This is a genomic window from Shewanella sp. UCD-FRSSP16_17, assembly GCF_001675935.1.
In the GTDB taxonomy this organism is placed as follows: domain Bacteria; phylum Pseudomonadota; class Gammaproteobacteria; order Enterobacterales; family Shewanellaceae; genus Shewanella; species Shewanella japonica.
Genome location: NZ_LZFV01000002.1, coordinates 403,700 through 461,370, shown reverse-complemented (window position 1 = coordinate 461,370; position 57,671 = coordinate 403,700). Strand labels below are relative to the sequence as shown.

Below are 57,671 nucleotides of genomic sequence, written 5' to 3'. Positions count from 1 at the left end.
TCATGAGACACATGCAAACACGGCATAAACACGCCATYGAACTTAGCAGTGGCGACTTACTGATCATGCATGCAGGTATGCAAGATGAGTGGCAACACGCCGTACCTAAACGCCTAAAAGTGAATGAGCCAAGAATTAATTTTACCTTTAGGCAAATGATTGTGGGATTTCATCAGGGGTATAAGAGAGTGAGCAGTAGATAAAGTATACAAGACGCAATCGTAAACTTGTTTTGCCAACTGGATCTTGTTGGGTTGTTGCAAGTTTGATTTTTGAAACGTTAATCAGTAGTCTTCACTTTTTACGATGTAGATAAAAAGAGCTTGTTATGTCAGTTGAACACGTTATTACCGAAAAACTGAACCAATCTTTTAGCCCTGTCCATTTAGACGTGCTTAATGAAAGCAATCGTCATCATGTGCCGCCTAATTCTGAAACCCACTTTAAAGTCGTTGTCGTCAGCGACAAGTTTGATGCTCAGCGTCTCATTGCTAGACACCGTGCAGTCAATGCTGTGTTAGCAGAAGAGTTAGCTAATGGAGTGCATGCGCTGTCGATTAATGCTTATACACAAGAAGAGTGGCAAGCGCTAGACAGTGTGCCAAAAACACCAAACTGCAAAGGTTAATACAGCTTAACAGTTAGCGATTAACACATGACCTAAACCTCATCTTTCGTATGGGGTTTTTTATTGCCTTACATTTACTAAACCAAATCTTTTTATCTTATTTTTTACATGAGTTATTTTCATACTCTTATGGATTAACTGAGTGTTTTCTAAGCTTTGATGTGGGATTTATTGGCTATTTAGGGCTTGTTTGTCCATTACTGATAGTTTGTCATAACAGTGTCATCAATCATTGTTAAAGATTAGTGTAGGCCTGAAATAGGCCTAGCTGCTTGCTGTTAATTTTGATGCTATGATGCCAAAAGATTTCACCCACTTTAAGGAATAAGCAATGCCTTTACTTGATAGTTTCACCGTTGATCATACTCGAATGGAAGCGCCAGCTGTACGTGTAGCGAAGCATATGAGCACACCAAAAGGTGACACCATTACAGTATTTGATTTACGTTTTTGCACCCCTAACAAAGATATTCTAAGTGAGCGTGGTATCCATACTTTGGAGCACTTATTTGCAGGCTTTATGCGTGACCACCTTAATGGAGACAATGTTGAGATTATCGACATTTCCCCTATGGGATGTAGAACGGGCTTTTATATGAGCCTTATTGGTGTGCCATCTGAGCGTATCGTTGCTGATGCATGGTTGGCTGCGATGGAAGATGTACTAAAAGTAGTTGAACAAACTGAAATTCCCGAGTTAAACGAATATCAATGTGGCACCTTCGAAATGCATTCATTAGAGCAAGCACAAGATATTGCACGTGCGATTATTGCAGCGGGTGTAAGTGTGAATCGTAATGATGACTTAAAATTGAGTGATGATATTTTAGGGACTTTATAATTGTTGCTAATGATCCCATTAGGTATTTGATAAAAGCGGCTTAGGCCGCTTTGTTTTTTAGTGGTTAATTTTTTATTAAAATACTGTTTTTATTTGTATGAAAACGTTATTGTTATCAGTCAATGGAAGGATTTTGTCATAACAATAAGGGACCGAACTCAACGGTGCCGATGATGTATTTTGGGAGTTAACCATGTCTAAAAGTCAATTCAGCTTGTCTGTAATTGCTTCTGCTGTGCTATTTGTTTGTCATTCAGGTTCAACTTATGCAGCCGCCTCAGTTACAGCTGCGATGGATGAATCAAATAATAGCGTTATTCTCACTCAACCTCAGACTGCGTCTTTGCATTATCGTGATAGTGATATTCCTTTAGCATTATCAGGCATGACAGTATTGCCGACAAACCAAACAACAACAGTGACCCACCGCGGAGCAATTAATGGCGTTGCGGTGACCCAAGACAGAGTCAGCTTTTCTCCTTCTCCTTATGCAGCGCCTCATTTAGTACTGCAACCTAACTTAGTATTACAAGAGTCTATCGCTGCTTTAAGTCTGACCGATGTGACTAAGGGCGGTATGGGCGCATTTGGTCATGTTAATTACACAACGGCGCAAATTAGCCCTAATGAAATGGGGGGCCGAGCCAATATTGAAATTAACGATAATGGCGATGGCCATGTTGGTGCAATTGCCAGCGGCTTGAATAAAGAATATGGCATGTTGCTTGGGGTTGATTATCAAAATACGGCAGAAGAAGTAGGTTTTGCCAGTCAATTTGATAATGAAAAAACGCAAACCGATATCATGTTCAAGATTAATGCTGATAGCTTAGTTGGTGCGCGTAACCCACAAAAAACCGAGTTCATGTATCAGTATACCGACTCTGAAAGTGGTTATTCTAATGTTGGCCTAATTGCACAAGACTGGAACAGTAAGCCCGCTACCCGCTACTCAGCAACTCAAAACGATCAGCAAGAAGGTAAGCGGCATAAGTATCAAGTTAGCCATGTGGTTGATTTAACTGGTGGCACTCAAATGGTGTCAGATTTTTATTATCAGTCCTACGATGAAAAAATCTCGCAACTGAATCGTTTAGAAGGCGTTGCGATTGGTGTAGCAGAATTGCAAGCCATTGCTGCGATGGATGCCAACCCTTCTGCAACGGCAAACTTAGCCTCAATGCTCGAAGATAATCATTATGCTGGTTATGGTTTACAAACCGAAGGTGTCAGTCAATACGGTGCTCATCAAGTCACCTACGGCGCTTTATATCATTCAGATAAAGCAGAAATGAAATTTGGCCAACAAGATTGGCTCTGGAATATTGATAGAAGTTTATCAAGCGTATCGGTGGATAAAGCGCTTATGGCTTATGTAGATGATGTGAATGTTTTCACGACAACTGCAGATGCAAAGCTAAACTACGGCGCGTTGTCATTTAACCTTGGTGTGGCTTTCGAGAGTGTCAGTACAACTCGTGAAGTTGGAGTGGAAGCTTATGGTGTTGAAGAAGCTGACTTTTCTGATGATGGTTGGATCCCGTCTCTTGAAATAGCTTATACAACAGGTAACTGGAAAGCCGCTTTTGCCGCCAAACAGTCTTGGACTGCTGCATCTGCAGGTAATGCTGAGATGAAAGCGCAAGAGTCAATGCATTATCAACTTGGTTTTACTTATCAAACCCAAGTATTGAATCTTGGTGTTAACTTATACATGCAAGACTTTGATAATCAGCATGTCACTTGTATGTGGAGCATGGCGTGCGATTTCTCACAACGTTATATGCAGGTCAATATCGAAGACGTAACAGCAAATGGTGTCGATCTATCTGCAGATTACCAATTTAGTTTTGATTCGTTTGCGATACCGTTATCGGTTCAATATCAGTATAGCCAAGCAGAGTTTGGTGAATCTGGTGTCAATGAGCTTATTGGCCTTTACATTGAAGGTGAGCAATTACCTTGGGTTCCTGAACAGCAAATTGCCTTGAGCACGGGTGTTGTAGTAGGGGACTTTAGCTTTATGACACAGGCGCTTTATCAATCAGAGCTGGGTTATGCTACGGCAATTTCTGGTGGTGAAAAAATAGATGGCCAGTGGAAAGTTGATATTGCTGCAAATTATCATTTATCGAATGTGCATGAAATTTATCTACGTGTTGAAAATGTGCTTGATGAAAATTTAGTCAGTCAGCAATCAAGTTTAGGTATTACCTCGCAGGGTGAAATGCTGAGTTATGTGGGTTACCAAGCGCGTTTCTAATTAATTTGAGTGTCAGCCTTCCTACCTTACTGTTTTAAAAGCGCTTTAGCATGGGCTATTTTAGCCTATGCTAAACGCTACATTTGTTAACAAATAGATAAAACACTTCTTATATTAATTCTTTTAAAATTAATGCTATAGTGCCCTTGTTACTGAAATATTGCATCGGATCGCTATTTATCGGCCTATTCCACACCCTAAATAGGTGTAATTGTTTAAAAATGAACAATCAAAAATTTCAATCACCTATTATTTTCGTGGCGATAGCGCACATTTTGGGGTAAAATGCGCGCGACCAGCGTGATTGCGATCGCATTTCCGTGATAAATCTGCGCTAGCTCAACACTGAAGTGTTTGTTAACACTTTGTTTTTTTGGGTAGGAACGCGGCGCATTGTCTTTCCTTCAAACGTAGTGCTTGTGGATATGATTACAATAAAGAAAGGATTGGAACTACCTCTAGCAGGTGGCCCAGAGCAAGTTATCCATAATGGCCCAGCCATTAAGAATGTCGCCACTTTGGGTGAAGAGTATATTGGCTTACGTCCAACGATGAAAATCAAGGTTGGCGATAAAGTTAAAAAAGGTCAGGTAATTTTTGAAGACAAAAAGAACCTTGGCGTTAAATATACTGCTTTAGCTAGTGGGACTGTATTAGAAATTAACCGGGGTGCGAAACGTGTACTTCAGTCAGTAGTTATTGAAGTTGAAGGTGATGAAAAAGTCAGCTTTACTCAATACAGTGCTGATGCGTTAAACACGTTAGATGCAGCTGTTGTCAAAGAGAACTTGATTGAATCAGGTCTATGGACAGCTTTGCGTACTCGCCCTTTCAGTAAAGTACCTGCTGTTGACTCAGTCGCTGCTGGTATTTTCGTCACCGCAATAGATACCCAACCACTAGCTGCAGATCCTGCCGTTGTGATTGCTGAGCACAAAGAAGACTTCGCAAACGGTTTGACCCTACTTGCTAAGTTAACTGAAGGCAAAGTATTCCTGGCTAAAGCACCTGGTGCCGATATTCCTTCTGGGAATGCACAAGTTGAAGAGTTTGCTGGAAAGCATCCTGCTGGCTTAGTGGGTACTCATATTCATAACTTACTTCCTGCATCTGCAACACGCACTGTATGGCATGTTGGCTATCAAGATGTGATTGCAATCGGTCAGCTATTTACTCAAGGCGAACTTAACACTCAACGTGTTATTGCCATTGGTGGCCCACAAGCTAAGAACCCACGTTTAATTCGTACGGTCTTAGGTGCAAGCACAACTGAAATTACCGCTGATGAGGTAGAAGGTAATGCTGTACGTGTTATCTCTGGTTCAGTATTAAGTGGTCGTCAAGCTGCAGGTCCTCATGCTTACCTTGGACGTTATCATCAACAAATCAGTTTGTTGCTTGAAGGCACTGAAAAAGAATTGTTTGGCTGGGCGATGCCTGGTAGCGACAAATTCTCTATTACACGTGCATTCTTAGGCCACTTAAACCGTTCACGTTTATTTAATATGACGACCAGTACTGGTGGTTCTGACCGTGCAATGGTGCCAATTGGTAATTATGAGCGTGTTGTTCCGCTAGACATTTTACCAACAATGCTACTACGTGACTTAGTTTCTGGTGATTACGATGGTGCTGCGGCGCTAGGTGCACTTGAACTAGACGAAGAAGATTTAGCATTGTGTACCTTCGTATGTCCGGGCAAGTATGACTATGGTACATACCTGCGTGATTGTTTAGATACGATCGAGAGGGAAGGCTAATATGAGCTTGAAAGATTTTATCGAGCGTATTGAACCGCAATTTGAAAAAGGCGGCAAGTACGAAAAGTGGTATGCCCTGTATGAAGCGGCTGCGACTGTGTTTTACACTCCGGGTAAAGTAAACAAAGGTAGCACGCACGTGCGTGATAACCTTGACCTTAAGCGTATGATGATTACGGTTTGGGCTTGTACTTTTCCTGCGATGTTCTTTGGTATGTACAACGTTGGCTTACAAGCGCAAGATGCGTTAATTGCTGGCTTTGCTACTCCTGATGTATGGCAAGTTAGCTTATTTAGCTTGTTTGGAACTGAGCTTACCGCAGACTCAGGCGTTGCAGCCTTGATGTGGTATGGCGCCTGTTGGTTCTTACCTATTTACGCGGTGACCTTTGCGGTCGGTGGCTTCTGGGAAGTGCTTTTCGCTTCTGTACGTGGCCATGAAGTTAACGAAGGTTTCTTTGTTACCTCTATTCTTTTTGCATTAACACTGCCAGCAACAATTCCATTATGGATGGTTGCACTAGGTATTACCTTCGGTGTGGTTGTTGCGAAAGAAGTCTTCGGTGGTACAGGTCGTAACTTCCTTAACCCTGCATTAGCTGGTCGTGCTTTCCTATTCTTTGCTTACCCACTTAACATGTCAGGTGACACGTCATGGGTTGTTGCTGATGGTTTCTCTGGTGCTACTGCACTGAGCCAAGCGGCACAAGGCACATTAGAATATGGCTTAACGCAGGATTGGTGGGACGCATTCTTCGGTTTCATTCCTGGTTCTGTAGGTGAAGTGTCTACCTTTGCTATTTTACTTGGTGGCGCAGTTATCGTTTATACCCGTATTGCTTCATGGCGCATCATTGGTGGTGTGTTACTTGGCATGATTGCGGTATCAACATTGCTTAACGTTATTGGTAGTGATACCAACGCTATGTTTGCAACACCATGGTATTGGCACCTTGTTTTAGGTGGCTTTGCATTCGGTATGATGTTTATGGCAACTGACCCTGTTTCAGCCTCATTTACTAATAATGCGAAATGGGCTTACGGTCTGTTAATTGGTGCGATGGCGGTATTTATCCGTGTTATTAACCCAGCATTCCCTGAAGGCATGATGTTAGCAATTCTATTCGCTAACTTATTCGCACCTTTATTTGACCACTTTGTGGTTCAAGCAAATGTTAAGCGGAGGATTTCACGTGGCCAGTAATAAAGAATCAATCGGCAAAACATTATTTGTTGTTATTGGTTTGTGCTTTGTCTGCTCAATGTTTGTTTCGACTGCAGCAGTATTATTAAAGCCGACTCAACAACAAAATAAATTATTAGATAAGCAAAAGTATATTCTTGAAGCTGCGGGCTTAGTGGATACTAAAGCTGGCAAAGTAGAGAAAGACGTTATCATCGAAAAGTACAATAAGTACGTTGAAGCTCGCCTAGTTGATTTAAAAACAGGTGACTTTGTAGATGGTGATGCTGATACGTTTGATGTTGAAAAAGCAGCGCGAACTCCAGCGACTTCTTTCAAGCCTGAGAACGATATTGCTTCTGTTAAACGTGTAGCGAATCAAGGTGTTATATATCTTGTAAAAGATGATAACAATGCACTACAAACCGTTATTATTCCTGTTAAAGGTTACGGTTTATGGTCAACCATGTTTGCTTTCTTAGCAGTTGAAGCTGATATGAACACGATTCGTAGTTTAGTGTATTACGACTTCACAGGTTCTGGTGAAACCCCAGGTCTAGGTGGTGAAGTTCAAAATCCACAATGGATTGCGAAGTGGGAAGGGAAGAAACTTTATGATGACAATGGCAACTTAGCTATTCAAGTGACTAAAGTTCCAACTATCGCTTCTTCAGTTCACGGTGTAGATGCATTATCTGGTGCGACACTGACAAGTAATGGTGTTCAGCATTCATTAACTTTCTGGTTAGGTGAAGAAGGTTTTGCACGCTTTATCGAAAAAGCACGCAATGGAGGACTTAGCTAATGGCTGATGCTAAAGAACTTAAACAGGTTCTGACTGGACCTATCATTAATAACAACCCAATTGCTCTGCAAATTCTGGGTGTATGTAGTGCGCTAGCTGTTACCGCGAAAATGGAAACCGCTATTGTAATGACATTAGCGTTAACTGCAGTGACCGCATTTTCGAATTTATTTATTTCGATTTTACGTAATCACATTCCAAGCAGTGTTCGTATTATTGTGCAAATGACGATTATTGCTTCGTTAGTAATCGTGGTTGACCAAGTATTGCAAGCTTACGCCTATGACGTAGCTAAGCAGTTATCAGTATTCGTTGGTTTGATTATTACTAACTGTATTGTAATGGGTCGTGCAGAAGCTTATGCGATGAAAACGCCACCTTTAATGAGCTTTATGGACGGTATCGGTAACGGCTTAGGCTACGGTGCAATCCTATTATCAGTTGGCTTCTTCCGTGAGCTATTTGGTAACGGTTCTTTATTTGGTGTTGAAATCCTAAGCAAGGTCTCTGACGGTGGCTGGTACCAACCAAATGGTTTGTTACTTCTTCCTCCTAGTGCGTTCTTCTTGATCGGTATGTTGATCTGGATTATCCGTACTTACAAGCCAGAGCAAGTAGAAGCGAAAGGGTAAGCGCAATGGAACATTATATTAGTCTGTTAATTCGTTCAATATTCATTGAGAACATGGCATTAGCCTTCTTCTTGGGTATGTGTACCTTCTTGGCTGTGTCTAAGAAAGTCACAACTGCGATGGGACTTGGTGTAGCAGTAATTGTGGTTCTTGCCATTGCTGTACCAGTTAACCAAATCATCTATCAAGGTTTATTAGCACCCGGCGCACTCGCTTGGGCAGGTGTACCTGATGCAGATTTGAGCTTCTTGAAGTTCATTACTTTCATCGGTGTTATCGCTGCACTCGTACAAATTTTGGAAATGGCGTTAGATAAGTACTTTCCTCCTTTGTATAACGCGTTAGGTATTTTCTTACCATTGATTACCGTTAACTGTGCGATTTTTGGTGCAGTATCATTCATGGTTGAGCGTGACTACAACCTAGGTGAGAGCTTGGTATTCGGTATCGGCTCAGGTATTGGTTGGGCATTAGCAATCGTATTGTTAGCCGGTCTTCGTGAGAAAATGAAGTATTCTGATGTGCCAAATGGCCTACGTGGTTTAGGGATTACCTTCATCACTTCTGGTTTAATGGCGCTAGGTTTCATGTCGTTCTCAGGTGTCTCTCTTTAAGAGAGACCTTACGACGTATTACTTTGAACCTTAAAGGATAAGTTAATGGATATTCTTAACGCTACTCCAATAGATGTATATCTAGGTGTGAGTATGTTTACTGCAATCGTTTTGATCTTAGTATTAGTGATCCTATTCGCTAAATCTAAGCTGGTTGCAAGCGGTGATATCACTATCTCAATCAATGATGATAGCGACAAAGCAATTAAAACAGGTGCGGGAAGCAAGTTGCTTGGCGCATTAGCTGATAACGGTATTTTCGTATCAAGTGCCTGTGGTGGCGGTGGCTCTTGTGGTCAGTGTCGTGTGAATGTGAAATCAGGTGGTGGTGATATTTTACCGACCGAGCTTGATCACATCAGTAAAGGTGAAGCTCGTCAGGGTTGTCGTTTAGCCTGTCAGGTTAACGTTAAAACTGACATGGATATCGAACTTGATGAAGAAATCTTCGGCATCAAGAAGTGGGAATGTGAAGTTATCTCTAACGATAACAAAGCAACCTTCATTAAAGAGCTTAAGCTACAGATTCCTGATGGTGAATCAGTGCCTTTCCGCGCTGGTGGTTACATCCAAATTGAAGCGCCAGCTCACCATGTTAAATATGCAGATTTTGATGTACCTGCAGAATATCGTGGCGACTGGGAGCACTTTGGCTTCTTCAACCTTGAATCTAAAGTTGATGAAGAAACTATTCGTGCATACTCAATGGCTAACTACCCAGAAGAGTTTGGAATCATTATGTTGAACGTGCGTATTGCTACGCCGCCTCCACGTAACCTAACTCTACCTTGTGGTAAAATGTCTTCGTACATTTGGAGCCTGAAAGAAGGTGATAAAGTCACTATTTCTGGTCCATTTGGTGAGTTCTTCGCAAAAGAAACTGATGCTGAAATGGTGTTTGTTGGTGGTGGTGCTGGTATGGCGCCAATGCGCTCACACATCTTCGATCAACTTAAGCGTCTTAACTCTAAGCGTAAGATGAGCTTCTGGTACGGTGCACGTTCTAAGCGTGAAATGTTCTACGTAGAAGACTTTGATGGCCTAGCTGCATCAAATGAAAACTTCGAATGGCATGTTGCGTTATCTGATCCGCAAGAAGAAGATAACTGGGACGGATACACGGGGTTCATTCACAACGTATTGTATGAAAACTACCTACGTGACCATGATGCGCCAGAAGATTGTGAGTTCTACATGTGTGGACCTCCAATGATGAATGCTGCTGTTATCGGTATGCTTAAAGACTTAGGTGTTGAAGATGAAAACATCTTACTCGATGACTTTGGTGGCTAATGTGCTAATCGCAAATGATTAGATATAATCCTAAAAGACATTGAACGTCATAAATTGCAGCTTGCTGACACGGAGGTCATCTTCGTTAAGTAAGCTGCATTTTTTATGTTAGATAACCCTAATTTGAAGTTTGAGATGATTAATATTTCTTTTAAAGCACTGCTTGTACCTTTGGTTGTATTACTTCTAACTGCTTGTGGAAGTGAAGACGATATTGTGTCGTTATCGGGCAATACTATGGGAACGACTTACCACATCAAAGTGGTGAGAAATGATCGCTTACCGACCACCCAACTACTGCAAGCGGAAATCGACATAGCGCTTGAGTTAGTGAATGACCAGATGTCGACTTATCGACCTAAGTCAGAATTGTCTCGTTTCAATAAGCTGTCAGTAAACCAAAGCATCACTGTTTCGGAAGATACCATAAAGGTATTTAAAGAAGGGGTACGATTATACAATGTGACAGGTGGTGCGTTAGATATCACATTAGGTCCACTGGTTAATCTTTGGGGGTTTGGGCCAGACAAGCGCCCTACTGAAATACCAAGCCAAGAAACCATTGATATCGTTAAAGCAAAGGCTGATATTCATGGGTTTACCATTAATGGACTAAAGATCACTAAAACTAACCCCGACTTGTATGTGGATTTGTCTTCACTTGCTAAGGGTTATGGCGTAGATAAAATAGCTAACTTACTTAATAAGTATCAGGTAGCGGGTTACTTAGTTGAAATTGGTGGTGAGATCAGTGTTAAAGGTGTGAAGGATGATGGTTCGCCTTGGCGTATTGCAGTTGAAAAGCCAACGACTGAGGGTGGCGTCATCCAGCAGGTCGTAGAACCTGGCAATATGGCTTTAGCTACATCAGGTGATTACCGTATTTATTATGAAGAAGAGGGTGAGCGATTCTCGCACCTCATCGACCCTAGAACGGGTTACCCAATTAAACACAAGTTAGCTTCAGTCACAGTATTACATCCTAGTAGTATGACTGCTGATGCGTATGCTACGGCAATGATGGTACTGGGTACCGAAGCGTCGTTGGCACTTGCTCATGAGCAGAACTTACCAGTTATGTTGATTGAGAAAGATGACGACCATTTCGAAGTCTTTTATAGTGAAGCTTATGGGCCTTATATTCAGTAAGTGACGATTAAGCTTTATTGGCAATACAATGATAAAGAAGTATAAGTGAGAAATTATGATGAGTACCTTTATAGCGGCCTTTGTCGTGTTGTTATTATTTTTCCTATTAATGTCTGTTGGCTACATTATTAAGCGTAAAGCTGTAGAAGGCAGTTGCGGTGGTCTTGGTGTTCTTGGCATCGAAAAAGCTTGTGACTGCGATGATCCGTGTGATAAAAGAAAACGTCGAATGGCGGAATCTGAGCGTGAAGCTAAGCTAAATCAGAACCGTATTATTTAACCTGCATCTCATCGCGATACTCAAAGCGACTTAGCGGATCTAGGTTAATTAAATAGCCCAATGAGGTTTATCTCATTGGGCTTTTTTATGTCTGAAATAGTTTGTCATCTCATTCGATACAACATTTACAAAAATCATTTTAGGTAACATTTAACGATTATTCTGTGAACAAGCGCATGTAGCGTTTTTGTATTTTTAACCTATAACCGTGATTCCATTGAAGTTAACGGTATTTAAACTGAAGTGAAACTAGTTAATAACCTAAGTTGTAATGATAATGATTATCACTAATCAAGTGTATGATTTTAAAGGGTATTTGTAATTAATGAACGTATGTACTATCCTGTTGGAAATTGATCCAGATCAATCTTGAATTAAAGGACAGAATTATGAAAGGCCACCCTAAAGTAATTAGTCAGCTGAATAAAGTGCTGACGTGTGAGTTAACTGCCATTAACCAGTATTTCCTACATGCACGCATGTTCAAACATTGGGGTTTAGAAAACCTGAATGAAAAAGAATACAAGAAATCGATTCAAGATATGAAGCATGCCGACAAGCTAATTGAGCGTGTGTTATTTCTGGAAGGATTACCCAATTTACAGCAACTCGATAAGTTACGTATTGGTGAGCATTGTGAAGAGATGCTTGATTGTGACGAGCAAGCGTTAACCGAGCAGCTTGTCGTACTGAAAGAAACCATCAAGTTGTGTGAAGCAGAGCGTGACTATGTGAGTCGTGATCTACTTGAAGATTTACTCGAAGATGAAGAAGAACATCTTGATTGGATTGAGTCTCAAAAAGAACTCATCAATCAAACAGGTATTCAAAATTACCTTCAATCACAAATTAAAGATTAATAGGAATTTAACATGAAAGGTCATCCAGAAGTTATTGCAGCGCTAAACGCACTATTAACCGGTGAATTGTCGGCGATGGATCAATATTTTGTTCATGCTCATATGTATGAAGATTGGGGATTTGATGAGTTATACACTCGTATTCTTCATGAATCAGACGATGAAAAAGCGCATGCTGCCAAGTTAGTACAACGTATTTTATTCTTAGAAGGTACTCCAGACGTTGCGAGTCGTGAAGCACTCAACATCGGTAAAGATGTTGAAGAGATGCTGAAAAATGATTTGAACTACGAGTATGCCGTTGCTGATCATTTACGTGAAGTCATTGCACTTTGTGAAGAAAAAGAAGACTTCCAAACTCGTGAAATCTTAGAAGTATTATTAGATGATACTGAATCAGATCATATGTACTGGTTAGAAAAACAAATTCGATTGATTGATCGTGTTGGATTACAGAACTATTTACAGACGAAAATGTAAAAAGTCACTGGTATTAACAAGCCCAACAATGTTGGGCTTTTTTGTTTTTGTACTAAGTTACTTGGTGAAAAAGTCACTATAAAAGGGCTTAGATAAATAATGTGTAACAGACACCTCCGTAACTAAATCACCATGTTAACTCGCAAACGCTTGTTGAAATAGCTAAATTCGCTTCATTGATAAGCAGATTTGATTCAAATATCAGCGTTACTAGTGTTATTTCTTGGTACTGTTTATTTATACAGTGATTTTATCCATCTGCTATGATAAATTAATTAATCAGTTAATGAGCTAGAAAGAGCTTGCTTGAAAATGGTCCGTAAAATTATTCATATCGACATGGATTGTTATTTTGCAGCGGTGGAGATGAGAGATTTTCCAGAATTGCGTGGCAAACCCTTAGCTGTGGGGGGCAGAAGCGATCGCAGGGGCGTGATCAGCACATGTAATTATGAAGCTCGCCAGTTTGGTGTGCGCTCTGCTATGTCGAGTTATCAGGCGTTAAAATTATGCCCTGATCTCACTTTAGTGCCAGGTCGAATGGATGTCTATAAATCAATTTCCGTACAAATTAGAGCTATCTTTCATCGCTATACCGATTTAGTTGAGCCTTTATCTTTAGACGAAGCCTATCTAGATGTCACGGACTGTCATGCTCACAAGGGCAGTGCCACTTTAATTGCTAAGGCGATTCGTCAAGAAATACTCGATGAAACCGGGTTAACAGCATCAGCAGGTGTTGCGCCCATTAAGTTTCTTGCCAAAATTGCTTCAGATTTAAATAAGCCCAATGGGCAGTATGTTATCCCTCCTGAAGATATAAACGCCTTCGTAAAGCCATTAACGCTGAACAAAATTCCTGGCGTGGGTAAAGTGACCTCGGCAAAGCTAGCCGCCCTTGGTCTAACAACCTGTGAAGACGTGCAACATTACCCAAGTGATAAACTGATTGCAGCATTTGGTAAATTTGGTCGAGTTCTGATTGAACGTGCGCAAGGTATCGATAATCGGACAATCAGCCCCAATCGAGTCAGGAAATCGGTCGGAGTTGAAACCACACTAGCACAAGATATCTTTACGCTTGAGCAGTGCAATAATGTCATGCCGCAATTAATTCAAGAGCTCATTGCTCGAGTTCACCGCAGTGCAAAGGATAGGCAAATTCATAAGCAAGTGGTTAAGCTAAAGTTTAATGATTTTAAACAGACTACGATTGAACACCGTAGTGATGAAATATCATTGAACCTGTTTCATGAATTATTAAGCCAAGCTTTAGCGCGAGCAAATGGCAGGGGGATTCGTCTAGTCGGCGTGTCGGTCGGATTAGCTGATATTGAAATTGGCACCAAGGATAAACAGTCAAACACTGAACAACTTGATTTAAACTTTTAAGCTGATGCGTATTTTACTGACTACTCGCTTCGCTTAAATGAAAAAGGCTGCCATTCTCAAGAGAATGGCAGCCTTTTTGACGTTTTTACTAATTAGTCTTTTGCTGGAATACGTTCAAGTACTGCAAGCAGTAACTCCCAGTATTGTCCAACGGTTGTGATATTAACCATCTCATCAGGACTATGTGGGAAGCGAATTGTAGGACCAATCGAGACCATATCCATAGTCGGGTAGGGTTCTTTAAACAAACCACATTCAAGACCTGCGTGGATCACCATGATCGTAGGGTCTTTTTTATAAATGTCGTTATAAGTGTCACGAACTATCGCCATTACAGGTGAGTTATTATCAGGTTTCCAGCCAGGGTATGCGCCTGAAAGTTCGATACTTGCGCCTGATAAGTTAGCTAATGCTGTTAACTGAGTTTCGATTTCTTCACGACCGGAGTTTATTAATGACCGGATAAGGCATAGGACTTCTACAGACTCATTTTCAGTGTTGATAACACCGACATTGAGTGATGTTTCTGTTACGCCTTCAACTTCATCACTCATGCGCATAACGCCATTCGGGCAAGCATGAAGTAAGTCAATTAAGGTATTCTGCGCTTCTTCACCGATGACCTTTTCTGGTGTCTCGATTGATTCAAGTGTCAGTAACATGTCAGGATCGGCAATCGATAGCTCTGCACGTACTAAGGCTTGGAACTCAGTAATCGCTTGTTCAAGTTTTACTTGGTTTTCACTAGGTAACATAAAGCTGATATTCGCTTCACGAGGAATCGCATTACGTAATGAACCACCAGTAAAGTTGACTAATTCAAGTGCTAAATCGTCCGCATAAATGAATAGGAATCGTGCTAATAATTTATTCGCATTACCACGACCTAAATGAATGTTCACACCAGAGTGACCACCTTTAAGTCCCGACAAGGTTAATTTGAAGCTGGCATTGGTTTGCTCAGGGGCTTGCCACGACATCGGCACGCTTATTTGTGCATCAACACCGCCAGCGCAACCCATATAAATTTCGCCTTCCTGTTCAGAATCGGTATTAATTAAAATATCAGCATCAAGCATGCCTGCTTCGAGTCCAAAAGCGCCGGTCATGCCAGCTTCTTCATCAATAGTTAACAAGACTTCTAATGGGCCGTGTTTAATGTCATCAGCACCTAACACTGCAAGAGCTGATGCCATACCGATACCATTATCAGAGCCCAATGTGGTGCCGTTAGCTTTTACCCATTCACCATCGACATAGGCTTCAATAGGGTCTTTTTCAAAATCATGAACTTTGTCTGCATTCTTTTGCGGCACCATATCAATATGGGCTTGAAGTACCACGACTTTTCTATTTTCCATGCCTGGGTAGGCTGGTTTTTTGATGATAAGGTTACCGACCTTATCTTCAATAACGCTAAGATTTTTTGATTTTGCCCACTGTTGAATGTGTGCACTTAAAGCATGTTCAAACTTTGATGGATGCGGGATAGAACAAATTTGTTCGAACCATTGCCATAGTGGCTGAGGGTATAATTGATTAATCGCTGTCACGGAGACTCCCTTATAGTTATGAGGTGGGAATAGATGAACCACAGTTTACCATAATGATTTGTACAGACAGTGATCTGGATGATTTGATTGTTCGAAACCTGACTAAAATCTGTAAATAAATATTAACCATTTTATAGAGTAAAAATATGTACTTTGCTCACTTATAGCCGCTATTATCAATGGATATAAAGCGCACTAAATTTCTCATACCTTACATAATAAAAATCAAAAGGAAGGCTCATGTTGCAAGCAAATGTTGTCGATGTAAAAAATGAAGATGCGATATTTGAAGGACAAGGCTGGGATGCCGTCATTGTTATCACCACTGACTTAGATGACATCAAGCAAGATGAAATTAAATTGTTAGCCAGTCACGGCAAACAAATTGATAACCGTATTGGCCAAAGTGCCACTTTATTATTTGCTCCGGGGTTAGCGGGTGGAAGGTTAATCATTTCCCCTGTAAGTGCAGCGTCTAATGAATACAGTGACGTTAGCGTGTTTGCTAAAGCGGCTAGAGAAGGACTTGCTATTGCAAAAAGTGCAGGCGCAGTTAAACCGTTATTAGTGGTTAATCAACAAAACCAAAGCCGCTACCAATATGCTCAACAAGTGTCAGCTTTAGCTTGTGGTCAAGAGTTATGGCAATCACTAGAGTTAAGAGAGGCGATTCAAGCTGAAGGGCAATCTATACAAGCATCAGTCACTGAAATTGGTTTGTTAACCAGTCAGTCTGAAGGTCATTCATTTAGTGATCTAATCAATGCTGTTGAAGCCGGTAAAATTTTAACTCGAGATCTATGTGGTACAGAGCCTGAAAGAATGGCCGCCCCAGCTTTTGCTGATTATTGTGTTGATGCATTCACAGGATCTGGTTTATCTGTATCTGTAATAGAAGAGCAAGAAGAGCTTGAACGTGATTACCCATTACTTTGTGCGGTTGGACGGGCTTCTTTCTCGGTGCAAAGGCATCAACCACGCGTTGTCAAAGTTGAGTATGTGGGTGAAGGTACTATCGAAAAAACCTTATTCTTTGCTGGTAAAGGGGTGATCTACGATACCGGTGGTGCTGACATTAAAGTCGCAGGTGGTATGGCTGGCATGAGCCGAGATAAAGGTGGCGCTGCTGTAGTCGCAGGTTTAATGAAAACATTATCTATTCTAAAACCAAAAGGGCTGCGAGTCGTGGCCGAATTAGGGTTAGTCAGAAACAGTATTGGCAGTAATGCATTTGTCCCTGATGAAATTATTAAAAGTCATGCAGGCGTCAGAGTTCGCATTGGTAATACCGATGCAGAAGGGCGCCTAGTGTTGGCTGATTTATTGTCACATTTACGTATAAAAGCGACGACTGCAGTCAACCCTCAATTATTTTCTGTGGCAACATTAACTGGACACGTAGTACGTTGCTATGGCGGTTATACGGCTGTTGTAGAAAATGCTGTTGCAAAAAAAGTGGGCATTAGCCAAGACTTAGAGCAAATATCAGCCTTATGGGGTGAATCATTTGAGGTTTCAAGGTTGCGAAGTGATGACTTTAATAAAGTGAATAATATTTCTGGAGAAGGCGAATTATTATCATCCAATAATGGCCCATCAGCCATTACTGCTCGAGGACATCAATACCCTGCAGCCTTCTTAATCAATGCTGCAGGCCTTGATAATCATGGGTTGAATTCGTCACAACCTATGCCGTTCGCTCATATTGATATCGCAGGTAGTGCAACAGAAGGACACCCTTTATATGGCAAACCGACAGGCGAACCTTTGGTAACTTTATTACATAACGCGATAAAATAAGTATCTAGTTGTATTATTTTTGTTCAAGCACAATATGTAGTGGCTTTGTTACTTAGGTGACAAAGCTTAATATTTATAAAATGACTAAAAACTGTAATAAATTTCCTTTTTTAAGGTTTTTTTTAAATAAATAAAATAATACTTGTAATTAAATTACATTTTGGTATTATTGTTCTCGTTGAAGAGCAACGGTGCTTTTCAATTCTAGTTAATCCAGGATGGATAAAGTCTCCAAGGAATCGAGTGATAAGTTGTCTCAACGGATTGAGAAAAGTAAGTTCCAAGGAACCGAGCCCAGCAAGACTAGGTTTTAAACAACTTTATTTGGAGTAATTACTATGTCTTATACAGGCAATCAATATATTTATTGGCAAAACACTTGGTTAAGTTCTAATGCTTTAGCTGGTGGTTTATATGCCATGACCTTCAAGGGCTAACCCATCCTTGATTGTAAGTTTGACCCGTATCAACCCTTTTTTCTGTCGTCTTTTAGGCGAATTTAGACAAACGATAAATTAGTTCTCTATTGCTAATTTATATTGAAGTTTTATCACTTAATTGTGATGCAGTTTTCCTCTCCCCATACTGGAAAACTTTTTAACTTGTCAGCCTGCTCTTTGAGCAGGCTTTTTTTTTGCCTGCCTAACACCTCTTACTTCAAATCAAACGATTAAATTGTCTTTCTTACAAATATGAGTGTTTATAGTGTGAACATGGCTATACGCCATATAAATACCTATAATCGCGTTCATTAAAGTGTCATATTTTGATGTGCTTTCAGTCCGTTATTTGACCTTTAGCCCAATTAAATCACGCTTATTAACTCCCTTTTTTAAGGATTTACGTTTCATGTTAGAGAAACTGTTCAAGCTAAAAGAAAATCAATCTAGTTTAAAACAAGAAGTTATCGCAGGTATAACCACCTTTTTGACAATGGCTTACATTATTTTTGTCAATCCAATGATGTTAGCTGATGCAGGCATGGATCAAGGTGCTGTTTTTGTTGCGACTTGTTTAGCCGCTGCAATTGGTTGTCTTATTATGGGGTTGGTCGCTAATTATCCTATTGCTTTAGCTCCTGGAATGGGATTAAACGCCTTTTTCACTTACACCGTTGTAGGGGAAATGGGTTACAGCTGGGAAACAGCACTCGGTGCTGTGTTCATGTCTGGTATCTGTTTCTTAGTATTGTCGCTGGTAAAAATTCGAGAGTGGATTGTTAATAGTATTCCGATGAGTTTACGACTTGGTATTGCCGCAGGTATTGGTCTTTTTTTAGCTTTTATTGGCTTAAAAGCAGCGGGAATAGTCGTGGCGAGTCCAGCGACCTTAGTTACCATGGGAGATATTACGTCGTTTCCGGCTGTGATGGCGGCACTTGGTTTTTTCCTCATTATTGCAATGGTACAGCGTGGACTTAAAGCATCGGTTATTTTGAGTATTTTTATTGTTACCATTCTTGGTTTGATTTTTGGTGATGTCACTTATGGCGGCATTGTGTCTATGCCGCCTTCAGTTGCGCCGACATTCATGAAAATGGACCTGTCTAGCGTACTGGAAATCAGTATGATTTCGGTGATTTTTGCGTTCTTATTTGTCGATTTATTTGATACATCAGGTACGCTAGTTGCCGTTGCTCAGCGTGGTGGCTTTTTAGATGAGCAAGGCCGCCTTCCAAGAGTCAAGCGTGCATTAAGTGCTGACAGTTTGGCGACAGTGGCTGGTGCGACTTTAGGTACATCAACAACAACCAGTTATATTGAAAGTACAGCTGGGGTGAGCGCTGGTGGAAGAACCGGCTTAACCGCGGTTGTCGTTGGTCTTTTGTTTATTCTTTCTTTGTTTTTTGCCCCGTTAGCAGGGATGGTTCCGGCTTATGCGACTAGTGGTGCATTATTTTATGTTGCCATTTTAATGATGTCTGGTTTAGTCAATGTGGAATGGGAAGACCTTACAGAAGCAGCGCCAGTGGTGATAGTGTGCTTACTAATGCCATTGACGTTTTCTATCGCTAATGCGATAGGTTTTGGCTTTATCTCATATGCCGTCATTAAGGTATTAACGGGCCGCTTTAAAGATCTTAACTTAGGGATTTTATTCATTGCATTATTGTTTTTAGTTAAATTCATTTATGGCTAAAATGGTATGTAGCAGTCGTTATCGCGTGTAAAGCAATAATCGAAGGCTTTGTTATGTTTATATTAAGGGTTATGCAATGCATAGCCCTTTTTTGTGCGTCATCTAAAATTTAACAGTGAATATATTTATCCCTAGTAATGGATAGCTGTTATTTTCTGTATTTATTAGGTATAAAAATCTTTCATTAAACAATTTTTGTTGGGATAAGGTACAAATGGGTTACCAGCGGATCGTAATCAAGTTAGGCACCAGTGTGCTCACATCAGGTAGCAGAAGCCTTGATAAAGCGCATATGGTTGAATTGGCTAGACAAATGGCTTTGTTAATGCGCTCAGGCGTTGAAGTCGTATTATGTACTTCAGGCGCAATAGCTGCCGGACGTGAACATCTGCAATACCCCGTACTTCCCGATACGATGCCCAATAAGCAATTGTTAGCAGCCGTAGGGCAAAGCCAGCTGATTTTAGCTTGGTCTGAATTGTTCAGCATATACGGTCTGCATGTCGGACAGTTATTACTGACTCGTGCAGACTTGCGAGATAGAGAGCGGTACCTTAACGCTAGAGATACGCTCAACGCCTTGCTAGATAATAATATTATTCCAATCATTAATGAAAATGATGCGGTTGCGACTAACGAAATTAAAGTTGGCGATAACGATAATTTATCCGCTCGCGCAGCACTACTTTGTGACGCAGATTTATTAGTGTTATTAACGGATCAAAAGGGGTTATTTGATGCTGACCCTCGAACCAACCCAGATGCCAAGCTTATCTCGTCGGTAAAAAATATTGATGCTGATTTACGCTCGCTCGCTGGCGGGGCAGTTTCAGGGTTGGGCACGGGAGGAATGGCGACAAAGCTCGAAGCGGCTGACATTGCTAGACGTGCAGGCATTGAGGTCGTTATAGCTTCTGGACATCATCTCAATGTCATCACAAAAGTGGCCAATAAAGAACCCGTAGGGACACATTTTAGTGCTATTGATAATCCACTGGAAAGTCGCAAACAATGGATTTTAGCAGGTCCTGCTTCAGAAGGGCGCTTAGTGTTAGATTCTGGCGCATCAGTTGCCGTCACACAAAACGGTAGAAGTTTATTATCAAAAGGCATTATAAAAGTAGAAGGCAAATTTGAGCGTGGTGCGCCGATAATGTTAGTCGATGAAAAAGGTAAGGTACTCGCAAAAGGGATGAGCCGATATTGTGCAAATGCTTTAGCTTTAATCGCAGGTAAACACTCAAACGAGATAGAAAGTTTACTCGGTTATAACTATGGCGTGGCCGTGGTACATCGTAATGACATGGTATTACTAGATGAATAATTTACAGGATGAAAAAATGTCGAATCAGCAATATTTGCAAACATTAGGTCAGCAAGCTAAAACTGCAAGTTTTCAACTAGCTAATCTATCAAGTCAACAAAAATCAGCACTACTATATTGCATCAGCGAGCAACTGACATTGAATACCGATGCGATATTATCTGCCAATGCTAAAGATGTCGCAGCAGCTAAGCAGAATGGGCTAACTGATGCGATGATTGATCGTTTATTACTTGATAAACCAAGATTGGCAGGCATTATCGCGGATATTGATAATGTTATTAATCTAGCAGATCCTGTTGGTAGTGAGTCGGCAAGTCAATTGTTAGATAATGGCTTACGCCTTACCCAACGCCGAGTGCCTTTAGGTGTCGTTGGGGTTATTTATGAAGCACGTCCCAATGTGACAGTAGATATTGCAGTATTAGCACTTAAAACGGGTAATGCCGTTATCTTGCGTGGCGGTAAAGAAACGCTCACCTCAAACCAAGTGTTAAGCGATGTCATTCGCCAAGCCTTGCGAATTCAAGGTTTGCCAGAAGATGCTGTGCAGCTGATTAATTCAACCGATCGTGAACTCGTTACTGGCTTACTGACATTAGATCAATATGTAGACATGATTATTCCTCGTGGAGGTCAAACTTTGCAGCGCTTATGTGCTGAAAAAGCCAGTATTCCTGTCATTTTAGGTGGGATTGGTATTTGTCATTTATACCTGGATAAAATGGCCGATCTCAGTCGCAGTGCAGAAGTGATCATTAACGCTAAAGTACAACGCCCTACAGTATGTAATGCGCTAGATACTTTGTTGATTCATGAGGCGATTGCTGCAGAATACTTACCTAGATTATTTGAAGAAATGGCCGCATTAGGGGTGAGTTTTTATACCTGTGATAAAACCAAAGCCTTAGTTGATAACCCTGCTTTTGAGCTACATTCAGCAACTGATGAGAGCTATTCTACAGAGTGGTTATCCTTGACCTTAGGTGTCAAAGTCGTCAGTAATATTGATGATGCTATTGAGCATATTAGAATGCATTCAAGCGGACACTCAGAAGCCATTTTATCTGATGATATTCATGCAACGACCCATTTTTTGAATGAAGTTGATTCTGCTGCTGTGTATGTCAATGCCAGTACTAGGTTCACCGATGGCTCTCAATTTGGCTTAGGAGCTGAAGTTGCCGTTAGTACACAAAAGTTACATGCCCGTGGACCAATGGCGTTGGATGCATTAACGACCTATAAATGGCTTGCTACAGGTGATTACACAGCAAGAAAATGAGTTGGGGTTTCGACTTCGTTTTTATACAAAAAGCACTTCGGTGCTTTTTTGTTTTAGCAATGTGGAAAAGCTAATGGCTTGAATGCAGAAAGTAACTGCTAGATCTACATATTATAAATAAGATGGCTGGGCATAGGAGGGATAGAGAGCCTTAAATAAGTGGCATAACCCCAAACGCACAAGCTGGCTAAAGTCATAAAGATGGCAACGATGCGAGTTGCTTGAACATATTCTTTTAGCAATGGAAAATATTTGTCTTGAGTCTTATTTGTAAAATACACCGCAGGGAATACAAAAACACATAGGTACATCGCTGGAAATTGTGTCGAAATATCGCCATTTAACAGTTCGTAGAATATGATTAATGCAGTGACCACTAAACTGCTAAGCCTTATTTTTCGCTCAACTGTATCACTTAAATTCCAACGTGGCATTCCCATTGCCCAGTTCTCCATGTAGTTGAATATTTGTACAATATATTAGTAGCAAGTAATAATGAAGCAATCAACTACGAATAAGAGGATGTACCAGTTGAACGTAAGCTTAATCGAGCTTATCGCTGTTTTATTACGGGTTATTAGCTTTTAGTAATCGAGGTAATAATTTTTGCAGCATTAAGCCCGTCAAAATAAAACACAAGCCAATGTAGGTGCTAATGGTTATGTGCTCTTTTAAGATAACAGCAATAAGGCCAACAGATAATACAGGCGTTAAAAAAACTAAGGTGGTAATGTTGGCCGTTTTCTGTGTTGTTTTAAGTGCCATTAGCCACAACACGAAAGTTAACCCCATCTCGAACAAACCAACATACATGCCAGCCCCTAGAGCTTGCCAACTGATGGATTCAATAGGTTGGTGTAACATCATTGCCACAGTGACAAATGGCAAACCAATTAAGAAACTGAGCAACAGGCTAACGATTGCATCACCATCATCTTTAGTATTAATAACCCAGTAAAGGCACCAAATCACTGTGCTACTTAATACAAAGGCTATCCCTGTAGGGCTTTCGAAATTAAATTCACGGATATTGCCGCCTGTGGCAATAACATACACTCCAGCATAAGCGATGATTGCCGCAACAGAATCTATCTTAGTGAGCTTATGACCTAATAAAGGCACAGCTAATATCGGTAATAAAATTGCCCAAGTATAGTTGAGTGACAACGCTTGTTGCGCTGGTAGAAGATCATAAGCTTCAAATAACACATAGTAATAAAGAAAAGGGTTTAACAGTCCCGTAAACAAATAAAATAACGGACGACGTTTCAATTGCTTTGAGATTAAAGTGAGTTTTCCTTGAAAGGTGACAATAATGCCAAGAGCGAGTATTGATGTCATCACGGCAACAAATACTAGTTGCAATGGGGTGAAGTAGCCTAATGCAATTTTGAATGCTGTGGCGACGGTTGACCAAAGTAACACAGCCAGCAGGCCATATAGGTATGCGAGAGTAGTATTTGACACGGCCTTTCCTGTGAAATGATGAGGTTGCTATCGGTTAATGCGAGGATTGTATGCAATATGCAAAAGTGGTGCACGGTTTATTTATCGATCCTTAATATATTTTTAATAAAAATTTCGATCTTCCCCCTTGTAATTCAGATCGCTGTCCCAATATATGCATTAAGGCTGATATGAGAGGCTAAAAATTTAGGACTTGAAATTAATAATCCTGACCCCATATCAACAACCATAAGCAAATTAGTAACACTAAAATTTATATTTCGGAGATCCTCATGGGCAAAATTATTGGTATTGACTTAGGCACAACAAACTCTTGTGTAGCTGTCCTTGATGGCGACAAAGCTCGCGTAATTGAGAATGCTGAAGGCGAACGTACTACTTCTTCTATCATCGCATACACTGAAGATGAAACATTGGTAGGTTCACCAGCTAAACGTCAAGCGGTTACCAACCCAACTAACACTTTCTTCGCGATTAAGCGTTTAATCGGTCGTCGTTTTAAAGATGACGAAGTTCAACGTGACGTAGACATCATGCCTTTCAAAATCATTGGTACTGACAATGGTGATGCATGGGTTGAAGCACACGGTAAGAAAATGGCTCCACCACAAGTTTCTGCTGAAATCTTGAAAAAGATGAAAAAGACTGCAGAAGACTTTTTAGGTGAAGAAGTAACTGAAGCAGTTATTACTGTTCCTGCATACTTTAACGATTCACAACGTCAAGCAACTAAAGATGCTGGTCGTATTGCTGGTCTTGATGTTAAACGTATCATCAACGAACCAACTGCTGCTGCACTTGCTTACGGTATCGATAAGAAACAAGGCGACAACGTTGTTGCTGTATACGATTTAGGTGGTGGTACTTTCGATATCTCTATCATTGAAATCGATAGTAACGACGGTGACCAAACGTTCGAAGTACTTGCTACTAACGGTGACACTCACTTAGGTGGTGAAGATTTCGATAACCGTTTAATTAACTACTTAGCTGATGAGTTCAAAAAAGAACAAGGTCTAGATTTACGTAATGACCCATTAGCAATGCAACGTGTTAAAGAAGCGGCTGAAAAAGCTAAGATTGAACTTTCAAGCACAACTCAAACTGAAGTTAACCTGCCATACATCACTGCTGATGCAACAGGTCCTAAGCATTTAGTTGTTAAAGTGACTCGCGCTAAATTAGAGTCTTTAGTTGAAGATCTAATTCAACGTTCTTTAGAGCCGTTAAAAGTTGCGTTAGCCGATGCAGACTTATCAGTATCTGACATCAATGAAGTTATCTTAGTTGGTGGTCAAACACGTATGCCTAAAGTACAGGCTGCAGTAACTGATTTCTTCGGTAAAGAGCCACGTAAAGACGTTAACCCTGATGAAGCTGTTGCTGTAGGTGCGGCAATTCAAGCAGGTGTTCTTTCTGGTGATGTGAAAGATGTATTGTTACTTGACGTAACACCACTTTCATTCGGTATCGAAACTATGGGTAGTGTAATGACTCGTCTAATCGAGAAAAACACCACTATCCCAACAAAAGCATCGCAAACGTTCTCAACTGCTGATGACAACCAAGCTGCTGTGACTATTCACGTATTGCAAGGTGAGCGTAAGCAAGCGAGCTACAACAAATCTTTAGGTCAATTTAACCTTGAAGGTATTGAGCCAGCTCCACGTGGTCAGCCACAAATTGAAGTTGTATTTGATATCGATGCAGATGGTATCTTGAATGTATCTGCAACGGATAAGAAAACGGGCAAAGCGCAAAACATCACCATCAAGGCAAACTCTGGTTTATCTGATGAAGAAGTAGAGCAAATGGTTCGTGATGCTGAAGCGCATGCTGATGAAGATGCTAAATTCGAAGAGCTAGTTCAAGCACGTAACCAAGCTGATGGTATGGTTCACGCTACGAAGAAGCAAATCGAAGAAGCGGGTGACGCATTACCAAGCGAAGACAAAGAGAAAATTGAAGCTGCAATGGCTGAAGTTGATACCGCAACTAAAGGTAACGACAAAGAAGCTATTGATAAAGCGACACAAGCATTAATGGAAGCATCTGCTAAGTTAATGGAAATTGCTCAAGCAAATGCACAAGCACAACAAGGTGAAGCGCCAGCACAAGATGCTCAAGAAGCTAAGCCTGAAGATGACGTTGTTGATGCTGAGTTTGAAGAAGTAAAAGACGACAAAAAGTAAGCTAAATTTTTAGTTAACTTTCAGGCGGGCGTTGGGAGAAATCTCTAACGCCCGTTCGTACAATACCTGCTTGAGAAAACTGAGATTATGTCAAAGCGAGATTATTACGAAGTTCTTGGTATCGGTCGTGATGCCAGTGAACGAGAAATCAAAAAAGCCTATAAACGTTTGGCGATGAAGTTTCATCCAGACCGTAACCCTGGCGATCAAGAAGCTGAAGCAAGCTTTAAAGAAGTAAAAGAAGCTTACGAAATTCTCACCGATGCCAATAAAAAAGCGGCTTATGATCAATTTGGTCATGCTGGTGTAGATCCTAACCGTGGCGGCGGCCATGGTGGTGCAGGCGATTTCGGTGATATCTTCGGTGACGTGTTTGGCGATATCTTTGGCGGCGGACGTCGTGGCGGTGGTCAGCGTCAAGCTGCTCGAGGTAGTGACTTACGTTACAACCTTGAACTTTCGCTTGAAGAAGCGGTTCGTGGCCTTACAAAAGAATTACGCATTCCTACGTTAGCATCTTGTGATAGCTGTGACGGTAGCGGTGCTAATAAAGGTTCTTCAGCAACGACTTGTGGCACGTGTCATGGTCAAGGCCAAGTACAAATGCGTCAAGGTTTCTTTGCTGTTCAGCAAGCCTGTCCAACTTGTCATGGTCGCGGTAAGATCATTAAAGACCCATGTAAGAAATGTCATGGTGAAGGTCGTGTTGAAAAGAGCAAAACATTATCAGTTAAGATCCCTGCTGGTGTTGATACTGGTGACCGTATTCGTTTATCTGGTGAAGGTGAAGCGGGTGAGTTTGGTGCACCTCCTGGAGATTTATATGTTCAGGTTAGTGTACGTGACCATGCAATCTTCACTCGAGATGGTAATAATCTTTATTGTGAAGTGCCAATCTCATTCAGTAAAGCTGCATTAGGTGGCGAAATCGAAGTTCCGACCTTAGATGGCAAAGTGAACCTTAAGATCCCTACAGAAACTCAAACGGGCCGAATGTTCCGTATGCGTGGTAAAGGGGTTAAGTCTGTACGTAGTCATGCCGTTGGCGATTTGCTGTGTAAGGTGGTAATGGAAACGCCTGTTAACTTAAATGAGAAACAAAAAGAATTACTTCGCGAATTTGAATCGACCTTAACAGGCGAGTCAAAGAAGCATAGCCCAAAGGCTGAAGGATTCTTTGATGGTGTTAAGAAGTTCTTTCACGATTTAAATAGCTAATTGTGATTAACTGAACTCACTCATTGAGTATCAAAAAACTGCTTACTTCGGTAAGCAGTTTTTTTTTGATTTTCGAACAGCGCTTCCTATCTTTGTTGGCTTAGATGAAAAGAGGCAGCAATAGAACCGTGCATTTAAACCGCGCTTTGGTTTAAAATAATGCATATAAATACAGAGTTATCTCACCAATAAGAATTATTTTAAAGGATGTAAAATGAACAAGTTAGTGCCGCTGTTATTTATTTCGCTGTTGATGTCAGCGTGTGCCACCCATAAATCTCCCACTGGTCGTAGTCAAATGTTGTTATTTGATAAAAATAAAATGAGCCAGATGGGTGAACAATCTTTTGCTGCCATGAAAAAATCTGAAAAAATTAGTCAAGATAAGCAAAAAACGGCATATGTAAATTGCGTTGCCAATAGAATAACAGCGGTACTACCTGACCAAACCCAGCAATGGGAAGTGGTGCTTTTTGACTCAAAGCAGGTAAATGCTTTTGCTTTACCTGGTGGATACATTGGTGTTTATACCGGATTACTTGAGGTCGCTGCGGACCAAGATCAGTTAGCAACTGTCGTTGGCCACGAAGTTGCACATGTTCTTGCTCGACACGGTAATGAGCAAGTCTCTCGCTCACAGATGACGAACACGGGTATTCAACTTGCTGACGTTGCTTTAGGTGCTGGTGGTGTCGCGAATAAAGATTTGTATATGGCAGGACTGGGGTTAGGGGCACAAGTTGGCATTTTATTGCCGTTTGGACGAGATCAAGAAAGTGAAGCTGATGAGCTGGGCTTAGAGTTAATGGCTAAAGCGGGTTTTAATCCAGCAATGAGTGTCACTTTATGGCAAAACATGGCCAAAGCGGGTGGTGAACAAGGGCCTGAATTGTTTTCAACTCACCCGTCACACTCTACACGAATAGCTGATTTACAAGCACTTCAAGACAAAGTATCCCCGTTATATCTGGCTGCAAAAAAACAGTCATTGCCCCAATGTAAATAAGGCTTATGAAAAATAGTCAATATCACCGCAGATTAGCCTACATCAGGTGGTAAAGTGTGCTAAACTGCCCCGCAAATTTTAACTGATGAATTGAGAGTAAATAAGTTATGTCAGAGTTCAACACAATGGAACAGCAAGCAAGTTATGGTGTAGGTCGTCAAATGGGTGAGCAACTTGCAGCTAACTCTTTCGAAGGTATCGATATCCCTGCTGTACAAGCTGGTCTAGCGGATGCGTTTGAAGGTAAAGAAAGCGCTGTTGCAATGGAAGACTTACAAGTGGCTTTCACTGAAATCAGCCGTCGTTTACAAGCTGCTCAAGAAGAAGCTGCTGCAGCTGCTTCTGCAGAAGGCGAAAACTTCCTAGCTGAAAATGCTAAACGTGACGAAGTTACTGTGACTGACTCAGGTCTTCAGTACGAAGTGATCACACAAGGTGAAGGTGAGAAGCCAACACTTGATTCTACTATTCGTGCACATTACCACGGTACTTTCATCAACGGTGACGTTTTCGATAGCTCTGTTACTCGTGGTGAGCCAGCTGAATTCCCAGTGTCTGGTGTTATCGCAGGTTGGACTGAAGCATTACAACTAATGCCAGTTGGTACTAAGCTTAAATTATTCGTTCCACAACACTTAGCTTACGGCGAACGTGGTGCTGGTGCTTCAATCCCGCCATTCTCGGCGTTGGTATTCGAAGTTGAATTATTAGCAATCGTTTAATGATAAACGCCTAAGTTAATCTTAGGCGTTTTTGTATCACTGGGAGAAAGACATGACTGCAAAAGTAAGAGTCGCTGTTGTTGGTGCCAGTGGCCGTATGGGTCGCACATTGATTGAAGCTGCTAAGCAACATGAAATGATTTATTTAGGTGCCGCAGTTGAGCGTAAAGGCTCTACACTTATTGGTGTAGATGCTGGTGAACTCGCTGGCGTTGGTACTATGAATGTCGCGATTACAGATTCATTAGACATTGCATCAGAACACTTTGATGTATTAATTGATTTTACCTCGCCAGAATCGTCTCTTGTTCACCTTGAATGGTGTTCAAAGAATAATAAAGCGATTGTGATTGGCACAACTGGTTTTAATCATGCTCAAAAAGAAATGATTAACGCCTTTGCCGAGCAAACTCCTGTTGTTTTTGCCCCTAATATGTCTGTTGGTGTGAATTTAACCCTAAAACTATTAGAGTTAACCGCTAAAGTGATGGGTGATTACACTGATATAGAGATAACCGAAGGTCATCATCGATTTAAAAAAGATGCTCCTTCAGGTACGGCATTAAAAATGGGTGAGGTAATAGCCGACACTCTAGGTCGTGATCTCGAAGAATGTGCTGTTTATGGTCGTGAAGGTATGACCGGAGAGCGTGATAGGAATACGATTGGCTTTTCTACTATTCGTGCCGGCGATATCGTTGGTGACCACACAGTGATGTTTGCTGATATTGGTGAACGAGTAGAAATAACCCATAAAGCGACCAGTCGAATGACATTTGCTAATGGTGCAATGCGTGCAGCCTATTGGTTATCCGATCAGGATTCAGGCTTGTATGACATGCAGCAAGTATTAGGTCTCAATTAATATTTAAAAAAACCACCTTTGGTGGTTTTTTTTTGGAAATTATTTTTCCCAAAATAAAATAACTAAGCATAGACGCTTTAACTTAATTCATATAAAATCGCTGGAATTTGCCAAAATTTTGTAAATTGGTGGATTTGTAAAAATTAAATACAAATAATTTCAGTGGCTTGGCTCTTATTTTTTGGAGGTCGCGTTGACACAGTCTGCCTTACTCGTACTCGAAGATGGAACCGTTTTCTCTGGCACAGCAATTGGTGCCGATGGACTCACTGTTGGTGAAGTAGTATTCAATACTTCAATGACAGGCTATCAAGAGATTCTAACGGATCCGTCATATTCTCGCCAGATCGTAACTTTAACTTACCCTCATATTGGTAATACCGGCACAAATGATGAAGATACTGAATCTGATTCAGTTCATGCTTGTGGTCTTATCATCCGAGATTTACCTCTATTAGCCAGCAACTTCCGTAACCAACAATCATTAAGTGATTACTTAAAGTCAAATAATGTTGTCGGCATAGCGGATATCGATACCCGTAAATTAACCCGTATTTTACGTGAAAAGGGTGCGCAAGCCGGTTGTATTATGGTTGGCGATATCGATGAAGCTAAAGCATTAGCTGCAGCAAAGGCATTCCCTGGTTTAAAAGGCATGGACTTAGCCAAAGAAGTGACGACTGAGTCTACTTATCAATGGCGTAAAGCTAGCTGGCGTTTAGTTGGCGGTTTACCTGATGAGACACCAGCATCAGAACTTAAATATAAAGTTGTTGCTTTCGATTACGGTATTAAGCGTAACATTTTACGTATGTTAGTTGACCGTGGTTGTGATGTGACTGTGGTACCTGCTCAAACTTCTGCTGCAGAAGTATTAGCAATGAATCCAGATGGTATTTTCCTGTCAAACGGTCCTGGTGACCCAGAACCATGCGATTATGCGATTACAGCCATTCAAGAAATTCTAAAAACTGACATTCCAGTGTTTGGTATTTGTTTAGGTCACCAGTTACTTGCATTAGCATCTGGGGCTAAAACATTAAAAATGAAGTTTGGTCATCATGGTGCCAACCATCCTGTCAGCAATATCGAAAAAGGTAATGTGATGATCACCAGCCAAAACCATGGTTTTGCTGCTGATGAAGCGACGTTACCAGCGAATATTAAAGTGACACATAAGTCATTATTTGATGGGTCATTACAAGGTATTCACCTGACTGATAAACCTGCGTTTAGTTTCCAAGGGCATCCAGAAGCGAGCCCTGGACCGACGGATGCATCACCTTTGTTTGATCATTTCATTGAATTGATTGAGCAATTTCGTCAAAACACTAAATAGTTAGGTCACTCGGAGAAGATAGAAGCAATGCCAAAACGTACTGATATTAAAAGCATTCTAATCCTAGGCGCAGGTCCAATCGTCATTGGACAAGCGTGTGAATTTGACTATTCGGGTGCGCAAGCGTGTAAAGCGCTGCGTGAAGAAGGCTATCGAGTTATTCTAGTTAACTCAAACCCTGCAACCATCATGACCGATCCTGAGATGGCCGATGCAACATATATCGAGCCTATTCATTGGGAAGTGGTACGTAATATTATCGCTAAAGAAAAGCCTGATGCGATTTTACCTACTATGGGTGGTCAGACTGCGCTTAACTGTGCACTTCAGCTTGAAGCTGAGGGTGTGCTAAAAGAGTTTAATGTCGAGATGATTGGTGCGACAGCTGATGCAATTGATAAAGCTGAAGACCGTAGTCGTTTTGACACCGCAATGAAAGCCATTGGACTTGAATGTCCACGTGCCGGTATTGCCCATTCAATGGAAGAAGCTTACGGCGTTTTAGACCAAGTTGGCTTCCCTTGTATTATCCGTCCGTCATTCACTATGGGTGGCAGTGGCGGTGGTATCGCTTATAACAAAGAAGAGTTTGAAGACATTTGTTCGCAAGGTCTTGAGCTTTCTCCTACCAGTGAATTATTGATCGATGAATCATTAATTGGCTGGAAAGAATACGAAATGGAAGTGGTTCGTGATCGCAACGATAACTGTATTATCGTGTGTTCTATTGAAAACTTCGATGCGATGGGTGTGCATACTGGTGACTCAATTACCGTTGCTCCAGCACAAACACTGACTGATAAAGAATACCAGTTAATGCGTAATGCTTCTTTAGCAGTACTGCGTGAAATTGGTGTAGAAACAGGTGGTTCTAACGTTCAGTTTGGTATTTGTCCAAACACTGGTCGTATGGTTATCATCGAAATGAACCCACGCGTTTCTCGCTCTTCTGCATTAGCATCTAAAGCAACGGGTTTCCCAATTGCGAAAGTGGCCGCTAAATTAGCAGTAGGCTTCACTTTAGATGAGTTGATGAATGATATTACAGGTGGTCGAACTCCTGCATCATTTGAACCTGCTATCGATTATGTTGTAACTAAAGTTCCTCGCTTTAACTTTGAAAAATTTGCTGGTGCGAATGACCGTCTTACAACGCAAATGAAGTCTGTTGGTGAAGTGATGGCTATTGGCCGTACATTCCAAGAGTCTTTGCAAAAAGCACTGCGTGGTCTGGAAGTTAGTCGCACAGGCTTTGACCCAATTGTTGATATTGCGTTACCTGAAAGCATGCAGCAAATCCGTCATGAGCTTAAAGAACCAGGTGCTGACCGTATTTGGTATATTGCGGATGCATTCCGTGCAGGTTTAAGTCGTGATGAAGTRTTCAAGCTAACGAATGTTGATCACTGGTTCTTAGTTCAGATTGAAGACTTAATTGCGCAAGAAGCGAAAGTTGCYGAAGTGGGCATGTCAGGTCTTGATCAAGCATTCTTACTGAAACTAAAACRTAAAGGTTTCTCTGATGCTCGCCTAGCGCAAATCTTAGGTGTTAGCGAAACAGAAGTGCGTAAGATTCGTGACCGCTTTGATATGCACCCTGTATATAAGCGTGTTGATACCTGTGCTGCAGAATTTGCAACAGACACTGCTTACATGTACTCAACATACGAAGAAGAATGTGAAGCTGCGCCATCAAATCGCGATAAAATCATGATTCTTGGTGGCGGCCCTAACCGTATTGGTCAAGGCATTGAGTTTGATTACTGTTGTGTTCACGCAGCGTTAGCCTTACGTGACGATGGTTACGAAACCATTATGGTTAACTGTAACCCAGAAACGGTTTCTACGGATTATGACACGTCAGACCGCTTATACTTTGAGCCAGTAACCTTTGAAGATGTGCTTGAAATTGTTCGCATTGAAAAGCCAAAAGGCGTTATCGTTCAATATGGTGGTCAAACACCTCTAAAATTAGCACGTGCTCTTGAAGCTGCAGGGGTACCGATTATTGGTACAAGTCCTGATGCAATCGACCGTGCTGAAGACAGAGAGCGTTTTCAGCAAGCAATTCAACGCTTAGAAATGAAGCAACCTGAAAATGACACTGTAACAACAGTTGAAGGTGCGGTTATTTCTGCTGAGCGTATCGGTTACCCATTAGTTGTTCGTCCATCTTATGTACTTGGTGGCCGCGCAATGGAAATCGTGTATGACGAGCAAGACTTACGTCGCTATTTCAATGAAGCAGTGAGCGTATCTAACTCATCTCCAGTATTGCTAGATAGATTCCTTGATAATGCAATCGAGATTGATATCGATGCGGTATGTGATGGCGAGATTGTTGTCGTGGGCTCTATCATGGAACACATTGAGCAAGCGGGTGTTCACTCAGGTGACTCTGGTTGTTCTTTACCTCCTTACAGTTTAAGTGAAGATGTTCAGAACCGTATGCGTGAGCAAGTTGCTAAATTAGCAATGGAGCTAGGCGTTATTGGTTTGATGAACGTGCAATTTGCTGTTAAAGACGATGAGATCTACATGATTGAGGTTAACCCTCGTGCTGCTCGTACAGTTCCATTTGTCTCTAAAGCAACGGGTGTACCATTAGCGAAAATCGCTGCACGTGTGATGGCTGGTCAATCTTTAGCTGAGCAAAACTTTACTAAAGAAGTGATTCCACCGTACTTCTCTGTAAAAGAAGTGGTATTACCGTTTAACAAGTTCCCTGGTGTAGACCCAATGCTTGGCCCTGAGATGCGCTCAACGGGTGAAGTTATGGGTGTAGGTGAAACTTTTGCTGAAGCGTATGCAAAAGCACAACTAGGTGCGACAGCTGAAGTACCAAAATCAGGTCGAGCATTATTATCTGTACGTAACAGTGATAAAGAGCGTGTTGCCGAGCTTGCTGCTAAGTTAATTGAACTTGGCTACCAAATCGATGCTACACACGGTACTGCCGTGATTCTTGGCGAAGCAGGAATTAACCCTCGCTTAGTTAACAAGGTACATGAAGGACGTCCTCATATTCTTGACCGTATTAAGAATGATGAGTACACCTACATTGTTAACACGACTGAAGGTCGTCAAGCAATTGAGGATTCTCGTCAAATTAGACGTGGTGCACTTCGCTACAAAGTGAATTACACGACAACGCTTAATGCTGCTTTTGCTACTTGTTTAGCACATTCAGCAGATGACAGAAATAATGTGAATTCGGTACAAGAATTACATGAGCGAATCGCTAAAAATTAATTTTATTTAATTTATTGATGATTTGATTAAAAAGGCTGCATTCGTGCAGTCTTTTTTATTACTATTTTTTGACAGTCAGTAGTAAGTAATCTCAAGTTTATGTAAGCTTAAGGCATCATCATTAGATGCATCCTCAACGCAAGACACCGCATCATTTAGACTTATTGTTATAAAGATCGTGCGCTATGCGAATTAATCGAGATTTAACTGTGTTGGTTTTGTACCAGCACGGGGTGCTTTTGTTTTTAAAGGAGACATAAGACATTATGAATACCGTCCCTATGACGATTATCGGAGCTGAGCAGCTGCGTAAAGAATTAGACGAATTAAAATTTGAACGCCGCCCACAGATCACTTCTGCTATTGCAGAAGCACGTGAATTGGGTGATTTAAAAGAAAATGCTGAATACCATGCTGCACGTGAAGAGCAGGGAATTTGTGAAGCGCGTATTCGTGATATTGAAGGCAAGCTGTCAAATGCCCAAATCATCGATGTGACCACGATGCAAAATACTGGTCGTGTTATTTTTGGTACAACAGTCACCATTTTAAATATTGATACTGATGCAGAGTCAACCTACCGCATCGTAGGTGATGATGAAGCGAATATTAAAGAGAATTTAATTTCAGTAAATTCGCCAATTGCCCGTGGACTGATTGGTAAGAGTGTCGATGATGAAGTGGCTATTACAACGCCAGGTGGCACAGCTGAATATGAAATTACGGCTGTTGAGTACATCTAAGCCAGAATTAATATCAATATTAATTACGACTTAAGATTGATATTTTATAGTAATAAAAAAACCACTGATTAACAGTGGTTTTTTTAGGTCAAAATGAACATTTGAATCGTATTGATGCAATATGAACATTTAAACCGAGTTGTTTGACGAAATTACTTTGCTTTTGGAATGGCAACTTTCATTTCAGCAGACTGACGGAAAATAACTAAGGTGTGTCCGATAAGCTGTATTTTGGTTGATTGAGTTTCGCGAATAATCGCGTCAACGACAGCATTTTTAAGCTCTCTATCAGAAGAGCCTACTTTCACTTTTATTAGTTCATGATGAGTGAGTGCACTATCAATTTCAGCCAGCACACCTTCGGTCAAACCATTAGCACCCAGCAGCACCACTGGCTTAAGATTATGCGCTAAGCCTTTTAAATGCTGTTTTTGTTTGGTTGTTAAGTTCATTTGTACCAACTTTTTGAATGTTACTGTTGAAAAACGGCTATTCTACCCTTATATAAGCTTTATGTAACTCCAAATCGTTACGGAATTTAAATGGCAACGAAAAAACGTTCGGCAAGTTCAAGCCGATGGATGCAAGAACATTTTGACGATCATTACGTTAAACTGTCACAAAAGCGAGGCTTACGCTCTCGAGCTGCATTCAAGTTGGAAGAAATCCAACAGAAAGATAAATTGATTAAACCAGGCATGACAGTGGTTGATTTAGGTGCAGCGCCTGGTGGCTGGTCACAGATTGCTGTTAAATTGGTTGGAGAAAAAGGCAAGCTTGTTGCCTGTGATATTTTACCAATGGATCCAATTGTGGGAGTTGACTTTTTACAAGGTGATTTCCGTGAAGAGAAAGTGCTTGATGCTTTACTTGACCGTGTTGGTGAGGATAAAGTGGATGTAGTGCTTTCTGATATGGCGCCTAATATGAGTGGTTCAGACGGTGTGGACCAACCTAGGGCGATGTATCTTGTTGAATTAGCATTAGATATGTGTCATCAAGTATTGGCATCTAATGGTAGTTTTGCAGTTAAAGTCTTTCAGGGGGAGGGCTTTGATGAATATATGAAAGCAGTTCGACAAGCTTTCACTACAGTTAAAACACGAAAACCAGATTCATCGCGACCACGTTCACGTGAAGTGTATATAGTGGCGACTGGTTACAAGTTATAGTAGTCTAACGATTAATTATCGTGGGTCTTTAAGAGGTCTAGAAATTTGAGTGACATGGCAAAAAATTTAATTCTCTGGGTTGTCATCGCCGTTGTGCTGATGTCAGTTTTTCAGGGTTACTCCCCCTCTTCTTCGTCATCGCAGAAGATGGATTATTCCGTATTCTTAGATAGTGTCCGTAATGGCAATATCAATTCGGTTGAAATTAAGAGTGATCAACGAACTATTGAAGGGATCAAGCGTTCTGGAGAGAAGTTCACCACTATTATGCCAATGTATGACCAAGATTTAATTAATGATCTTGATCGTAAAGGGATTTCAATGAAAGGGCAGGAAGCTGAAGAGTCTAGTTTCTTAACCCAAATTTTCATTTCTTGGTTCCCAATGCTGCTATTGATCGGTGTATGGATATTCTTCATGCGTCAAATGCAAGGCGGTGGTGGTAAAGGCGCAATGTCATTTGGTAAAAGTAAAGCCAAATTGATGAGCGAAGACCAAATTAAAACGACTTTTGGTGACGTTGCAGGTTGTGACGAAGCTAAAGAAGACGTGAAAGAATTGGTTGATTACTTAAAAGAACCGACACGTTTCCAAAAGTTAGGTGGGCGTATTCCGACGGGTGTGTTACTTGTGGGCCCTCCGGGTACAGGTAAAACCCTACTTGCTAAAGCCATTGCTGGTGAAGCTAAAGTACCGTTCTTTACTATTTCTGGTTCTGATTTCGTTGAAATGTTTGTGGGTGTTGGTGCATCTCGTGTACGTGACATGTTTGAGCAAGCGAAAAAGTCAGCACCTTGTATTATCTTTATCGATGAAATCGATGCCGTAGGTCGTCAACGTGGCGCTGGTGTGGGTGGTGGTCACGATGAACGTGAGCAAACATTGAACCAAATGTTGGTCGAAATGGATGGTTTTGAGGGTAACGAAGGTATCATTGTTATCGCTGCAACTAACCGTCCAGATGTTCTTGATGCTGCTTTATTGCGTCCAGGTCGTTTTGACCGTCAAGTGGTTGTAGGTTTGCCAGATGTCCGTGGTCGTGAGCAAATTCTTAAAGTTCATATGCGTAAAGTACCTCTAGCTGATGGTGTTAAAGCCAGTGTTATCGCTCGTGGTACACCAGGTTTCTCTGGTGCTGATCTCGCTAACCTTGTTAACGAAGCTGCACTTTTCGCAGCACGTGGTAATCGCCGCGTCGTTGGTATGGAAGAGTTTGAAAGCGCAAAAGACAAAATCATGATGGGTGCAGAGCGCCGCACTATGGTGATGTCGGAAGAAGAAAAAGAAATGACGGCTTATCATGAAGCTGGTCATGCGATTGTTGGGTGTTTAGTACCAGAGCATGATCCGGTTCATAAAGTCACGATTATCCCTCGTGGCCGTGCATTAGGTGTAACATTCTTCTTGCCTGAAGCGGATGCTATCAGCCAAAGTCGTCGTAAACTTGAGAGTCAAATCTCGGTAGCTTATGGCGGCCGTCTAGCTGAAGAGCTCATTTATGGTGGTGAGAAAGTATCGACAGGTGCATCTCAAGATATTAAATATGCTACATCGATTGCCCGCAACATGGTGACACAGTGGGGCTTCTCTGAGAAGTTAGGGCCTGTTCTGTATGCGGAAGATGAAGGCGAAGTGTTCTTAGGACGCAGCATGGCGAAATCTAAGAATATGTCTGATGAAACTGCTGGCATGATTGATCAGGAAGTGAAGCACCTTATTGATACTAACTATGAGCGTGCACATACATTCCTGACTGAAAATATGGATATCCTTCATTCAATGAAGGATGCATTAATGAAGTATGAAACCATTGATGCTGAACAAATTGATGATCTTATGAATCGACGTGATGTTCGCCAGCCTGCGGATTGGCAAGCGGATGATTCAATGGATGACCAAGATAAAGGCACTCCGGTTAATACCGATTCACTAGCCGAAGAGTCAACAGAAGATAAGCCTGATGTTGAACCTAAAACAGATGAATCTACAGCAAAATAACTAGCTGTATTTTGAAATAAAAAACCCCGAAAGGGGTTTTTTTATATTTATTGTACTAGTGTCATAATTAAGTCATATTGCTAGTGTGGCACTTTTTAATGTAAGTGAGGTTGTGTGTTTGAGTTGAAGTCTGGCGATAAAACATTATCGTTATCTAGCCCTGTCGTTATGGCAATTATCAATGTTACCCCTGATTCTTTTTCTGATGGTGGTCAGTTTTCTACGTTCGAAAATGCCTGTAAACAGGTTGATAAAGTCATCGAAGAAGGTGCGACCATCTTGGATATTGGTGGTGAATCAACTAGGCCCGGTGCAACTGATGTATCAGTTGAAGAAGAATTGGCTCGTGTGATCCCTGTGATTGAGTATGCGGCTAAACATCCTGATATTTGGATTTCAATCGATACGAGTAAACCAGAGGTGATGGAGAAAGCGGTCGCTGCAGGCGCGCATATTATTAACGATGTACGCGCTTTACAAGCTCCTGGCGCTGTCGCGATGGCGACTAGCTTGGATGTACCTGTATGCTTAATGCATATGCAAGGTAAGCCTGAAACAATGCAAGATAACCCAAGTTATGACAATGTCATTCAACAAGTTGTCGATTTTTTATCATTACGCATTGATTATTGTGTTGCAGCAGGTATGCCTCGCGAAAATATTATCATTGACCCGGGGTTCGGTTTTGGTAAAACTTTAGCGCACAATTATGAGCTATTGGCAAAATTACCTGAACTTCATAGCATGCACCTACCTGTACTTATCGGCCTTTCTAGAAAGAGCATGATTGGCGATTTACTCCAGCGAAATGTAGATGAACGACTCGCTGGTAGTCTTGCAGGAGCAATGATTGCGGCGCAGCAAGGCGCGCAAATTTTACGAGTACATGATGTAAAAGAAACCGTCGATGCGTTAACGGTTATGTCAGCAACCATGGCGAGTTTACATCAATAAAGTTTATATAACCTGTTAGTTTAGCTGATTGAGTTAGTGTGAATTCACTTAATGTGAGGTACTAATGCAACAACGTAATCTATTTGGCACGGATGGAATTAGGGGAAAAGTTGGCGCAGGCTTCATGACCCCTGAATTAGCGTTAAAATTAGGTTGGGCTGCAGGCAGAGTGCTTTCACGCAGTGGGACAAAGAAAATTATTATTGGTAAGGATACCCGCATTTCCGGGTATCTTTTCGAATCAGCATTAGAAGCTGGTTTGTCTGCTGCAGGACTTAATGTTCTGCTCGTTGGCCCAATGCCTACCCCCGCAATTGCTTACCTTACTAGAACGTTTAGAGCTGAAGCGGGAATCGTTATCAGCGCTTCACATAATCCATATTATGATAATGGCATTAAATTCTTCTCTGCTGACGGCAGTAAGTTAGATGACAAAATAGAATTGGAAATTGAGCATGAGCTGACTAAGCMTATGCAATGTGTTGAGTCACACCTACTCGGTAAGGCGGCTCGAATTGATGATGCCGCCGGTCGATATATTGAATACTGCAAAGGTCACTTTCCGGCAAATCTGACTTTAAATGGACTCACTTTAGTCGTCGACTGTGCTCATGGTGCTACCTATCATATTGCACCTAATGTATTTAAAGAGTTAGGTGCCAACGTGATTACCATTGGTGATAAACCTAATGGATTAAATATTAATGATAAAGTTGGAGCAACTTCCATGGCGGCTATTTGTGAAGCCGTTATCAATCACAATGCAGATGTGGGAATAGCACTCGACGGTGATGGTGACCGTATCATGATGGTCGATCATCAAGGTAATATTATTGATGGTGACCAAATATTGTATATTCTTGCTCGAGATGCGATCAAACAAGGTGAATTTCAAGGCGGAGTTGTGGGGACCTTGATGTCAAACCTGGGATTGGAAGTCGCATTGAATGAGTTAGATGTACCGTTTGTTCGTTCAAATGTGGGTGACCGATATGTCATGGAGCTTATGCGCAAAAATAACTGGCGTATCGGCGGTGAAAATTCAGGTCATATTCTTAATTTAGATCATGGTACGACTGGTGATGGTATCGTTGCTGGGATATTAGTATTAGCAGCCATGCAATGTGCCAACAGCAAGCTTGCTGCATTAGTTGCCCCTCTAGAAATGTACCCGCAAGTATTAATTAATGTCCGCTATCACGTCGACAAAAAGCCATTAGAATCAAAACTTGTGCGATCTGTTCAGACAAAAATTGAAAAGCTATTGGGTCAAAATGGGCGAGTACTTATAAGAGAGTCAGGCACAGAACCCTTGATAAGGGTGATGGTCGAAGGTAAAAATGATGTTCAAGTCACGGCTTTTGCAAACGAAATTGCCGATGTAGTCAAAAGCGTGGGTTTGTGACAAAGTTCGGTATACAATCATTTAGCGTTTTTATTTATTATTAACTTATTTAATATCTTAGCTCAGCGAATAAAAAAACATCATTCCGTCAAGTTATGATAAATATTCCTGAGTTAGCTATTGTAAGTTGTTTGGCGGTTCGTTATCATTCACGCCGCTTTCAAAGGAGACAGTAATGGCACTCAGACGTCCTATGGTAGCTGGCAACTGGAAAATGAATGGCAGTGCAGCGTTAGCTCAAGAGTTATTCAGCAAGTTTGCTACAAAGCTCCAAAATGATTCTGCTGAAGTAGTTTTATGTCCACCTTCAATTTATCTTGAAAGTGTTAGACAACTACTTGAAGCAAATAAGCAAACCTTAGATGGTGCGCTTGTAAGAATGGGCGCACAAAACCTAAGTCAACATGACTTCGGTGCCTATACTGGTGAAATTTCCGGTAAAATGCTAAAAGATTCAGGATGTCGATATGTGATTATCGGCCATTCCGAACGTCGTAGAATGTACGGCGAAACAAGTAATATCGTTGCAGAGAAATTCGCTGCAGCACAAAAACATGGTCTAACGCCGATTCTTTGTGTTGGTGAATCAGGTCCAGCTCGTGAAGCAAGACGAACTTTTGAAGTCATTGCTGAAGAGTTAGACATTGTGATCGAAAAGAATGGCACCATGGCTTTTGATAATGCCATTATCGCTTATGAGCCTTTATGGGCTGTAGGCACTGGTAAAAGTGCAACTCCAGAGCAAGCGCAAGAAGTTCACGCGTTTATTCGTAATCGACTCTCTGAAGTGTCTCCATTTATTGGAGAGAATATTCGCATTTTATATGGCGGTAGTGTTACCCCATCGAATGCTGCTGATATATTTGCCCAACCAGACGTAGATGGTGGATTGATTGGCGGAGCTAGCTTAAACTCTAGCGAGTTTTTAAGTTTATGTTCCATAGCGATGAGCGCATAATATTATGTATGAAGTTTTAATTGTTGTTTACTTGGTTGTTGCGATTGGTCTAGTAGGACTGATTTTAATTCAACAAGGTAAAGGCGCAGATATGGGTTCTTCTTTTGGTGCTGGTGCATCAGGAACTCTATTTGGCTCAAATGGTTCAGGTAACTTCCTGACCCGTAGCACCGCTGTTTTAGCGATTGGTTTTTTCGCATTAAGTCTTATTTTAGGTAACTTAAGTGCAAACCACTCTAAAAAAGATGATGCTTGGAATGATTTAGGTTCTGCAGTAGAGCAAGTTGAACAAGCTCCTACTCAGGCTGAAACCTCAGAATCAGAAATTCCTGACTAAATTATTGCCTCCAATTGGCAAAAAACTAGTAGTGATTGCTTTAGCTAACTAGTGTAAAAAGTTTGAATGCGGATGTGGCGGAATTGGTAGACGCGCCATCTTGAGGGGGTGGTGAGCTATGCTCGTGTGGGTTCAAGTCCCACCATCCGCACYAAAATTTAATTAATCAGCCTCAAGTTAACACTGATTAATTATTGCAAGCAAAGACGTAAGTTAATATAATTGCGCAAGTTGACGCGGGGTGGAGCAGTTTGGYAGCTCGTCGGGCTCATAACCCGAAGGTCGTCGGTTCAAATCCGGCCCCCGCAACCAGCTTATTATTTATTTCTTATTTCTAAGGATAAATAATTAAAAGGTTCTATATTTAAGACCTCGTTATTACGGGGTTTTTTGTTATATGGAGCTTAGTAACTCCGTGATTTTACGGACTTTCTTGGGGCTATTTGCCCTTTTTTTCGTTTTTGGGGGTCATTTTTGGCAACATTAGAAACTAAACTGACAGAAATGCTGACAGTACCTGTTGAAGCGTTAGGTTTTCAACTTTGGGGTATTGAGTTTGTCCATGCAGGGCGTCATTCAATATTACGTGTATTTATTGATGGTGAAAACGGTATCAATATTGAAGATTGTGCTGAAGCCAGCCGCCAAGTTAGTGCTGTTCTAGATGTTGAAGACCCAATTTCGACAGAATACACACTAGAAGTTTCATCGCCAGGTGTAGATAGACCACTATTTACGGCTGAGCAATACGCTGCTTATATCGGCGAAGATGCAAAAGTACAGTTAACGATGCCTGTTGCAGGTAGTCGTAATTTAAAAGGTGCTATTACGGCAATTGAAGGGCAAATGCTGACAATTACCGTTGATGGTGAAGATTTGATTGTGGCTTTAGATAATGTGCGTAAAGGCAACATTATTGCGAAGTTTTGATAGTTTCAAGGTGAACGAGGCAAGACATAATGAATAAAGAGATTCTGCTAGTCGCAGAGGCGGTATCCAATGAAAAAGCCGTCCCACGCGAGAAAATATTCGAAGCGCTAGAAATTGCTCTAGCCACAGCAACTAAGAAAAAATACGAAGGCGAAATTGAAGTTCGCGTTGCTATTGACCGTAAAACGGGCCACTACGACACTTTCCGTCGTTGGATGGTTGTTGATGATCAAGGCGAAGCTTTAGAAAACCCTTATAGTGAAATTACACTTGAAGCTGCACGTTTTGAAAATCCTGAAATTCAACCGGGTGAGTTCATCGAAGATGAAATCGATTCAGTTGTTTTTGACCGTATTACAACGCAAACAGCGAAGCAAGTTATTGTACAAAAAGTACGTGAAGCTGAACGCGCGCAAATCGTAGAGCAGTTCATCGAAAGAGAAGGTGAAATTGTTACTGGTGTTGTCAAGAAAAGCACCCGCGAAAGTGTCGTTGTTGATTTAGGTAATAACGCAGACGGTGTGATTTATAAAGAAGACATCATCAGTCGTGAATCTTTCCGCCCTGGTGACCGTGTTCGTGCATTACTTTATGCCGTTCGCCCAGAAGCTCGTGGCGCGCAACTATTTTTAACCCGTAGTAAGCCTGAGATGATCATCGAGCTATTCAGAGTAGAAGTACCTGAAATTTTAGATGAAATGATTGAAATCATGGGCGCAGCACGTGATCCAGGCGCTCGCGCCAAGATTGCTGTGAAAACTAACGATAAGCGTATCGACCCAATCGGTGCTTGTGTTGGTATGCGTGGTGCACGTGTTCAAGCTGTATCAAATGAATTAAGCGGTGAACGTGTTGATATCGTTATGTGGGATGACAATCCAGCACAATACGTGATCAATGCAATGGCACCTGCTGATGTTGCTTCAATCATTGTTGATGAAGACAACCACTCAATGGATATTGCTGTTGAAGCAGATAGTTTGGCACAAGCAATTGGCCGTAACGGTCAAAATGTTCGTTTAGCTACTCAACTAACTGGTTGGGAACTTAACGTGATGACCGTTGAGGAGTTAAACGCTAAGCATCAAGCTGAAAGCGCTAAAGTGATTAGCTTGTTTGTTGAAACATTAGACGTTGACGAAGATTTTGCAACCGTTCTTGCTGAAGAAGGTTTCACTTCTTTAGAAGAAATTGCATACGTACCAGAAGCAGAACTGTTAGAAGTTGACGGTTTTGATGAAGATATTGTTGCTGCCTTGCGCGAACGTGCCAAAGCAGCGATTTCGACTCGAGCATTAGCAACGGAAGAAGCACTTGATGGTGCAGAACCGGCTGCTGATTTATTAGCGTTAGATGGTTTAGAAAAGCATTTAGCATATGTTCTTGCAAGTAAAGGTGTGTCGACCTTAGAAGACTTAGCAGAACAAGGTATTGACGATTTAATCGATATTGAAGAATTGACAGAAGAAAAAGCAGGTGAGCTCATCATGGCTGCCCGTAATATCTGTTGGTTTGGCGAAGAAGCATAAGTCGATCAACAGGGGGATTTAATTGATGGCAGATACAAGTATAGATAAATTGGCCACAGAAGTGGGCAAGAATGTAGACAGACTGATTGAACAGTTTGCCGAAGCGGGAATTAAGAAGACTAAAACTGACAGCGTTTCTGAAACAGAAAAGCAAACGTTGTTAGATCACTTAAAGAAGCAGCATGGTGGTGAAAATGCGCCGCAAAAAATGACTTTGCAACGCAAAACTGTGTCTACTTTAAGCGTGAATGCCGGTGGTGGCCAATCTAAAGACGTTAAAGTTGAAGTGCGTAAGAAACGTACTTTCGTTAAACGTGATGAAAGTGAATTAGCCGCAGAAGCAGAAAAACAAGCACAACAGCAAAAAGAAGCAGAAGCGGCGGCTAAAGCTGCAGCAGAAGCTAAAGCTGCTGAAGACAAAGCTAAGGCTGAAGCAAAAGCTAAAGCCGATGCAGAAGCTAAGGCAAAAAAAGAAGCCGAAGCTAAAGCAAAAGCAGAAGCAAAACCTGCTAAAGCTGATGATGCTGAAACTGCTGCAGCTAAAGCTGAAGCTGAGCGTATTAAAGCTGCTCAAGAAGAAGCGTTAACTAAAAAGCAAAAAGAAGAAGCTGCACAAGCTGCTGAAACTGCACGTAAACTTGCTGAAGAAAACTCTAAGCGTTGGGCTGAAGAAGAGCGTCAACGTATAGAAGCTGAGAAAAACAGCGACCATCACATCACAACATCTAAAGCTGCTCGTGCTGCTGAAGATAGCTCTGATGCTGCAGAAGAAAAACGTGGTCGTCGTTCTCGTAACAAGAATGCGAACAAGAAACGTGGTGGCAAAGGCGGTCGTGATAACCGTTCAAGAGGCGCTCGTAACCAAAGTACTGCTCCTGAATCAATGGCGCACGGCTTTAACAAGCCTGTGGCAGTAGTTAAAGGCGACATTCGAATTGGTGAAACCGTTTCTGTTGCTGAACTTGCGCAGCGTATGTCTGTTAAAGCAACTGAAATCATCAAGCAAATGATGAAAATGGGTTCAATGGTTACGATTAACCAAATCCTTGACCAAGAAACAGCACAAATGGTTGCTGAAGAAATGGGTCACAAAGTTGTACTACTACGTGAAAACGAATTAGAGCATCAAGTACTTGGTGATCGTGACGAAGAGAACGTTGTTTTAGAAACACGTGCTCCAGTTGTGACCATCATGGGTCACGTTGACCATGGTAAAACATCATTACTTGATTATATTCGTCGTGCAAAAGTTGCCGATGGTGAAGCCGGTGGTATTACGCAGCATATTGGTGCTTACCACGTTGAAACTGACAACGGCATGATCACTTTCTTAGATACTCCTGGTCACGCAGCGTTCACTTCTATGCGTGCTCGTGGTGCTAAAGCAACAGATATCGTTGTATTGGTCGTTGCTGCTGATGATGGCGCTATGCCTCAGACAATTGAAGCAATCCAACATGCTAAAGCCGGTAACGTGCCGTTAATCATTGCTGTGAACAAAATGGATAAGCCAGAAGCTGATCCAGAACGTGTTAAGAGTGAATTAGCGCAGCATGGTGTAATGTCTGAAGATTGGGGCGGCGAGCATATGTTCGTCAACGTTTCAGCTAAAGCAGGTACAGGTATCGATGAGCTACTTGAAGGCATTCTTTTACAAGCTGAAGTTTTAGAGCTTCAAGCTGTTCGTGAAGGTATGGCTGCAGGTGTGGTAATCGAATCTAAATTGGATAAAGGTCGTGGCCCAGTTGCTACTGTTCTTGTTCAAGAAGGTACGTTACGCCAAGGTGATATCGTTCTTTGTGGTCTTGAGTACGGTAAAATCCGTGCGATGAAAGATGAAAACGGTAAGAGCATTACTGAAGCAGGTCCATCAATCCCTGTTGAGATTTTAGGTCTTTCAGGTGTGCCATCAGCGGGTGATGAAGCGACAGTAGTTCGTGATGAACGTAAAGCTCGTGAAGTTGCACTTTACCGTCAAGGTAAATTCCGTGATGTTAAACTTGCGCGTCAGCAGAAGTCTAAACTTGAGAACATGTTTGCGAACATGACTGAAGGCGAAGTACAAGAGCTAAACATCGTACTTAAAGCAGACGTTCAAGGTTCACTTGAAGCAATTTGTGATTCATTAACTAAACTGTCTACTGACGAAGTTAAAGTTAGCATTATTGCTCGTGGTGTTGGTGCATTAACAGAAACTGATGCAACACTTGCAGCAGCTTCAAACGCTATCATGGTTGGTTTCAACGTTCGTGCTGATGCACAAGCGCGTAAGACAATTGAAGCTGAAAGCGTTGATTTACGCTACTACAGCGTTATCTATGACCTAATTGATGAAGTTAAAGCGGCAATGACCGGCATGTTAGCGCCTGAGTTCAAGCAGCAAATCATCGGTCTAGCTGAAGTACGTGACGTATTTAAGTCGCCTAAGATTGGTGCAATTGCGGGTTGTATGGTTACTGAAGGTACCATCAAACGTAGCGCTCCTATTCGTGTACTACGTGAAAACGTGGTTATCTACGAAGGTGAACTAGAATCATTACGTCGCTTTAAAGATGATGTAAACGATGTCCGTAATGGCATGGAATGTGGTATCGGTGTGAAGAACTACAATGACGTCAAAGTTGGCGATCAGATTGAGGTCTTCGAGACGGTCGAAGTGGCCAGAACGCTGTAACACAGAAAGGGCGGCGTAAGCCGCCTTTTTTATTTATATAAAGCTATAAGGTATTAATGTTATGGCAAAAGAATTTAGTCGTACACGCCGTATTGCACAGCAACTCCAGCAAGAGTTAGCGATGATTTTACAGCGCGACATGAAAGATCCACGTATCGGCTTCGTGACAGTAAACGATGTTGATGTCTCTCGTGATTTAAGCTTTGCGAAAGTTTTTGTGACTTTCTTCGAAGAAGATCAAGAGTTGGTAGATCAAAAAATTGAAGCACTGACAGCGGCTGCGCCTTATGTCAGAACATTAGTTGCAAGTCGAATGAAACTGCGTGTTATGCCTGAGCTGCGTTTTGTATACGATAGTTCGTTAGTTGAAGGCATGCGCATGTCTAACTTAGTGAGCCAAGTGATTACACAAGACAAAGCTAAGCAAGACAAAGCAAGACAAGATGAGTTTGGCTCTGACGATGTTGATGCATCAGAAGATAAAACTGAGGATAAAGATTAATGGCTCGTCGTCGCAAAGGTCGTTTTATTAATGGCATCGTACTTTTAGATAAAGGTACTGGCATCAGTTCTAACCATGCTTTGCAACGTGTCAAACGTATTTATAACGCCAATAAAGCAGGCCATACTGGTGCTTTAGACCCTTTAGCCACAGGTATGCTCCCCGTTTGCTTAGGCGAAGCAACCAAGTTCTCTCAACACCTTTTAGATGCGGACAAGCGTTATTTGGTKACAGCTAAATTAGGTGAAAGAACAGACACCAGTGATTCTGATGGTGAAGTTGTTCAGATCCGACCGGTTAAGTTTGAGCAAAAGCTGTTAGAGGATTCTTTAGAGCATTTTCGCGGTGACACCATGCAAGTGCCTTCAATGTTCTCTGCACTAAAGTATCAAGGGCAGCCTTTATACAAGTATGCTCGTGAAGGCATAGAGGTTCCTCGAGAAGCCCGTCCTATTACCGTATTTGAGTTGCTATTTGTTAGCCTAGAAGGCGATGACTTAACACTTGATATTCATTGCTCAAAAGGCACCTACATTCGTACCATCATTGATGATTTAGGTGAAATGTTAGGTTGTGGCGCACATGTCACTATGCTGAGACGAACCCAAGTTGCAGGCTATCCATATGAGAAAATGGTGACACTTGAGCAGTTAACTGAAATAGCTGAACACGTCGATAAAGAAGATGAGTCTTCTTTTAGCGTGTTAGATGATTTGTTGTTGCCGATGGACACTGCTGTAGCAAACTTCACTGAAGTTAATTTACCGGACGCTTGTGAGCAATTTATTATGCAAGGTCAGCCTGTTCAGGCTGCAGGCTTAAAAGCAGGTGAATTGGTCAGAATGACGTTAGGTGAGCAGCGTCGCTTTATCGGAATTGGTACCATGAATGATGATGGTTTGCTGGCTCCTAAGCGTCTAGTTGTTGATCACAGTGCAGAATAATCATTAATTACTAGCTTTTATCGGCTGTTAAGTGTTTTTTATTGCGATAGTGACTGAATATAGTTAGAATGTCGCCCCCTCTGGCTGAGTTAGTGATTGGCTAGAGTTAATTTAATTTTTTCTGGAGATAAATATGTCACTAAGTAATGAACAAAAAGCAGCTATCGTAGCTGAATACAGCCGTGGTGAAAACGACACTGGTTCAACTGAAGTACAAGTTGCTTTATTGACTGCACAGATTAACCATCTGCAAGGTCACTTCAAAGAGCACATCCATGATCACCATTCACGTCGTGGTCTATTACGTATGGTTAGCGCACGTCGTAAACTTACTGCTTACTTAAAGCGTAAAGACGTAGCTCGTTATACTGCTCTTATCCAGAAGTTAGGTTTACGTCGTTAATAACGATGTTTAATTTGATTGTGTTTACATAGTCAAATTCTAACCGTAAAAAAGGAGGCTTAAGCCTCCTTTTTTATTATGTCCAATTAAGTCATACATCATCGCATCGCTTTACGTCTTTTTTAAAAGCAAGTCGCTGGCATTTAAACCTGTTCTAACGGCATACTCATTTCAGTAAAATATTGCGCTTCAAACTCGTCTAGCGGTAAGGGCTTACTGAAAAAGAAGCCTTGGCCAATTTGGCAATTATGCTGCTGAAGCCAAGTGAGTTGTTCTTGGTTCTCAATACCTTCTGCAACAATATCTAAATTCAGTTGCTGACCTAACATCAAAATGGTCGAAGCAATTGATGCATCATGGGGTAAATCAGATACAAACCCTCGGTCAATCTTCATCGTTGTAATAGGCAGATGTCTTAAGTATGACAATGATGAATACCCTGTACCAAAATCATCAACCGCTATACCAAAACCTGCACTTTTTAGCTGCTCTAGTTTAGCAATTGCTTGATCGACATCATTCATCAAAGAGGTCTCAGTTATCTCAATTTCTAAGAGTTCAGGACGAATTTGATATCTAAGCGCTAATTGTTTTATGTCAGAAACCAAACTGGCATCAGCGAACTGCTGCGATGCCACATTCACTGCAATTGGAATGGCATAATTGTATTTCTTTTCCCATTCACGAATGACCTTACAGCTTTGCTCGATAACCCAGCGGCCTATAGGAATGATTATCCCCGTTTCTTCTGCGATAGGTATGAAAGACATCGGCGGCACGAGTTCGCCATTCTTTTGCCAACGGATAAGTGCTTCACACCCCATAATTCGATTCGTTTTTAGATCGAGTTTAGGTTGGAAGTATAATAAGAATTCATTGTGCTTCAGGGCGTCATGTAGTGAGGCTTCTGTTTTGAGCCTCACAGCAGCATTCTCGGTCATTTGTTGCTTAAAGAAAGCCCATTGATTAGAACCTGCAGCTTTAGCACTGTACATAGCGATATCAGCGTGTCGAATAAGATCCTCTGCGCCAGGGCCATCTTCAGGATAAATAGAGATACCGATTGATGCCGCAGGATGAATGGCGTGCTCGTTAAGTTGTACGGGGGCATTAAGTTGCTTTTGCAGTTTATCGACGAAGTCAGCTGCTTGATCTGGTGTTTCTATATCATCAGCGACAATAACAAACTCATCGCCACCTAATCTTGCTACGCTGCCTCTGTCACCTACAACGGTTTCTAAAATCCTCGCGACACGTGCCAGGAATTGATCCCCAATAGCATGACCCAATGAATCATTCACGTTTTTAAAGCGGTCTAAATCGATAAAGAGTAGTGCAAAGTGCCTTTTGTGAACCCGTGCTCGTTGAATGGTTACATCCAAAGTTTCGAGCAATAAGGTGCGATTAGGCAAACTGGTTAATGGATCCCGAGTTGCCATTTTTCTGAGTTTATTTTGAGTCTGACTAAACTGTAATAAAATCTGGTTGAACTTTGAGGTCACTAGCCCAAGCTCATCATCTTTGTGAGCCTTAGCCATAGGCAGTAAGTTTTCATCGGGTAAATCTGGGTCAATTTTATCAATTGCTTCACTAATTTGGGCAATGGGTTGAGTCAAAAAGCGGTGGAAAACGATAGTTAATACTAAGGTGAGTAATAAAGCGCGTGCTAACGTTGCAATAAAGCCGAGTTGTAACTGATTAAATAGGTTATTGGTCATCTCTTGTGTGTTGTAAAAGATGGTAAGCGTTCCAATCAGTTGCTGTTTTTTATTGCCTTCAAAATAAAAAGGGCGATATAGCGGTCGTGAAATCTCATTTAAGTCTTTAAATAAAAAGTGGCTTAAATTGTCGTAGTTTTCAGAGAATTGTTTTGGTTGATTACTGGCTGTTACGAAAAGGCTACCATCATCTAAGGTAATGACTGCAGAGCTAATATTATCAATTTTGATAATACCCTCTAAGGTTTGTTCGGTTTGTTTATCATCTAGTGCCCAAACTGCATTAGAGGCAGTTTGTTCTACTGAATTAAGTAACTCTTCTTGAGAGGCGGTAAGCTGCTGTTTGGTTGTGACGACAACTAAAGCTATCTCGACAACAAAAATGGCAATCGCAAAAAACAAAGCAGTAAATACAACTAAGTTAGTTTGCTTCCATGTCAGAGATTTAAACCTTGGTGTCATTCAAACGATTCCATTTGTTTTTATTACAGTTTCATAGAGCAGATATCGATTAGATAGTAAATCTGCTGTGCCTAATCACTTATTAATTTATATCGCTTTCGCATCATCTCACTTTAGACAAAATCAGATTAAATGTCATTAATTATAGCGATAACCTTACTCAACAAGAGAGGTGCTTCAAGCAGTTAAGCAATTTTGAGCGGCTTTGTCATCCTGCTGTCATCAAATGCAAGTATTTACAATGGCTGTTATCGGCTTCATTTTCGGTAAATTTAATTATTTTTAAGCGGTATATTGCGATGCGCTTTAACTATTGTAAAAAATTGCAGTATACTTATGCGCGTAATTTAAAGGTCAATAATTAAGGAATGGGTCACGTGAATCCAATTGTAAAGAGTTTTGAGTATGGTCAACATACCGTCACCTTAGAAACAGGTGTTATTGCACGTCAAGCAGATGCTGCAGTTTTAGCGAGCATGGGCGATACAACAGTATTAGTAACTGTTGTTGGTAAAAAAGTAGCGGATCCAAGCCGTGACTTCTTCCCATTAACAGTTAACTACCAAGAAAAAACCTACGCAGCAGGTAAAATCCCTGGTGGTTTCTTCAAGCGTGAAGGTCGTCCTTCTGAAGATGAAACACTGATTGCTCGTTTAATCGACCGTCCAATTCGTCCTTTATTTCCGAACGGTTTTAAAAACGAAGTTCAAGTAATCATTACGGTAGTTTCAGTTGATCCACAAATTGAACCAGATATGGTTGCAATGATTGGTACTTCAGCTGCGCTTTCTATTTCAGGTATCCCATTTAATGGCCCAATCGGCGCAGCACGCGTTGGTTACATTGATGGCGAATATCTATTAAACCCAACAGTTGATCAAGTTGCTGAAAGTGATCTTGATTTAGTTGTTGCTGGTACTGAATCAGCTGTATTGATGGTTGAATCAGAAGCAAAATCATTAGCTGAAGAAATCATGTTAGGTGCGGTGACTTACGGTCATGACCAGCAGCAAGTTGTTGTTCAAGCTATTGCAGAATTCAAAGCTGAAGCGGGTAAACCTACTTGGGATTGGACAGCTCCAGTACAAGATCAAGATTTAGTAGCTCAAATTAAAGAGTTAGCTGAAGAAGGCATGACTGCGGCTTACCAAATCGAAGTTAAGCAAGACCGTTACGCGCAAGTTGGCGTAGTTAAAGCGGCTGCTAAAGAAGCATTGATTGCTCAAAATCCTGATGTTGATACTCGTGAAGTTGACAACTTATTAGGTAGTCTTGAAAAAGACGTAGTTCGTGGTCGTATTATTAGTGGCAAGCCACGTATCGACGGTCGTGAACCAGATATGATCCGCGCATTGAACGTATTAGCGGGTGTACTTCCACGTACACACGGTAGTTCTTTATTTACCCGTGGTGAAACTCAAGCATTAGTAACTTGTACTTTAGGTACTGAACGTGATGCTCAAAAAATTGACAGCATCATGGGCGAGCGTACTAATCGCTTTATGCTTCATTACAACTTCCCTCCATACTCTGTTGGTGAAACAGGTATGGTAGGTTCGCCTAAGCGTCGTGAAATTGGTCACGGTAAATTAGCTTGGCGTGGTATCAATGCTGTTATGCCTTCTGCTGAAGAATTCCCATACAGTGTTCGTGTTGTATCTGAAATCACAGAATCAAACGGTTCAAGCTCTATGGCTTCTGTTTGTGGTACTTCATTAGCGTTAATGGATGCGGGTGTACCTATCAAGACTTCTGTTGCTGGTATCGCAATGGGTCTAGTAAAAGAAGGCGACGACTTTGTTGTTCTTTCTGATATCTTAGGTGATGAAGATCACTTAGGTGACATGGACTTTAAAGTAGCGGGTACTCGCGACGGTATTACTGCTCTGCAGATGGATATCAAGATTGAAGGTATCACTAAAGAGATCATGGACATCGCACTGCAACAAGCATACGGCGCACGTGTTCATATTCTTAACGTTATGGACCAAGCAATTGGTGGCGCACGTGAAGATATCTCTGATCACGCTCCACGTATCACGACTATCAAGATTAATCCTGAGAAGATCCGTGACGTTATCGGTAAAGGTGGTGCAACTATCCGTGCACTTACTGAAGAAACAGGCACAACAATTGAACTTGATGACAACGGTACTGTGAAGATTGCATCTTCAAACGGTGAAGCAACGAAAGAAGCTATTCGTCGTATCGAAGAAATCACTGCTGAAGTTGAAGTGGGTCGCATCTATAAAGGTAAGGTAATCCGTATCGTTGATTTCGGTGCATTCGTTAACATCCTACCTGGTAAAGACGGCTTAGTTCACATCTCACAAATCAGTGAAGAGCGTGTTGCTAACGTTTCTGACCATCTTGAAATGAATCAAGAAGTTGACGTTAAAGTGATGGAAGTTGACCGTCAAGGTCGTGTAAGACTTTCTATCAAAGAAGCGAACGCTAAAGAAGAAGCTGCTGCAGAATAATATCTGACACCAAGCGTTAATTAAAAGGAGATCTTCGGGTCTCCTTTTTTGTGCCTATAATTTGTCGACAAACGCTTAGTGTAGACGTTATGGATATTGAATGAATACGTTGAGCAAGTCATGTAATTTATCAATTTCAACCGTAGCTTATTAACTCTAAAGCTGGCTATATCATCAGTTATGCTGGTAAATGAAATTTTATTGGTATCTGCATAGCCCTTATGGAGATTGGTTGATATGATGCAAAGTAATTATAGAACCTGATAAGGTATTTAAATGGAACAGAAATTACGTACCACAGTTGTCGCATTATGTGTGGGTGCCAGTTTGTTATTGTCAGGTTGTGCCTCTTTATCTGGTAGTGCCGATAGTGCAGCGAATGGCAAAATCATGGTTGCGCCAAACGTCCCAGACTACAAACTTGAAGTAACCTTAGCCAAATTAAATGAAATTCTTGGTACGATGGAACTAACGCCTGAACAACGAGCGCGTTTTCATTATGATCGTGGCGTAATATATGACAGCGTTGGGTTACGTTTACTTGCAAGAATAGATTTTCATCAAGCCATTAAACTGCAACCTAATTTAGCGGACGCTTATAACTTCTTAGGGATTTATTACACCCAAGAGGGGGAGTTTGAAAGTGCTTATGAGTCATTTGATGGCGTACTTGAGTTATCACCTGAATACGATTATGCCTATTTGAACCGTGGTATTGCTTTGTATTACGGCGAGCGTTATGAATTAGCCGCTCAAGACATGAAAGACTTTTTACGAAAGGATCCTTCTGATGGCTACCGCGCTTTGTGGTTATATCTAGTCGACTCACCAAGAGATGCTGAGTCTGCACAGCTAGCATTAGCGGAAAATCGTCAGTCATTGAATGATCAGGCTTGGTCGTCAGTGTTAGTTGACTACTACTTAGGTAAAATGACTAAAGAGCAGGTTTTTGAGGCTGCTAAGGTCAATTTAAACCAGCCTAAAGAATATTCTGAGCGCTTATGTGAAGCCTATTTTTACATTGCCAAAAAAGCAGTAGAGCAACAAGATTACCAACTTGCTATTGATTACTATCGATTGAGTTTGGCAACTAATATTTATGATTTTGTAGAGCATCGCTATGCAAGAATCGAACTTGCTCAAGCGCAGCAGCAATTAATTGAACAAGAATCGGCTCAAACAAACTAATTGAGTGAATATCTAAAAGGCCGATAATGTTATTATCGGCCTTTTTCTTTTTACCCCTCAGGGCAAAGATTTATTAGCTCAGATTTTCTAGTTCAAATTCTGCAGTTAAGCTAGGCTAGTTCAACCTTCACTGACATTGTCAATCAGCTTTTGGTTTTGACTCACCAATACTCAAGACTTTACCTAGCCAACTATCCTCGGAAACGCTATAATTTGCGCCATTTTATTTATGCTAGGGCAAAGTAACTCATGTCAGCTCACACAGTCGAGGTCGATAAACGTCGTACCTTCGCGATTATTTCGCATCCCGATGCCGGTAAAACGACTATCACCGAGAAAGTTCTTTTATTCGGACAAGCTATCCAAACTGCAGGTACAGTAAAAGGTCGTGGTTCAAAGCAGCACGCAAAGTCTGACTGGATGGAAATGGAAAAAGATCGTGGTATTTCTATCACGACGTCTGTGATGCAGTTTCCTTATAGTGATTGCTTAGTCAATCTTCTTGATACACCTGGTCATGAAGACTTTTCGGAAGATACCTATCGTACCTTAACAGCAGTTGATTCATGTTTAATGGTCATTGACTCAGCTAAAGGTGTCGAAGATAGAACACGTAAACTGATGGAAGTGACTCGACTTCGTGACACGCCGATTGTCACTTTCATGAACAAATGTGACCGTGATATTCGCGATCCTATGGAAGTGATGGACGAAGTAGAAAATGAGCTGAAAATTGCCTGTGCTCCAATTACTTGGCCAATTGGTTGTGGTAAATCCTTTAAAGGTGTTTACCATATTCTGCGTGATGAAACTGTGCTTTATCAATCTGGTCAAGGTCATACGATTCAAGAAGTCCGTATCGTTAAAGGGCTTGAAAATCCAGATTTAGATGAAGCCGTTGGTAGTGAGCTGGCTGAGCAATTACGTGAAGAGTTAGAGCTGGTTATTGGTGCTTCACATGAGTTTGAACTTGAGCCTTTTTTGAAAGGTGAACTTTCACCGGTCTTTTTTGGCACTGCATTAGGTAACTTTGGTGTTGATCATGTACTTGATGGTCTAACAGAGTGGGCTCCTAAGCCACAACCTCGTGCAACCGAGATGGGTGATATCCATGCTGAAAATGAAAAGTTCAGCGGCTTTGTATTTAAAATTCAAGCTAACATGGACCCTAAACATCGTGACCGTGTTGCGTTTATGCGTATTGTTTCTGGTAAATATCAGAAAGGCATGAAAATGCACCATGTTCGTGCCGGAAAAGATGTGCGCATTTCTGATGCGTTAACCTTTGTTGCGGGTGACCGTGAGCAAGTAGAAGAAGCATACCCTGGTGATATTATCGGGTTACATAACCACGGTACTATTCAAATTGGTGATACCTTCTCACAAGGTGAGAAGCTTAAGTTTACGGGTATTCCTAACTTCGCACCTGAAATGTTCCGCCGTATTCGCTTAAAAGATCCGCTGAAGCAAAAGCAATTGCTTAAAGGTTTAGTGCAGCTAGCTGAAGAAGGCGCTGTGCAGGTATTTAGACCGCTTGATACCAATGACCTTATTGTTGGCGCTGTTGGTGTGCTGCAATTTGAAGTGGTTGTAGGCCGTCTTAAGAGCGAGTACAACGTAGAAGCGATTTATGAAGGCATTAGTGTGTCGACAGCCCGTTGGGTTTATTGTAAAGACGAGCGTAAGTTAGAAGAGTTCCGCCGTAAGTGCAGTGCAAACTTAGCACTAGATGGTGGCGATAACTTAACGTATATCGCACCTACTATGGTAAATCTGAACTTATCAATGGAACGCTACCCAGATGTTGAGTTTGCCAAAACACGAGAAAATTAATCCATAAACTCTAAAGAGTCGGTATTGATGAATATTAAAGGCGGATTTTCCGCCTTTTTTTATGCTCAAATAGGCCAAAATAAATCGGTTTGTATAAACGGAATAATCAGTATATTTTGGAGCAAGATATACTTATCAGCATCGACTATTTCATTATTTGTGTGCGATAAGCTTTTAGCATTCAGTATCCTTTAAGCCGTTTTTGGTAGGTTAAACTTAACACCGACGATTAATAATAACCTGATGTATCAATGATTTTAGTCAAAGGGAGAGATATACATGATTGATTCTCATGCACATTTAGATCTTGCTGACTTTGATCATGACAGGGCTGAATTATTTAATGCTATGGCATTAAAAGGAATTAACTCGGCTTTAATCCCTGCGATTAGTGAACAGCATTGGGAAAATCAATTAGTGATAGTACAGCAATATCATTGCTATTTTGCTTTGGGTATTCACCCTTGGTATGTTCCCGAAGACGTTAACGCATCACTCGTATCACTGGAGAATATGCTCGCCAAATATGCGGCAAATGACAGACTTGTAGCCGTTGGTGAGTGCGGATTAGATAAGCTAAAACCAGACTTTGATAGACAGCAACAGCTATTATCTGGACAATTAAAAATTGCAATTAACATGGAGTACCCAGTGATTCTTCATGGAGTCAAATGTCACCAAGAGTTATTGTCATTATTAAACCGATTCCCTAATCCCAAAGGGGGCGTTATTCATGGTTTTTACGGTGCGCCAGAGTTGGCAAGTCGATATATTGAACTAGGTTATAAATTGGGTATTGGTGGCTTATTACTCAACCCAAAAGCCAAAAAGTTAAGAAAAACGATCACTGAATTGGATATTAAACATTTCATAATTGAAACAGACTCGCCTAGCATGACCCCCTATAATGCAACCGAAAAACGAAATACTCCGCTTATTTTGCCAAATGTGGCCTCTGAGATCGCAAATTTACAGAAAAAAACAACTGTTTTTATATTAGAACGATTGAATAAAAACTTCTCCCAACTGTTTGAGCTGTCGTAATTTTTTTTTAAACATGGTTATTAATAAATATTAATGTTTCATAAGATCCTGAAAT

General features: G+C 41.3%; 48 protein-coding genes and 2 tRNA genes (1 of these 50 cut by a window edge). 45 read left to right on the top strand and 5 right to left on the bottom strand.

What is annotated here, in order from left to right; all coding sequences use genetic code 11:
* The 15 genes from A9267_RS06855 to dinB all read left to right on the top strand — a co-directional run.
* Positions 1–203, top strand: partial view of an alpha-ketoglutarate-dependent dioxygenase AlkB family protein gene (locus A9267_RS06855; RefSeq protein WP_065108671.1) — the 3' end only. Its footprint begins 493 nt before the window's first position; the window shows 203 of its 696 coding nt (coding positions 494–696); the start codon falls outside the window, past its left edge; its stop codon occupies positions 201–203.
* Between the two features lie 125 nt (positions 204–328).
* Positions 329–628, top strand: coding sequence for a BolA family protein (locus A9267_RS06850; protein WP_055023677.1), 300 nt, complete (start codon positions 329–331; stop codon positions 626–628).
* A 331-nt stretch (positions 629–959) separates the two neighbouring features.
* Entirely contained in the window at positions 960–1,469 is a 510-nt protein-coding gene (luxS, locus tag A9267_RS06845; RefSeq protein WP_055023678.1) for an S-ribosylhomocysteine lyase, read from the top strand.
* A gap of 193 nt (positions 1,470–1,662) precedes the next feature.
* A complete protein-coding gene (locus tag A9267_RS06840; RefSeq protein WP_065108670.1) occupies positions 1,663–3,732 on the top strand; it encodes a TonB-dependent receptor domain-containing protein in 2,070 nt (689 codons plus the stop codon).
* Positions 3,733–4,157: 425 nt separating this feature from the next.
* On the top strand, positions 4,158–5,492 hold the full coding sequence (locus tag A9267_RS06835) for a Na(+)-translocating NADH-quinone reductase subunit A (protein WP_065108774.1): 1,335 nt from the start codon (positions 4,158–4,160) through the stop codon (positions 5,490–5,492).
* Position 5,493: 1 nt separating this feature from the next.
* On the top strand, positions 5,494–6,696 hold the full coding sequence (locus A9267_RS06830) for an NADH:ubiquinone reductase (Na(+)-transporting) subunit B (protein ID WP_055023680.1): 1,203 nt from the start codon (positions 5,494–5,496) through the stop codon (positions 6,694–6,696).
* The gene (locus A9267_RS06825; protein ID WP_055023681.1) at positions 6,686–7,480 is read left to right on the top strand and encodes a Na(+)-translocating NADH-quinone reductase subunit C; all 795 of its coding nucleotides are present in this window, start codon (positions 6,686–6,688) and stop codon (positions 7,478–7,480) included. The genes A9267_RS06830 and A9267_RS06825 overlap by 11 nt, the downstream gene beginning before the upstream one ends.
* Positions 7,480–8,112 carry an NADH:ubiquinone reductase (Na(+)-transporting) subunit D gene (locus A9267_RS06820; RefSeq protein WP_055023682.1) on the top strand — a complete coding sequence of 211 codons (633 nt, stop codon included), beginning with the start codon at positions 7,480–7,482 and terminating at the stop codon, positions 8,110–8,112. Before A9267_RS06825 ends, A9267_RS06820 begins: the two co-directional genes overlap by 1 nt.
* A gap of 5 nt (positions 8,113–8,117) precedes the next feature.
* A complete protein-coding gene (gene nqrE / locus A9267_RS06815) occupies positions 8,118–8,726 on the top strand; it encodes an NADH:ubiquinone reductase (Na(+)-transporting) subunit E (RefSeq protein ID WP_055023683.1) in 609 nt (202 codons plus the stop codon).
* 45 nt (positions 8,727–8,771) lie between these two features.
* Positions 8,772–10,019, top strand: coding sequence for an NADH:ubiquinone reductase (Na(+)-transporting) subunit F (nqrF, locus tag A9267_RS06810; protein ID WP_065108669.1), 1,248 nt, complete (start codon positions 8,772–8,774; stop codon positions 10,017–10,019).
* Positions 10,020–10,154: 135 nt separating this feature from the next.
* Positions 10,155–11,168, top strand: coding sequence for an FAD:protein FMN transferase (locus A9267_RS06805; RefSeq protein WP_082972270.1), 1,014 nt, complete (start codon positions 10,155–10,157; stop codon positions 11,166–11,168).
* A gap of 58 nt (positions 11,169–11,226) precedes the next feature.
* The gene (nqrM, locus tag A9267_RS06800) at positions 11,227–11,448 is read left to right on the top strand and encodes a (Na+)-NQR maturation NqrM (protein WP_055023787.1); all 222 of its coding nucleotides are present in this window, start codon (positions 11,227–11,229) and stop codon (positions 11,446–11,448) included.
* 389 nt (positions 11,449–11,837) lie between these two features.
* The gene (bfr, locus tag A9267_RS06795; protein ID WP_055023686.1) at positions 11,838–12,308 is read left to right on the top strand and encodes a bacterioferritin; all 471 of its coding nucleotides are present in this window, start codon (positions 11,838–11,840) and stop codon (positions 12,306–12,308) included.
* Positions 12,309–12,320: 12 nt separating this feature from the next.
* Positions 12,321–12,788: a bacterioferritin gene (gene bfr / locus A9267_RS06790; RefSeq protein WP_055023687.1), complete on the top strand. Its 468-nt coding sequence runs from the start codon at positions 12,321–12,323 to the stop codon at positions 12,786–12,788.
* A 312-nt stretch (positions 12,789–13,100) separates the two neighbouring features.
* Positions 13,101–14,180, top strand: coding sequence for a DNA polymerase IV (gene dinB, locus A9267_RS06785; protein WP_065108667.1), 1,080 nt, complete (start codon positions 13,101–13,103; stop codon positions 14,178–14,180).
* A gap of 92 nt (positions 14,181–14,272) precedes the next feature.
* Here the strand turns inward: dinB and A9267_RS06780 are convergent, their stop codons facing one another.
* Complete coding sequence (locus tag A9267_RS06780; protein ID WP_065108666.1) at positions 14,273–15,733, bottom strand: aminoacyl-histidine dipeptidase; 1,461 nt, start codon at positions 15,731–15,733, stop codon at positions 14,273–14,275.
* 240 nt (positions 15,734–15,973) lie between these two features.
* Between A9267_RS06780 and A9267_RS06775 the strand changes: the two genes are divergently transcribed.
* The 4 genes from A9267_RS06775 (at position 15,974) to A9267_RS06760 (ending at position 22,281) form a co-directional block, all read left to right on the top strand.
* Positions 15,974–17,533 carry a M17 family metallopeptidase gene (locus A9267_RS06775; RefSeq protein ID WP_065108665.1) on the top strand — a complete coding sequence of 520 codons (1,560 nt, stop codon included), beginning with the start codon at positions 15,974–15,976 and terminating at the stop codon, positions 17,531–17,533.
* An 849-nt stretch (positions 17,534–18,382) separates the two neighbouring features.
* Positions 18,383–19,672 carry an NCS2 family permease gene (locus A9267_RS06770; protein WP_065108664.1) on the top strand — a complete coding sequence of 430 codons (1,290 nt, stop codon included), beginning with the start codon at positions 18,383–18,385 and terminating at the stop codon, positions 19,670–19,672.
* A 214-nt stretch (positions 19,673–19,886) separates the two neighbouring features.
* Positions 19,887–20,996, top strand: a complete 1,110-nt coding sequence (gene proB / locus A9267_RS06765) for a glutamate 5-kinase (protein ID WP_055023692.1) — start codon at positions 19,887–19,889, stop codon at positions 20,994–20,996.
* Positions 20,997–21,012: 16 nt separating this feature from the next.
* Positions 21,013–22,281: a glutamate-5-semialdehyde dehydrogenase gene (locus tag A9267_RS06760; protein ID WP_065108773.1), complete on the top strand. Its 1,269-nt coding sequence runs from the start codon at positions 21,013–21,015 to the stop codon at positions 22,279–22,281.
* Positions 22,282–22,385: 104 nt separating this feature from the next.
* On the opposite strand, the gene A9267_RS06755 is transcribed toward A9267_RS06760, so the two are convergent.
* Positions 22,386–22,715, bottom strand: coding sequence for a hypothetical protein (locus tag A9267_RS06755; RefSeq protein ID WP_231919056.1), 330 nt, complete (start codon positions 22,713–22,715; stop codon positions 22,386–22,388).
* 133 nt (positions 22,716–22,848) lie between these two features.
* Positions 22,849–23,748: a DMT family transporter gene (locus A9267_RS06750; protein ID WP_055023694.1), complete on the bottom strand. Its 900-nt coding sequence runs from the start codon at positions 23,746–23,748 to the stop codon at positions 22,849–22,851.
* Positions 23,749–24,020: 272 nt separating this feature from the next.
* Here A9267_RS06750 and dnaK point away from each other — a divergent pair, with 272 nt between their 5' ends.
* The 8 genes from dnaK to greA all read left to right on the top strand — a co-directional run bounded on the left by dnaK (position 24,021) and on the right by greA (position 35,085).
* Complete coding sequence (dnaK, locus tag A9267_RS06745) at positions 24,021–25,940, top strand: molecular chaperone DnaK (RefSeq protein ID WP_055023695.1); 1,920 nt, start codon at positions 24,021–24,023, stop codon at positions 25,938–25,940.
* Positions 25,941–26,027: 87 nt separating this feature from the next.
* On the top strand, positions 26,028–27,158 hold the full coding sequence (dnaJ, locus tag A9267_RS06740) for a molecular chaperone DnaJ (protein ID WP_055023696.1): 1,131 nt from the start codon (positions 26,028–26,030) through the stop codon (positions 27,156–27,158).
* Positions 27,159–27,372: 214 nt separating this feature from the next.
* On the top strand, positions 27,373–28,164 hold the full coding sequence (locus A9267_RS06735) for a M48 family metallopeptidase (RefSeq protein ID WP_065108662.1): 792 nt from the start codon (positions 27,373–27,375) through the stop codon (positions 28,162–28,164).
* A gap of 107 nt (positions 28,165–28,271) precedes the next feature.
* A complete protein-coding gene (locus tag A9267_RS06730; protein ID WP_055023698.1) occupies positions 28,272–28,886 on the top strand; it encodes an FKBP-type peptidyl-prolyl cis-trans isomerase in 615 nt (204 codons plus the stop codon).
* A gap of 52 nt (positions 28,887–28,938) precedes the next feature.
* The gene (dapB, locus tag A9267_RS06725; RefSeq protein WP_055023699.1) at positions 28,939–29,751 is read left to right on the top strand and encodes a 4-hydroxy-tetrahydrodipicolinate reductase; all 813 of its coding nucleotides are present in this window, start codon (positions 28,939–28,941) and stop codon (positions 29,749–29,751) included.
* A gap of 181 nt (positions 29,752–29,932) precedes the next feature.
* Positions 29,933–31,090 carry a glutamine-hydrolyzing carbamoyl-phosphate synthase small subunit gene (carA, locus tag A9267_RS06720; protein WP_119968453.1) on the top strand — a complete coding sequence of 386 codons (1,158 nt, stop codon included), beginning with the start codon at positions 29,933–29,935 and terminating at the stop codon, positions 31,088–31,090.
* 27 nt (positions 31,091–31,117) lie between these two features.
* Positions 31,118–34,342, top strand: a complete 3,225-nt coding sequence (gene carB / locus A9267_RS06715; protein ID WP_065108661.1) for a carbamoyl-phosphate synthase large subunit — start codon at positions 31,118–31,120, stop codon at positions 34,340–34,342.
* Between the two features lie 266 nt (positions 34,343–34,608).
* Positions 34,609–35,085 (top strand): transcription elongation factor GreA, encoded by a 477-nt coding sequence (greA, locus tag A9267_RS06710; RefSeq protein ID WP_055023702.1) that lies wholly within the window; start codon positions 34,609–34,611, stop codon positions 35,083–35,085.
* Between the two features lie 152 nt (positions 35,086–35,237).
* On the opposite strand, the gene yhbY is transcribed toward greA, so the two are convergent.
* Positions 35,238–35,537, bottom strand: a complete 300-nt coding sequence (gene yhbY, locus A9267_RS06705) for a ribosome assembly RNA-binding protein YhbY (protein ID WP_055023703.1) — start codon at positions 35,535–35,537, stop codon at positions 35,238–35,240.
* 90 nt (positions 35,538–35,627) lie between these two features.
* Here yhbY and rlmE point away from each other — a divergent pair, with 90 nt between their 5' ends.
* The 14 genes from rlmE to rpsO all read left to right on the top strand — a co-directional run bounded on the left by rlmE (position 35,628) and on the right by rpsO (position 48,891).
* Positions 35,628–36,257 (top strand): 23S rRNA (uridine(2552)-2'-O)-methyltransferase RlmE, encoded by a 630-nt coding sequence (gene rlmE, locus A9267_RS06700; RefSeq protein WP_055023704.1) that lies wholly within the window; start codon positions 35,628–35,630, stop codon positions 36,255–36,257.
* Positions 36,258–36,302: 45 nt separating this feature from the next.
* The gene (gene ftsH, locus A9267_RS06695) at positions 36,303–38,255 is read left to right on the top strand and encodes an ATP-dependent zinc metalloprotease FtsH (RefSeq protein ID WP_082972234.1); all 1,953 of its coding nucleotides are present in this window, start codon (positions 36,303–36,305) and stop codon (positions 38,253–38,255) included.
* 114 nt (positions 38,256–38,369) lie between these two features.
* Entirely contained in the window at positions 38,370–39,209 is an 840-nt protein-coding gene (gene folP, locus A9267_RS06690; RefSeq protein WP_065108659.1) for a dihydropteroate synthase, read from the top strand.
* Positions 39,210–39,273: 64 nt separating this feature from the next.
* Positions 39,274–40,614: a phosphoglucosamine mutase gene (gene glmM / locus A9267_RS06685; RefSeq protein WP_065108658.1), complete on the top strand. Its 1,341-nt coding sequence runs from the start codon at positions 39,274–39,276 to the stop codon at positions 40,612–40,614.
* A gap of 175 nt (positions 40,615–40,789) precedes the next feature.
* Positions 40,790–41,572: a triose-phosphate isomerase gene (gene tpiA, locus A9267_RS06680; protein ID WP_055023708.1), complete on the top strand. Its 783-nt coding sequence runs from the start codon at positions 40,790–40,792 to the stop codon at positions 41,570–41,572.
* A 4-nt stretch (positions 41,573–41,576) separates the two neighbouring features.
* On the top strand, positions 41,577–41,909 hold the full coding sequence (gene secG / locus A9267_RS06675; RefSeq protein ID WP_055023709.1) for a preprotein translocase subunit SecG: 333 nt from the start codon (positions 41,577–41,579) through the stop codon (positions 41,907–41,909).
* Positions 41,910–41,977: 68 nt separating this feature from the next.
* A tRNA-Leu gene (locus A9267_RS06670) sits at positions 41,978–42,060 on the top strand.
* An 84-nt stretch (positions 42,061–42,144) separates the two neighbouring features.
* Positions 42,145–42,221, top strand: a tRNA-Met gene (locus tag A9267_RS06665).
* Positions 42,222–42,383: 162 nt separating this feature from the next.
* Positions 42,384–42,839 (top strand): ribosome maturation factor RimP, encoded by a 456-nt coding sequence (rimP, locus tag A9267_RS06660; protein ID WP_055023710.1) that lies wholly within the window; start codon positions 42,384–42,386, stop codon positions 42,837–42,839.
* 29 nt (positions 42,840–42,868) lie between these two features.
* Positions 42,869–44,368: a transcription termination factor NusA gene (gene nusA / locus A9267_RS06655; RefSeq protein ID WP_055023711.1), complete on the top strand. Its 1,500-nt coding sequence runs from the start codon at positions 42,869–42,871 to the stop codon at positions 44,366–44,368.
* Between the two features lie 25 nt (positions 44,369–44,393).
* Positions 44,394–47,042 (top strand): translation initiation factor IF-2, encoded by a 2,649-nt coding sequence (gene infB / locus A9267_RS06650; protein ID WP_055023712.1) that lies wholly within the window; start codon positions 44,394–44,396, stop codon positions 47,040–47,042.
* A gap of 61 nt (positions 47,043–47,103) precedes the next feature.
* Positions 47,104–47,544, top strand: coding sequence for a 30S ribosome-binding factor RbfA (gene rbfA, locus A9267_RS06645; protein ID WP_065108657.1), 441 nt, complete (start codon positions 47,104–47,106; stop codon positions 47,542–47,544).
* Positions 47,544–48,488 carry a tRNA pseudouridine(55) synthase TruB gene (truB, locus tag A9267_RS06640; protein ID WP_065108656.1) on the top strand — a complete coding sequence of 315 codons (945 nt, stop codon included), beginning with the start codon at positions 47,544–47,546 and terminating at the stop codon, positions 48,486–48,488. Before rbfA ends, truB begins: the two co-directional genes overlap by 1 nt.
* Before the next feature lie 133 nt (positions 48,489–48,621).
* Entirely contained in the window at positions 48,622–48,891 is a 270-nt protein-coding gene (gene rpsO / locus A9267_RS06635) for a 30S ribosomal protein S15 (RefSeq protein ID WP_055023715.1), read from the top strand.
* A 143-nt stretch (positions 48,892–49,034) separates the two neighbouring features.
* Here rpsO and A9267_RS06630 read toward each other — a convergent pair whose 3' ends face one another.
* Entirely contained in the window at positions 49,035–51,071 is a 2,037-nt protein-coding gene (locus A9267_RS06630) for a putative bifunctional diguanylate cyclase/phosphodiesterase (RefSeq protein ID WP_055023716.1), read from the bottom strand.
* 377 nt (positions 51,072–51,448) lie between these two features.
* On the opposite strand from A9267_RS06630, the gene pnp reads away from it, so the two are divergent.
* The 4 genes from pnp (at position 51,449) to A9267_RS06610 (ending at position 57,616) form a co-directional block, all read left to right on the top strand.
* Positions 51,449–53,551 carry a polyribonucleotide nucleotidyltransferase gene (pnp, locus tag A9267_RS06625; protein ID WP_055023717.1) on the top strand — a complete coding sequence of 701 codons (2,103 nt, stop codon included), beginning with the start codon at positions 51,449–51,451 and terminating at the stop codon, positions 53,549–53,551.
* Positions 53,552–53,827: 276 nt separating this feature from the next.
* Positions 53,828–54,739: a lipoprotein NlpI gene (gene nlpI, locus A9267_RS06620; RefSeq protein WP_065108655.1), complete on the top strand. Its 912-nt coding sequence runs from the start codon at positions 53,828–53,830 to the stop codon at positions 54,737–54,739.
* A gap of 249 nt (positions 54,740–54,988) precedes the next feature.
* Positions 54,989–56,572, top strand: coding sequence for a peptide chain release factor 3 (gene prfC / locus A9267_RS06615; RefSeq protein ID WP_055023719.1), 1,584 nt, complete (start codon positions 54,989–54,991; stop codon positions 56,570–56,572).
* A gap of 279 nt (positions 56,573–56,851) precedes the next feature.
* A complete protein-coding gene (locus A9267_RS06610) occupies positions 56,852–57,616 on the top strand; it encodes a TatD family hydrolase (protein WP_065108654.1) in 765 nt (254 codons plus the stop codon).
* The last annotated feature ends 55 nt before the right edge of the window (positions 57,617–57,671 follow it).

What these genes read in the sequence shown, in the direction of transcription:
- A9267_RS06735 (WP_065108662.1), top strand. Translation starts at nt 27,373, where the DNA reads ATGAACAAGTTAGTGCCGCTGTTATTTATTTCGCTGTTGATGTCAGCG.
- A9267_RS06610 (WP_065108654.1), top strand. Translation starts at nt 56,852, where the DNA reads ATGATTGATTCTCATGCACATTTAGATCTTGCTGACTTTGATCATGAC.
- A9267_RS06830 (WP_055023680.1), top strand. Translation starts at nt 5,494, where the DNA reads ATGAGCTTGAAAGATTTTATCGAGCGTATTGAACCGCAATTTGAAAAA.
- nqrF (WP_065108669.1), top strand. Translation starts at nt 8,772, where the DNA reads ATGGATATTCTTAACGCTACTCCAATAGATGTATATCTAGGTGTGAGT.
- yhbY (WP_055023703.1), bottom strand. Translation starts at nt 35,537, where the DNA reads ATGAACTTAACAACCAAACAAAAACAGCATTTAAAAGGCTTAGCGCAT.
- nlpI (WP_065108655.1), top strand. Translation starts at nt 53,828, where the DNA reads ATGGAACAGAAATTACGTACCACAGTTGTCGCATTATGTGTGGGTGCC.
- prfC (WP_055023719.1), top strand. Translation starts at nt 54,989, where the DNA reads ATGTCAGCTCACACAGTCGAGGTCGATAAACGTCGTACCTTCGCGATT.
- A9267_RS06770 (WP_065108664.1), top strand. Translation starts at nt 18,383, where the DNA reads ATGTTAGAGAAACTGTTCAAGCTAAAAGAAAATCAATCTAGTTTAAAA.
- nusA (WP_055023711.1), top strand. Translation starts at nt 42,869, where the DNA reads ATGAATAAAGAGATTCTGCTAGTCGCAGAGGCGGTATCCAATGAAAAA.
- rlmE (WP_055023704.1), top strand. Translation starts at nt 35,628, where the DNA reads ATGGCAACGAAAAAACGTTCGGCAAGTTCAAGCCGATGGATGCAAGAA.
- dapB (WP_055023699.1), top strand. Translation starts at nt 28,939, where the DNA reads ATGACTGCAAAAGTAAGAGTCGCTGTTGTTGGTGCCAGTGGCCGTATG.
- dnaK (WP_055023695.1), top strand. Translation starts at nt 24,021, where the DNA reads ATGGGCAAAATTATTGGTATTGACTTAGGCACAACAAACTCTTGTGTA.
- nqrE (WP_055023683.1), top strand. Translation starts at nt 8,118, where the DNA reads ATGGAACATTATATTAGTCTGTTAATTCGTTCAATATTCATTGAGAAC.
- rbfA (WP_065108657.1), top strand. Translation starts at nt 47,104, where the DNA reads ATGGCAAAAGAATTTAGTCGTACACGCCGTATTGCACAGCAACTCCAG.
- A9267_RS06755 (WP_231919056.1), bottom strand. Translation starts at nt 22,715, where the DNA reads ATGCCACGTTGGAATTTAAGTGATACAGTTGAGCGAAAAATAAGGCTT.
- A9267_RS06805 (WP_082972270.1), top strand. Translation starts at nt 10,155, where the DNA reads ATGATTAATATTTCTTTTAAAGCACTGCTTGTACCTTTGGTTGTATTA.
- dinB (WP_065108667.1), top strand. Translation starts at nt 13,101, where the DNA reads ATGGTCCGTAAAATTATTCATATCGACATGGATTGTTATTTTGCAGCG.
- A9267_RS06730 (WP_055023698.1), top strand. Translation starts at nt 28,272, where the DNA reads ATGTCAGAGTTCAACACAATGGAACAGCAAGCAAGTTATGGTGTAGGT.
- bfr (WP_055023687.1), top strand. Translation starts at nt 12,321, where the DNA reads ATGAAAGGTCATCCAGAAGTTATTGCAGCGCTAAACGCACTATTAACC.
- A9267_RS06850 (WP_055023677.1), top strand. Translation starts at nt 329, where the DNA reads ATGTCAGTTGAACACGTTATTACCGAAAAACTGAACCAATCTTTTAGC.
- proB (WP_055023692.1), top strand. Translation starts at nt 19,887, where the DNA reads ATGGGTTACCAGCGGATCGTAATCAAGTTAGGCACCAGTGTGCTCACA.
- A9267_RS06840 (WP_065108670.1), top strand. Translation starts at nt 1,663, where the DNA reads ATGTCTAAAAGTCAATTCAGCTTGTCTGTAATTGCTTCTGCTGTGCTA.
- rpsO (WP_055023715.1), top strand. Translation starts at nt 48,622, where the DNA reads ATGTCACTAAGTAATGAACAAAAAGCAGCTATCGTAGCTGAATACAGC.
- luxS (WP_055023678.1), top strand. Translation starts at nt 960, where the DNA reads ATGCCTTTACTTGATAGTTTCACCGTTGATCATACTCGAATGGAAGCG.
- A9267_RS06820 (WP_055023682.1), top strand. Translation starts at nt 7,480, where the DNA reads ATGGCTGATGCTAAAGAACTTAAACAGGTTCTGACTGGACCTATCATT.
- tpiA (WP_055023708.1), top strand. Translation starts at nt 40,790, where the DNA reads ATGGCACTCAGACGTCCTATGGTAGCTGGCAACTGGAAAATGAATGGC.
- secG (WP_055023709.1), top strand. Translation starts at nt 41,577, where the DNA reads ATGTATGAAGTTTTAATTGTTGTTTACTTGGTTGTTGCGATTGGTCTA.
- infB (WP_055023712.1), top strand. Translation starts at nt 44,394, where the DNA reads ATGGCAGATACAAGTATAGATAAATTGGCCACAGAAGTGGGCAAGAAT.
- A9267_RS06630 (WP_055023716.1), bottom strand. Translation starts at nt 51,071, where the DNA reads ATGACACCAAGGTTTAAATCTCTGACATGGAAGCAAACTAACTTAGTT.
- A9267_RS06775 (WP_065108665.1), top strand. Translation starts at nt 15,974, where the DNA reads ATGTTGCAAGCAAATGTTGTCGATGTAAAAAATGAAGATGCGATATTT.
- dnaJ (WP_055023696.1), top strand. Translation starts at nt 26,028, where the DNA reads ATGTCAAAGCGAGATTATTACGAAGTTCTTGGTATCGGTCGTGATGCC.
- A9267_RS06760 (WP_065108773.1), top strand. Translation starts at nt 21,013, where the DNA reads ATGTCGAATCAGCAATATTTGCAAACATTAGGTCAGCAAGCTAAAACT.
- nqrM (WP_055023787.1), top strand. Translation starts at nt 11,227, where the DNA reads ATGAGTACCTTTATAGCGGCCTTTGTCGTGTTGTTATTATTTTTCCTA.
- A9267_RS06835 (WP_065108774.1), top strand. Translation starts at nt 4,158, where the DNA reads ATGATTACAATAAAGAAAGGATTGGAACTACCTCTAGCAGGTGGCCCA.
- bfr (WP_055023686.1), top strand. Translation starts at nt 11,838, where the DNA reads ATGAAAGGCCACCCTAAAGTAATTAGTCAGCTGAATAAAGTGCTGACG.
- greA (WP_055023702.1), top strand. Translation starts at nt 34,609, where the DNA reads ATGAATACCGTCCCTATGACGATTATCGGAGCTGAGCAGCTGCGTAAA.